General features: G+C 63.0%; 55 protein-coding genes (2 of these 55 cut by a window edge). 25 read left to right on the top strand and 30 right to left on the bottom strand.

The features are described from left to right. The 6 genes from chrA to MOV80_RS00990 form a co-directional block, all read left to right on the top strand. On the top strand, positions 1–918 hold the 3' portion of the coding sequence (chrA, locus tag MOV80_RS01015) for a chromate efflux transporter (RefSeq protein WP_249604770.1). It extends 429 nt beyond the left edge of the window; only the last 918 of its 1347 coding nucleotides appear in the window; the start codon falls outside the window, past its left edge; the stop codon is at positions 916–918. Positions 919–950: 32 nt separating this feature from the next. Further along, entirely contained in the window at positions 951–2141 is a 1191-nt protein-coding gene (locus MOV80_RS01010; protein ID WP_019100299.1) for an MFS transporter, read from the top strand. Positions 2142–2264: 123 nt separating this feature from the next. After that, on the top strand, positions 2265–2828 hold the full coding sequence (locus MOV80_RS01005) for a putative glycolipid-binding domain-containing protein (protein ID WP_118266866.1): 564 nt from the start codon (positions 2265–2267) through the stop codon (positions 2826–2828). Between the two features lies 1 nt (position 2829). Next, positions 2830–3339 (top strand): GNAT family N-acetyltransferase, encoded by a 510-nt coding sequence (locus MOV80_RS01000; RefSeq protein WP_118266863.1) that lies wholly within the window; start codon positions 2830–2832, stop codon positions 3337–3339. 80 nt (positions 3340–3419) lie between these two features. Beyond that, positions 3420–4340, top strand: a complete 921-nt coding sequence (locus MOV80_RS00995) for an AraC family transcriptional regulator (RefSeq protein WP_019100296.1) — start codon at positions 3420–3422, stop codon at positions 4338–4340. A gap of 88 nt (positions 4341–4428) precedes the next feature. Next, entirely contained in the window at positions 4429–4971 is a 543-nt protein-coding gene (locus MOV80_RS00990; protein ID WP_107731767.1) for a hypothetical protein, read from the top strand. Between the two features lie 18 nt (positions 4972–4989). Here MOV80_RS00990 and MOV80_RS00985 read toward each other — a convergent pair whose 3' ends face one another. Genes MOV80_RS00985 through MOV80_RS00975 form a run of 3 tightly spaced genes read right to left on the bottom strand, consistent with a single transcriptional unit; the run spans position 4990 to position 7116 of the window. After that, the gene (locus MOV80_RS00985; protein ID WP_019100792.1) at positions 4990–5736 is read right to left on the bottom strand and encodes a metallophosphoesterase; all 747 of its coding nucleotides are present in this window, start codon (positions 5734–5736) and stop codon (positions 4990–4992) included. Beyond that, positions 5733–6452, bottom strand: a complete 720-nt coding sequence (locus MOV80_RS00980; RefSeq protein WP_051002582.1) for a VUT family protein — start codon at positions 6450–6452, stop codon at positions 5733–5735. The genes MOV80_RS00985 and MOV80_RS00980 overlap by 4 nt, the downstream gene beginning before the upstream one ends. 4 nt (positions 6453–6456) lie before the next feature. Beyond that, positions 6457–7116 carry a helix-turn-helix domain-containing protein gene (locus MOV80_RS00975; protein ID WP_019100794.1) on the bottom strand — a complete coding sequence of 220 codons (660 nt, stop codon included), beginning with the start codon at positions 7114–7116 and terminating at the stop codon, positions 6457–6459. A 314-nt stretch (positions 7117–7430) separates the two neighbouring features. Here MOV80_RS00975 and MOV80_RS00970 point away from each other — a divergent pair, with 314 nt between their 5' ends. The 9 genes from MOV80_RS00970 to arsB all read left to right on the top strand — a co-directional run bounded on the left by MOV80_RS00970 (position 7431) and on the right by arsB (position 14145). After that, positions 7431–7649: a hypothetical protein gene (locus tag MOV80_RS00970; RefSeq protein ID WP_019100795.1), complete on the top strand. Its 219-nt coding sequence runs from the start codon at positions 7431–7433 to the stop codon at positions 7647–7649. A 159-nt stretch (positions 7650–7808) separates the two neighbouring features. Next, a complete protein-coding gene (locus tag MOV80_RS00965) occupies positions 7809–8171 on the top strand; it encodes a 5-carboxymethyl-2-hydroxymuconate Delta-isomerase (protein WP_019100796.1) in 363 nt (120 codons plus the stop codon). A 14-nt stretch (positions 8172–8185) separates the two neighbouring features. Then, positions 8186–8938, top strand: a complete 753-nt coding sequence (locus tag MOV80_RS00960; protein ID WP_052052060.1) for a hypothetical protein — start codon at positions 8186–8188, stop codon at positions 8936–8938. Between the two features lie 136 nt (positions 8939–9074). Continuing rightward, positions 9075–10409 (top strand): DUF3422 domain-containing protein, encoded by a 1335-nt coding sequence (locus MOV80_RS00955; protein WP_249604769.1) that lies wholly within the window; start codon positions 9075–9077, stop codon positions 10407–10409. Between the two features lie 174 nt (positions 10410–10583). Continuing rightward, on the top strand, positions 10584–11153 hold the full coding sequence (locus tag MOV80_RS00950; RefSeq protein WP_019100799.1) for a cysteine dioxygenase family protein: 570 nt from the start codon (positions 10584–10586) through the stop codon (positions 11151–11153). A gap of 74 nt (positions 11154–11227) precedes the next feature. Then, positions 11228–11854: an LpxA family transferase gene (locus MOV80_RS00945; RefSeq protein ID WP_081575811.1), complete on the top strand. Its 627-nt coding sequence runs from the start codon at positions 11228–11230 to the stop codon at positions 11852–11854. A 328-nt stretch (positions 11855–12182) separates the two neighbouring features. After that, the gene (locus MOV80_RS00940) at positions 12183–12542 is read left to right on the top strand and encodes a helix-turn-helix domain-containing protein (protein WP_043591660.1); all 360 of its coding nucleotides are present in this window, start codon (positions 12183–12185) and stop codon (positions 12540–12542) included. An 11-nt stretch (positions 12543–12553) separates the two neighbouring features. After that, positions 12554–13033: an arsenate reductase ArsC gene (locus MOV80_RS00935; RefSeq protein WP_019100644.1), complete on the top strand. Its 480-nt coding sequence runs from the start codon at positions 12554–12556 to the stop codon at positions 13031–13033. A gap of 89 nt (positions 13034–13122) precedes the next feature. After that, positions 13123–14145, top strand: coding sequence for an ACR3 family arsenite efflux transporter (gene arsB / locus MOV80_RS00930; protein ID WP_081545668.1), 1023 nt, complete (start codon positions 13123–13125; stop codon positions 14143–14145). A 221-nt stretch (positions 14146–14366) separates the two neighbouring features. On the opposite strand, the gene MOV80_RS00925 is transcribed toward arsB, so the two are convergent. After that, positions 14367–15134 carry a hypothetical protein gene (locus MOV80_RS00925; protein ID WP_157222148.1) on the bottom strand — a complete coding sequence of 256 codons (768 nt, stop codon included), beginning with the start codon at positions 15132–15134 and terminating at the stop codon, positions 14367–14369. A gap of 547 nt (positions 15135–15681) precedes the next feature. Then, positions 15682–16332: a transglycosylase SLT domain-containing protein gene (locus MOV80_RS00920; protein ID WP_081545654.1), complete on the bottom strand. Its 651-nt coding sequence runs from the start codon at positions 16330–16332 to the stop codon at positions 15682–15684. Positions 16333–16643: 311 nt separating this feature from the next. Between MOV80_RS00920 and MOV80_RS00915 the strand changes: the two genes are divergently transcribed. Continuing rightward, complete coding sequence (locus tag MOV80_RS00915; RefSeq protein ID WP_249604768.1) at positions 16644–17705, top strand: hypothetical protein; 1062 nt, start codon at positions 16644–16646, stop codon at positions 17703–17705. 185 nt (positions 17706–17890) lie between these two features. Here the strand turns inward: MOV80_RS00915 and MOV80_RS00910 are convergent, their stop codons facing one another. Next, complete coding sequence (locus MOV80_RS00910; RefSeq protein WP_081576529.1) at positions 17891–18364, bottom strand: hypothetical protein; 474 nt, start codon at positions 18362–18364, stop codon at positions 17891–17893. A 302-nt stretch (positions 18365–18666) separates the two neighbouring features. On the opposite strand from MOV80_RS00910, the gene MOV80_RS00905 reads away from it, so the two are divergent. The 5 genes from MOV80_RS00905 to MOV80_RS00885 all read left to right on the top strand — a co-directional run bounded on the left by MOV80_RS00905 (position 18667) and on the right by MOV80_RS00885 (position 22459). Next, positions 18667–18957 (top strand): universal stress protein, encoded by a 291-nt coding sequence (locus MOV80_RS00905; protein ID WP_249604767.1) that lies wholly within the window; start codon positions 18667–18669, stop codon positions 18955–18957. Between the two features lie 399 nt (positions 18958–19356). Then, positions 19357–20013, top strand: coding sequence for a DUF1353 domain-containing protein (locus MOV80_RS00900; protein WP_249604766.1), 657 nt, complete (start codon positions 19357–19359; stop codon positions 20011–20013). 511 nt (positions 20014–20524) lie between these two features. Next, complete coding sequence (locus tag MOV80_RS00895) at positions 20525–20806, top strand: hypothetical protein (protein WP_249604765.1); 282 nt, start codon at positions 20525–20527, stop codon at positions 20804–20806. Further along, a complete protein-coding gene (locus tag MOV80_RS00890) occupies positions 20803–22146 on the top strand; it encodes an amidase (RefSeq protein WP_249604764.1) in 1344 nt (447 codons plus the stop codon). The genes MOV80_RS00895 and MOV80_RS00890 overlap by 4 nt, the downstream gene beginning before the upstream one ends. Position 22147: 1 nt before the next feature. Then, on the top strand, positions 22148–22459 hold the full coding sequence (locus tag MOV80_RS00885; protein WP_039755055.1) for a DUF1484 family protein: 312 nt from the start codon (positions 22148–22150) through the stop codon (positions 22457–22459). A gap of 57 nt (positions 22460–22516) precedes the next feature. Here the strand turns inward: MOV80_RS00885 and MOV80_RS00880 are convergent, their stop codons facing one another. From MOV80_RS00880 to MOV80_RS00870, 3 genes are read right to left on the bottom strand one after another with little or no spacing between them, the layout of a single operon-like run. Further along, the gene (locus MOV80_RS00880) at positions 22517–23458 is read right to left on the bottom strand and encodes an alpha/beta hydrolase (protein WP_043591670.1); all 942 of its coding nucleotides are present in this window, start codon (positions 23456–23458) and stop codon (positions 22517–22519) included. Between the two features lie 2 nt (positions 23459–23460). Next, complete coding sequence (locus tag MOV80_RS00875) at positions 23461–24339, bottom strand: alpha/beta hydrolase (protein ID WP_039755056.1); 879 nt, start codon at positions 24337–24339, stop codon at positions 23461–23463. Positions 24340–24370: 31 nt separating this feature from the next. After that, positions 24371–25426 (bottom strand): sugar phosphate isomerase/epimerase family protein, encoded by a 1056-nt coding sequence (locus tag MOV80_RS00870; protein WP_019101622.1) that lies wholly within the window; start codon positions 25424–25426, stop codon positions 24371–24373. 112 nt (positions 25427–25538) lie between these two features. Between MOV80_RS00870 and MOV80_RS00865 the strand changes: the two genes are divergently transcribed. Next, a complete protein-coding gene (locus tag MOV80_RS00865) occupies positions 25539–26141 on the top strand; it encodes a TetR/AcrR family transcriptional regulator (RefSeq protein ID WP_039755057.1) in 603 nt (200 codons plus the stop codon). A gap of 16 nt (positions 26142–26157) precedes the next feature. Here the strand turns inward: MOV80_RS00865 and MOV80_RS00860 are convergent, their stop codons facing one another. The 8 genes from MOV80_RS00860 to MOV80_RS00825 all read right to left on the bottom strand — a co-directional run bounded on the left by MOV80_RS00860 (position 26158) and on the right by MOV80_RS00825 (position 34471). Further along, positions 26158–27276: a 2OG-Fe(II) oxygenase family protein gene (locus tag MOV80_RS00860; protein ID WP_019101624.1), complete on the bottom strand. Its 1119-nt coding sequence runs from the start codon at positions 27274–27276 to the stop codon at positions 26158–26160. A 9-nt stretch (positions 27277–27285) separates the two neighbouring features. Then, positions 27286–28521: an HEXXH motif-containing putative peptide modification protein gene (locus MOV80_RS00855; protein ID WP_019101625.1), complete on the bottom strand. Its 1236-nt coding sequence runs from the start codon at positions 28519–28521 to the stop codon at positions 27286–27288. After that, a complete protein-coding gene (locus tag MOV80_RS00850) occupies positions 28518–29669 on the bottom strand; it encodes an HEXXH motif-containing putative peptide modification protein (protein WP_249604763.1) in 1152 nt (383 codons plus the stop codon). The genes MOV80_RS00855 and MOV80_RS00850 overlap by 4 nt, the downstream gene beginning before the upstream one ends. Then, positions 29653–30471, bottom strand: a complete 819-nt coding sequence (locus MOV80_RS00845; RefSeq protein ID WP_249604762.1) for a hypothetical protein — start codon at positions 30469–30471, stop codon at positions 29653–29655. Before MOV80_RS00845 ends, MOV80_RS00850 begins: the two co-directional genes overlap by 17 nt. Before the next feature lie 29 nt (positions 30472–30500). Beyond that, the gene (locus MOV80_RS00840; RefSeq protein WP_118266844.1) at positions 30501–31400 is read right to left on the bottom strand and encodes a hypothetical protein; all 900 of its coding nucleotides are present in this window, start codon (positions 31398–31400) and stop codon (positions 30501–30503) included. After that, positions 31397–32908 (bottom strand): radical SAM protein, encoded by a 1512-nt coding sequence (locus tag MOV80_RS00835; RefSeq protein ID WP_043591683.1) that lies wholly within the window; start codon positions 32906–32908, stop codon positions 31397–31399. Before MOV80_RS00835 ends, MOV80_RS00840 begins: the two co-directional genes overlap by 4 nt. Positions 32909–32935: 27 nt before the next feature. Beyond that, positions 32936–33931 (bottom strand): radical SAM protein, encoded by a 996-nt coding sequence (locus MOV80_RS00830; RefSeq protein ID WP_019102113.1) that lies wholly within the window; start codon positions 33929–33931, stop codon positions 32936–32938. Positions 33932–34021: 90 nt separating this feature from the next. Next, positions 34022–34471 (bottom strand): Os1348 family NHLP clan protein, encoded by a 450-nt coding sequence (locus MOV80_RS00825; protein WP_019102112.1) that lies wholly within the window; start codon positions 34469–34471, stop codon positions 34022–34024. 635 nt (positions 34472–35106) lie between these two features. Between MOV80_RS00825 and MOV80_RS00820 the strand changes: the two genes are divergently transcribed. Further along, the gene (locus tag MOV80_RS00820; protein WP_162897015.1) at positions 35107–36252 is read left to right on the top strand and encodes a discoidin domain-containing protein; all 1146 of its coding nucleotides are present in this window, start codon (positions 35107–35109) and stop codon (positions 36250–36252) included. 73 nt (positions 36253–36325) lie between these two features. On the opposite strand, the gene MOV80_RS00815 is transcribed toward MOV80_RS00820, so the two are convergent. Then, positions 36326–37921, bottom strand: a complete 1596-nt coding sequence (locus MOV80_RS00815) for an FAD-dependent oxidoreductase (protein ID WP_043591685.1) — start codon at positions 37919–37921, stop codon at positions 36326–36328. A gap of 31 nt (positions 37922–37952) precedes the next feature. Beyond that, positions 37953–39866 (bottom strand): thiamine pyrophosphate-binding protein, encoded by a 1914-nt coding sequence (locus MOV80_RS00810; protein ID WP_043591688.1) that lies wholly within the window; start codon positions 39864–39866, stop codon positions 37953–37955. A gap of 495 nt (positions 39867–40361) precedes the next feature. Between MOV80_RS00810 and folE the strand changes: the two genes are divergently transcribed. Both folE and MOV80_RS00800 read left to right on the top strand, forming a co-directional pair. Then, positions 40362–41057: a GTP cyclohydrolase I gene (gene folE, locus MOV80_RS00805; RefSeq protein ID WP_249604761.1), complete on the top strand. Its 696-nt coding sequence runs from the start codon at positions 40362–40364 to the stop codon at positions 41055–41057. Positions 41058–41151: 94 nt separating this feature from the next. Next, entirely contained in the window at positions 41152–41577 is a 426-nt protein-coding gene (locus tag MOV80_RS00800; protein WP_019102106.1) for a BLUF domain-containing protein, read from the top strand. 174 nt (positions 41578–41751) lie between these two features. Here the strand turns inward: MOV80_RS00800 and MOV80_RS00795 are convergent, their stop codons facing one another. The 11 genes from MOV80_RS00795 to astD all read right to left on the bottom strand — a co-directional run. Continuing rightward, positions 41752–42969, bottom strand: coding sequence for an MFS transporter (locus MOV80_RS00795; RefSeq protein ID WP_019102105.1), 1218 nt, complete (start codon positions 42967–42969; stop codon positions 41752–41754). A gap of 38 nt (positions 42970–43007) precedes the next feature. Beyond that, positions 43008–44225 carry an ATP-grasp domain-containing protein gene (locus MOV80_RS00790; RefSeq protein WP_043591690.1) on the bottom strand — a complete coding sequence of 406 codons (1218 nt, stop codon included), beginning with the start codon at positions 44223–44225 and terminating at the stop codon, positions 43008–43010. Between the two features lie 47 nt (positions 44226–44272). After that, the gene (locus MOV80_RS00785) at positions 44273–45244 is read right to left on the bottom strand and encodes a cupin-like domain-containing protein (RefSeq protein WP_118266834.1); all 972 of its coding nucleotides are present in this window, start codon (positions 45242–45244) and stop codon (positions 44273–44275) included. Positions 45245–45376: 132 nt separating this feature from the next. After that, positions 45377–46120, bottom strand: a complete 744-nt coding sequence (locus tag MOV80_RS00780) for an alpha/beta fold hydrolase (RefSeq protein ID WP_118266832.1) — start codon at positions 46118–46120, stop codon at positions 45377–45379. Between the two features lie 20 nt (positions 46121–46140). Then, complete coding sequence (locus tag MOV80_RS00775; RefSeq protein ID WP_019102101.1) at positions 46141–46746, bottom strand: GNAT family protein; 606 nt, start codon at positions 46744–46746, stop codon at positions 46141–46143. Between the two features lie 36 nt (positions 46747–46782). Further along, positions 46783–48405, bottom strand: a complete 1623-nt coding sequence (locus MOV80_RS00770; RefSeq protein WP_118266829.1) for an AMP-binding protein — start codon at positions 48403–48405, stop codon at positions 46783–46785. Beyond that, positions 48402–50420 carry a class I tRNA ligase family protein gene (locus MOV80_RS00765; protein WP_249604760.1) on the bottom strand — a complete coding sequence of 673 codons (2019 nt, stop codon included), beginning with the start codon at positions 50418–50420 and terminating at the stop codon, positions 48402–48404. The genes MOV80_RS00770 and MOV80_RS00765 overlap by 4 nt, the downstream gene beginning before the upstream one ends. 6 nt (positions 50421–50426) lie before the next feature. After that, positions 50427–51479, bottom strand: coding sequence for an FAD-dependent oxidoreductase (locus MOV80_RS00760; RefSeq protein WP_249604759.1), 1053 nt, complete (start codon positions 51477–51479; stop codon positions 50427–50429). Continuing rightward, a complete protein-coding gene (locus MOV80_RS00755; RefSeq protein ID WP_043591693.1) occupies positions 51476–52786 on the bottom strand; it encodes a SidA/IucD/PvdA family monooxygenase in 1311 nt (436 codons plus the stop codon). Before MOV80_RS00755 ends, MOV80_RS00760 begins: the two co-directional genes overlap by 4 nt. 598 nt (positions 52787–53384) lie before the next feature. Next, entirely contained in the window at positions 53385–54731 is a 1347-nt protein-coding gene (gene astB, locus MOV80_RS00750) for an N-succinylarginine dihydrolase (protein WP_019102095.1), read from the bottom strand. Next, on the bottom strand, positions 54728–55093 hold the end of the coding sequence (gene astD / locus MOV80_RS00745; RefSeq protein WP_118266815.1) for a succinylglutamate-semialdehyde dehydrogenase. 1095 nt of this gene lie beyond the right edge of the window; only the last 366 of its 1461 coding nucleotides appear in the window; its start codon lies off the right edge, out of view; the stop codon is at positions 54728–54730. The genes astB and astD overlap by 4 nt, the downstream gene beginning before the upstream one ends.

Genomic DNA, 55093 nt, shown 5'->3' with positions numbered 1-55093 from the left:
CGCACGCTGAAACGGCCCTGGCTGTGGGGCGTGGCGCTAGCCTCCCTGTGCGCCATTGCGCTGTGGCAAACGCCGTTCCCGCTGATCGTACTGACGGCGGCCTTGATCGGCGCTCTGGCCGGCCGGCTGCGGCCGCAATGGTTCCAAGCCGACGGCCACGGCGGCGCGGACGCGCATTTCGGCCCAGCGCTGATCGACGATCACACCCCGCCGCCGGCCCACGCCCGCTTCTCCTGGCTCCGGCTCGGCCGCGCCGCGCTGGCCGGCCTGCTGCTATGGTCCTTGCCGATGGCGCTGCTCGCCGCCGTCTACGGCTGGCACGGCGGCTTCACCCAGATGGGCTGGTTCTTCACCAAGGCCGCCCTGCTGACCTTCGGCGGCGCTTACGCGGTGCTGCCCTATGTCTATCAGGGCGCGGTGGCGCATTACGGCTGGCTAAGCGCCGGCCAAATGCTGGACGGCCTGGCGCTGGGCGAGACCACGCCGGGGCCGCTGATCATGGTGGTGGCCTTCGTAGGCTTCGTCGGCGGCTACGCCAAGGCGCTGCTGGGCCCGGACCACCTGTTCCTGGCCGGCGCGCTGGCCGCGGCGCTGGTCACTTGGTTCACCTTCCTGCCCTCCTTCATATTTATCTTGGCCGGCGGCCCGCTGATCGAACACAGCCATGGCCAAATCCGCCTAACCGCGCCGCTGACCGCCATCACCGCCGCCGTAGTCGGCGTGATCGCCAACCTCGCCCTGTTCTTCGGCTGGCATGTGCTGTGGCCGCAGGGCTGGCGCGGAGGCGTGGACTGGGCCGCCTCCGCCATCGCCGCCTTGACGGCCTGGGCGCTGCTGAAACGACAGGTCAAAGTGATGCCGGTGATAGCCGGCGCGGCGTTGGCCGGCCTGCTGCTCAGCCTGTGGCGTCTGTCGTGAACGAACTCCCACTTCAAGAAAGGGCCGCGCGCATGCAGCCACGCATCCCCGCCACCATCTGGGCCCTGGGCCTGGTCAGCCTGTGCATGGACATGTCCTCCGAGATCATCCACGCGCTGTTGCCGGTGTTCCTGGTCTCCACCCTGGGCGTCAGCGCGCTGACCCTGGGCATTATCGAAGGCCTGGCGGAATCCACCGCGCTGATCCTGCGCGTGTTCTCCGGCGCCATCAGCGACTACTGGGGCCGGCGCAAAGGCTTGCTGCTGCTGGGCTACGGCCTGGCGGCGCTGAGCAAGCCGCTGTTCCCGCTGGCGCACAGCGCCGAAACCGTGTTGGCCGCGCGGCTGATGGACCGCGTGGGCAAAGGCATACGTGGCGCGCCGCGCGACGCGCTGGTGGCCGACGTCGCGCCGCCGGAAATCCGCGGAGCCTGTTTCGGCCTGCGCCAGTCCATGGACACCATAGGCGCCTTCGCCGGCCCGCTGCTGGGCATCGCGCTGATGTTCTGGCTGGCGGACAACATCCAGCAAGTATTGTGGTGGGCTTGCCTTCCGGCCTTGCTGGCCGTGCTGCTGATCGTCGCCGGCGTGCGCGAACCGGCCGGCGGCGAGCGCAAGCCCTTCCGCTCGCCGCTGCGCCTGGGGTTGCTGCGTCGCTTCTCCAGCCGCTACTGGTGGATCGTCGCCATCGGCGCGCTGTTCACCCTGGCCCGTTTCAGCGAGGCTTTTCTGGTGCTGCTGGCGCAGCGCCACGGCCTGCCGCTGAGCTGGTTGCCGCTGGTCATGGTGGTGATGAGCCTGGTCTACGCGCTCACCGCCTACCCGGTGGGCGTGCTGGCCGACCGCTGCAGCAAGAGCATGCTGCTGGCCATCGGCCTGCTGATCCTGATCCTGGCCGACGTCATGCTGGCGCTGTCCGGCTCCATCGCCGCCACCCTGGCCGGCATCGCCCTGTGGGGTCTTCACCTGGGCTTCACCCAAGGCTTGCTGGCCACGCTGGTGGCGGAGGAAACGCCAGCCGACATGAAGGGCACTGCCTTCGGCCTGTTCAACCTGGTTAGCGGCCTGTGCCTGCTGCTGGCCAGCGTGCTGGCTGGCTGGATGTGGGACCGCCACGGCAGCGCCAGCACCTTCGTCGCCGGCGGCGCTCTGGCCGCCACGGCCCTGGCGGCCACTTTGCTGTGGCATTGCCGGGAACGGCGGCTTGCCAGTCAAACCGCCTAGCCACCTGTTCAAAACCTCCCGAGCGGGGACGAGACAAGGCGAACACAAGCGCCGCTCCAGCCATGGACAAGAACACGGGCAATGCGGTGAAATACGACATCATAAAAACAGCAAGCAACCGCCATGTCCCACACCTTTGTTTCCTCCTCCGTCTGGCAACGGCTGGACGCTCCCGGCCACGATTACGCCGCCTTAGAACACAGCGAACTTGGCCCGCGCCTTAGCGGCTGCGCCGTCTTCGTCGAAGACGGCGTCAACTGCCTGCTGCGATACCAGGTGGACTGCGCGCCGGACTGGAGCACCCGCCGCGTCGAGGTGAGCGGCTACCGCGGCGGCGAAACCATAGCTTTGCTGCTGGAAAGCGACTCCGACCGCAACTGGCGGCTCAACAGCGCGGAACAGCCGCAGGTGTGCGGCTGCGTCGACATCGACCTGGCCTTCACCCCGGCCACCAATCTGCTGCCCATCCGCCGCGGCCGGCTGGACATCGGCTCGGCGCTGGAGCTGAGCGCAGCCTGGCTGCGGTTCCCGGCGCTGACCCTGGCCCCGCTGCCGCAGCGCTACACCCGTCTGTCCGAGTTCGGCTACCTCTACGAATCGCGACAAGGCGCGTTCCAGGCGGAACTCAGCGTCAGCCCGGACGGGCTGCCGCGCGAGTATCAGGGCCTGTGGCGGGAGGCGCGCTGACATGGCCGCGACTTACATTCGCCCGGCCGCGCCGGAAGACTTTGACCGTCTGGCTGAAATCGAACGCGCCGCCGCCGCCCGCTTCGATCCTCAAGACCTGCCGCCGGCGCTGGCCGGCGACGCGTTGCCCCGCGACGAACTGGCCGCCGCCCACACCGCCGGCCTGCTGTGGGTGGCAGCCGACGCCGACGGCGCGCACGGTTTCCTGCTGGCGCGCCGCTGCGACGACAGCCTTCACCTGCAGGAAATGGATGTCTACCCCGGACGCCAGGGGCAAGGCCTGGGTTCGGCGCTCATCGCCCACGCGGAAACCATTGCGCGCGGGCAGGGGCTGAGCCGCCTAACGCTGACCACGTTCGAGCATCTGGCCTGGAACGCGCCCTACTACCAAAGGCGCGGTTTCCAGCCCCTCGACGACGCAGACTGCCCGCCCTTCCTGTTGGCCCTATTGCGCACCGAAGCCGAACACGGCCTCAAGCGACGCGTGGCGATGCACAAGCCGCTGCGTTGAATCCGCCCGACAACACCGCAAGATTGGTCAGGCGTACGGCGGCGCGGCGGCGCTAGACTGGCGGCGCCAAGGAGGAAACCATGCGGCACGACACCGCCAGCCCGCGCCTGGACAAAGCGCTAGCCTATATCGACGCCCATCTGGACGCCGACCTGAGTCTGGAACGGCTCAGCCGGGTGGCCGCCTGCTCGCGCTTCCATTTCCACCGCCTGTTCCGCGCCCGCTTCGGCCTCAGCCTGCACCAATACGTGAGGCTATGCCGGCTGCGCCGCGCCGGCGAACGGCTGGCCTTCCGCCGCTGCTCCGTGCTGGATATCGCGCTGGACAGCGGCTACCGCAGCCCGGAGGCCTTTGCCCGCGCCTTTCGGCAAGCGTCGGGCCAAACGCCGTCGGCCTTTCGACGGCGGCCTCGCTGGCTGCCTTGGCATCAGCACTTTCACGCCCTGTTCCAACTGAGGAGCCTCTCCATGCCATCCCGCCCAATCCCGTTCGCCGTCGACATCGTGGACTTCCCCGCCACCCCGGTTGCCCTGCTGGAACACCGCGGCGATCCCGCTCTTATGGGCGACAGCCTGCGCGACTTCATCGCCTGGCGGCGGGAAAACCGCCTGCCGCCCAGCGCCGCCGCCACCTACAACCTGCTGTACGAAGACCCGGAAAACTGCGCCCCGGCGGACTACCGCTTTGGCTTGTGCGCCGCTTTCGACGGCCCCATCGCCGCCAACCGACAAGGGGTGCGCGCCGCGCAGATTCCAGCCGGACGCTGCGCCCGGCTGCGCCACATCGGCTCCGACGACGCTCTGGCCACCGTCGCGCGGCGCTTGTATGTGGAATGGCTGCCCGCCAGCGGCGAAACTCCGCGCGATTTTCCGCTGTTTCTCCAACGCATCCGCTTCTACCCGGACGTGGCGGAAAACGAAGCCGTCTGCGATCTGTTTTTGCCGCTGCAAACACCTACTCCTGCGCCGAAAATCGATTCCATCCCGACATTCAAACAATAACAACCAGGATATTCCAAAAACATTCCCTCAAGCGCCTTTTGCCGGCTTTGGGTAAACTAGCTCGCGTTAAATGCAGGGGTAATACACAATGCGCGCTCTTTTTCTGACTCGAATAAAAAAATGGATCATCAGCGTATTCAATCCGCCCTACCAATTGGTACTGTGCGACAGAATGCTCAAGAAGAACTCCAAGGAATATCTCTATCTGTTCAAGCTTTACGGCAGCCACGACTTCGTCAAGCTTTCCCACGCCGACATCCTGGCCAGCAATCAGATTCTGTCCGCCATCCGGCCGCGGGACCTGATAAAAATAGCGCTCTTGGAAAACAACAGGAAAGAAGAAGAGAAACGCTGCAAGGTGGAGGAAGAACTGCGCGGCAATCAATACCGGATTCATTTGCACGGCAATAGCGAAACGTTTTCCGGCGAAAGCATCTGCCGGAATATCGACTATTTCGCGGACCTGCATCCGCAGGAAGTCTGTAAGATCGCCTACGCCACGGGGTTTCAAAAAGGCCGCGCCGTCTCCGGCCACATCAGCCGCGCGGCGGCCGAGGCCCGCCGCCAGGACACGCCGGCGGCGGACAGCGCGGGCAAGGTGCTGGCGCTGCGACGCGCCAGGCCTCGCTGACGCCCGGGCGGCGTCGGGCTAGATCATGACTGTCTGGCTGCGGAAGCCGGCGGCGTCGAACGCCAGCAGCTTGTAGCCGCGCGCGTCCACGGTGTCCAGTTCCGCCGTGCCCTTGCGCCACTGGAAACAGGTGGCCGGACAGACCTCCAGCGCCACGCCGCGCGCCTCCAGCCGGTAATCCCCATGCGCATGGCCGCACAGCAGCACTTGCAAGCGCGGCGTCTCCCCCATCAACTCCCAAAACCGCTCAGTGTCTTGCAACATGCAGCTATCCAATAGCGGCGTGCCCACCGCCGCAGGATGATGATGCAACAGCACGGCGCAGCGCTTGCCGGCGCTCTCGGCTCCGGCCAACCGTTGCCGAAAGGCGGCGGCGGCGCGCTCGTCGATATGTCCGTCGTCCGTGCCCGGCCGCACCGAATCCAGCGCCAGCAGCAGCCAATCCTCCGTTTCCAGATGCTCCAGCGGCCGCATGAAGTCGTAACGGCCCAACACCTCGGCCGCCAAGGGCGCGGCGTCGTGGTTGCCGGCCAGCCAGTACACCGGCAGGCCCGTCCGCTCCAGCCGCTGCGCAAAACGCTCGTAGGAGGCGGCGCTCTCATCCTGGGAAATGTCTCCGGTGACCAGAATCGCGTCCAACTCCGCCGCGTGCCGCCGCTCCAATTGCTCCAGTACCCGGTCAAACTCGCGGTAAGTGTCGTAGCCCATCAACTGGCCGCCGGCCTCGGCGAACAGGTGCGTGTCGGATATCTGCGCGGCTCTCATTGTCCCTCCTCCATTGCGTATTTGTTTCTCTTGACGTCTTCGTCGTCCTCCTTGAATACCGCCAAGGGGTTGTAGGACACGCTCCAATCAAAGTAATCGGTCTTTTCTATCCTCTTCACCACCCCCACCAGGTAATAGCCCACCGGCAGCAAGGCGATGGAAACGAACACTTTGTAAGACCAGGTGGTGGCGATGATGTTGAGCAGTTCCTGCCCGCTATAGCGCGACGACAGGCTGATGGGATAGGCCGTCGTCAGCAGCACCGCCTGTGCCAGCATGGACGCAATGACGTAGCGAATGAAAAAGAAACGGCCAGCGAAAAAGACCTTCATCCGCGACACGACAAACCCATTGCAAAAATAAGAGGCCGGAACCGAAATCCAAGTACCCACCATCACACGCCAAAACTCGTTGAACAACAGGTAATACTGCTTGGAAATCTCGTTATTATCCGGCTGCAGCAAGGCGAAGGCATTGATGATCAAAACGAAAAATGTCTGGCACACCACCAAAATCCACACCGTGCGCCCACCCAGCTTATAGCCGTACACCTCGGTGGACACCGTGGACAAAAGATAACAAAGCGAAAACACGATGCCGCTGGCGGTGATTTTCAAGCCGTAAATGTCCAGCGTCTTGTACACCAGCGAATCGCACACCACCATGATGGTTACCGACAAACCCACGATAAAACCATAAACTCTAAACTGTTCCACACCTTCATCCCGCGCTAAAAGTCTTAATCGCTTTGACCGCCACGCCAAGCACCTTGAAATCCCGGCATACGAAAGGCTGCAAATCATGCATCAAGGAAATGCTTGAAAACAGAAAATGCTCGCCGTCGATGAATATCCGACGGAAACAAGGCTGCTGGCCGGCCATGCTGACCAAGACCACATCGCCGTCCGCCGGACGCTCCTGCCGAGCCACGATGAAAACGCTGCCCTGGGAAAAACTGGGAAACAGCGAATCATTGTTCAACAACACCGCAAACGCCTCCGCGGCGTCAAAGCCGGCGGCATCCACAAAATAGCGTTCCGGCTCGATAATCATCCCGTCAAAAAACAGGGTCAACTCGGTGAATTTGATCAAGGGCACCGCTATGGCCGCAGGGCTGCCGACGGCTTCGCCTCCCAGATCGCTCTCCACGAAATCGCTCAACTTGACATCGAAAAACCGGGCCAGCTCCATCAAGGTCAGCAAAGTGGGGTTGCCCACGCCGCGCTTGATATTGTTGATCGTCGCCACGCCCAGGCCTATCGCCTCGCTTAATTGCGCGGCGTCTACGCCGGCGCGCCCCATTAGACACGTCAGGTTTTTCGACGCCTTGCTCAACAAAGCGCCATGCTCGGCCTCCTCTTTCCACACCGCCCTGCTCATTCAGCCCTCCATGCAAGTCGAATCCGTTTCGATTCCATTTTTAATTTCATATCCCAACATGCGCGCCCATTTTAAACGCAAGCGCCAAACCAGACGCAAGCATCAAACCATATTGTTCTTGTCAGGCTATTCTTTTGTAACTTCGTCACTACTCTTTTAAACAAAAAGACAATATAATAATTTGGCAACACTATATCATTCGAGGCATGCGCAAGATACTCGCGAGCCATAAATTTAAAAGAAGAAAAATATCAACAAGAACAATTAAAACGACGCAATAGCCTGCCATCGCGCAATGCAGAGGAAACGCTTAAATGAGAATTTCAGAAGATGAATTCGCGCTGGACGTCATTGACGGCGAACCCGCCATCATTACCCAAGCCAGCGTGATTGGACAGCCGGGCAGCGAATGGGAAGGCTCCCCGGTATTCAAGAAAACCTATTTGCTGGAGTTGATCAGCCGCAGCCTGGAGCACGAGGTCATCAAGCCGGAAGACATCCAAAGCCTGATCCGAGTCGCGAAAAAACTCTGATCGCGCCGGACGCGTTTCCATCCTCGCCTCCGCTATTCGCCCGCCCTGGGCTTGGGTGCGTCGGGCCATTGCAATACAATGGCGTATCGACCGCCGCCAATCCCTTCCCTCGCCAACCCGGCGCAATGAGGAAGGCGGCGAAACACCACAGGCCCACACATGCCCCATCTGACACTGGAGTACAGCGGCAATCTGGCCGGCTTCGCCGCCGCGGACGCGCTGCTGGACATCAACCGCGCGCTGCTGGCCAGCGGCCACTTCGAAGAAGCCGACATCAAAAGCCGCGCCGTGGCCTTGGAAGCCTGCCGCATCGGCGTCCACGATCTGCCCCGCGGCTTCGTCCACGCCAAACTGGCCATACTCAGCGGACGCAGCTCCGAGGAGAAACAGCAGCTGTCCGAACTGAGCCTGCAAGCGCTGGCAGACAGCGCCGCGCTGCCGCCTGGCATGGAAGTGCAATTGTGCGTGGAAATCCAGGAAATAGACCGCGCCAGCTACCGCAAACGCCTCATCGCCCGTTAACGGAGAAACATCCCATGACAGCGCTCAAACTCGCATCCCGCGGCCTGCTGGCCGCCGCCCTGCTCGCCGGCCTGGCCGGCGCGGCCCACGCCGCAGACGATATCGACCGCGTCAACCTGGAAGGCACGCTGGGCCAGGAACGCATCGGCATGAGCCTGCTGGTGAAAAACGGCAAAAGCTTCGACGGCGGTCACTACTTCTACGGCCGCTATCTGAAGGACATCCCGCTGCGCGGCAAGCTGCAAGGCGAAACCCTGCTGCTGAGCGAACCGGGCGGCGGCGTGTTCAAACTGCGCTTCAAAAGCAACGGCAGCGCCGACGGCCAGCCGCTTAGCTTCGACAACAGCGTGGGTCTGGACGGCGACTGGACGCTGAAAACCAAGACGCTGCCGGTGACGCTGACCATGGGCGACATGGCGCCAGCCTCCGAAGGCCGTTGGTATCGGGACGTCACCGAGGAGAGCGACGCCGCTTTCGAAGCCCGGGTGCAAGGCTTCCAACGTGCCGCGCTGGCCGGCCAAGCGCAGCAGGCCAGCCGCTACGTGCATTTCCCGCTTAGGATCAACCACAAGGGCGGCAGCCGACAGATCGCCAACGCCCGCCAGTTGCAAGCCGAATGGAGCGATATTTTCACTCCGGCCTACCTGGAGCTGCTGAAACAGCCTATGCCGCACAATCTGTTCGTGCGCAACGGCCAGGCGATGCTGGGCAGCGGCGTGGCCTGGTTCGACGCCAAGGGCGCGGCGGCGCTGAACCTGCCGGACTGACTCTGGCGCGGCGTAGCAGAAAGGGCGGCCACGGCCGCCCTTTCTTCATGGCGAAACAATCCGGCGTCAAAATATGCTGCATTGCAGCATGAAACGTTTTATGCTGAAGACTCCCCGCCCGCCACCGGAGCCCGTCATGACCGCCGAACTCTCCGATCCGCCCCGCCTCCGCCTCAACGAACATCCGCAACGCCGGCAACTCAACCGCGAAGCCCACGCCAGGCCCGCGCTGCAGATAGCCGCCGACAACCGGGTCAGCTACCTGGCCTATCTGCACCGCCACATCAGCCGCGAACAGGAAAACTGGTTGTGCCGGGAACTGGCTCAGCAGTTGGGTCAACAGGCCCCGAACCCCGAGACTGGTCAATTCCAGCTGGACGCCCCGTTTGGCCGCGTGCGCTGGGAACGGCACGGCGAATTCTCCAGCTTCACCATTCTTGCCCACGGCGCGGAATCCAGCCCCTTCGCCCAACCCGCTTTGCAAGCCCTGCCGGCGGCCTGGTTGCCGCTGTTGCCCGGCAACGTACTGGTGGCCGCCCATGCCGCGTTGCTGTCGCCCGGAGCGCTGCCGCTGCGCATTGAGGACCTGGCCGCCCAATGCTTCAACGGTCACGAACTGGCGGGCGCGGAGATAGGCGACGGCGCCGGCCGCGCCTACACCGATTTCCGCATCCATCCGGACGGCTTCTCCCGCTATCTGCTGGCGGACCTCTACATGGGCCGCCGCCAAGCCGGCCGCATGCTGCAGCGGCTGCTGGAGCTGGAAACCTACCGCATGCTGGCCCTGCTGGCGCTGCCGGTGGCCAAGAGCATCGCCCCGGAACTGGCCAAAGTGGACGAAGAACTGGCCGAACTCACCGGCGCCATAAGCGGCGCGGCCGCCGACAGCGAACCGCAGCTGCTGCACCGGCTGACCGAACTGGCCGGCGCCGCGGAAAACGCGCTGTCCCGCACCGACCACCGCTTCAACGCCTCCCTCGCCTATTACGACATCGTCCGCAACCGCGTCGCCGAACTGCGCGAACGCCGCATCCACGGCCTGCAACCTTTCCAGCAATTCGTGCAACGCCGTCTGGCCCCCGCCATGGACACCTGCCGCGCCGTGGCCTTTCGCCAGCGCGAACTGGCCGCACGGGTCAACCGCGCCACCGCGCTGCTGCGCACCCGCGTTGACATCCGCCGCGAGCGGCAGAACCAAGCGCTGCTCACCTCGATGGAACGCCGCGCCGCCATGCAACTACACCTGCAGCAAACCGTGGAAGGTCTGTCCATCGCCGCCATCACCTATTACAGCGCCGGCCTGATCGGCTACCTGTTCAAGGGCGCCAAGGCCGCCGGCCTGCCCATCAACGTGGAGCTGGCCACCGCCGCAGCGGTGCCTTTGCTGGCGCTGGCCATCGCGCTGGGCCTGCGCCGCGCGCGGTCCGCGCTGAGACGTCACGGCGAAACCTCCGGCGCGCCAAGCGGCTGAAACCTGCCCATTCAGGCAGCCGGCCCGCGGCCCCATCGGCTATACCGAAACCATAGACGCGGACCGCCGCCGCGAACTTTGCCGGCGCGGGTCCAGTCAGAAAAACGCCGCCCGCGCTCCAGCCCGACGGACAGAACCCACTGTCCGCGGCCGCGCCGGCCAAAGGAGAAACCGATGAACGACACGCTATGCGCTGCCGCGCAGTCTTCCTTCGCCCTCAGCCCCAGCCTGACCGCCTCGCTGCGGCAACTGGACGCCTATCAGGCCAATCTGAACATTGAGCAGATCCGGTTGTTTCACGATTCGCTGCAACTGAGCCCGGATGATCTGCTGCCCTTCCGTCAATTCAGCGACGAACGCTACCGCCGCAACCAGATCTATCTCAGTCCCTGGTGCGAGCTCTTGCTGCTCTGTTGGCGCAGCACCCAACGCAGCCGCATCCATAATCACCGCGGCAGCCTGTGCGGCTTGCGCGTGCTGCAAGGCGCCGCCACCGAAACCGTGTTCGAACGCACCGACCACGGCTTGGTGTACGCAGTGGAATCCCATCGACTGGAAAGCGGCAGCCTCACCATCAACAGCCATCTGGACATCCACCAAATCTCCAACCTCCAGCCCTACGGCGAAGACCTGGTCACCTTGCATCTATATTCCCCGCCGCTGCGCAAAATGGAGCTGTTCAGTCTGGAGTCGCCCCAAGTTGAACGCCCCGGCGACTCCATCAGCTGGGTGTACGAAATCTGACGCCGCGGCGGCCTTCTGGCCGCCTTGCTCCGCCGGCTCTACAATACAAATCCCCGCACGCACCAGGCCCAATCATGCCCTCCTCCCTCCCCGCCGAATTGTTCGCCGATCTGCTCACCCACTTTCCCTGGCTGGACAGCGCCCAACCCCCGTGGCACTGGCTCGGCCGGTTGCCCGACAGCCTGGCGCGGCAATGCGCCTTACTGGATCCTGCGCACTGGGCGGTGGACGGAGACATCGCCATCCACCGCAGCGCCACGATAGAAGCCGGCGCCGTGCTCAAAGGCCCGTTGCTGATCGGCCCCAATTGTCGCGTAGCCGCCCACGCCTATTTGCGCGGCGGCGTGGCGCTGGCCAACGACGTGACGGTGGGACCGGGATCAGAACTCAAAACCTGCATCGTCGGCCCCTACTCGCGGCTGGCCCACTTCAACTTCGTCGGAGACTCCGTGCTGGGCGCGGACGTCAATATGGAAGCCGGCGCCGTCATCGCCAACCACTGGAACGAACGCCGCGACAAAACCATCACGGTGCGCTGCCGCCAGCAAGCCTGGACGCTGCCCACGCAGAAATTCGGCGCACTGGTGGGCGACCACAGCCGCATCGGCGCCAACGCCGTGCTCTCCCCCGGCACCCTGTTGCCGCCGCACGCCGTGGTGGCGAGGTTGGAGCGGGTGGAGCAAGACTCAGGACAGGGATAAACCAAAGCCCTCCAGATTGCCGTGCCGCCTAAGAGCCGCTAACAAATTCCTGATGCTGCCTTGCGTCGGCGCGCCTTGCCTCATGCGTGAAACTGATTTTGTTAGCCGCTCTAAACGGCCAGTGCGGAGCGCCTAGCGTCTTGAGACCTTAGAGCCTGTTCAAAGTCTCGCGAGCTAAGAGCTTGTTCAAAGTCTCGCGAGCAAGGGCGAGACAAGGCGAAAACGGCTGAGATAGCAAAATGTATGCATGGCCTCACAAGAGTGAACAGAGCGCAGGGCATGTTAATGAGTCTAGGCATTATTTCAATATTTCTTGTATAGTTGAAAAATGGAAAACAAAACCGCGACCCAAATCTTCGAATCCCTGTCATCCGGCATCCGTCTCGACATTTACCGGTTGCTAGTCAGACAAGGGATGGAAGGCATGGTGGCCGGCCAAATCGCCAGCACGCTCAAGCTTCCCGCCAACAAAGCGTCCTTCCACCTCAAGGGCATGACCCATGCCGGCCTGGTTTCGGTGGAGCAGGAAGGCCGCTACCAGCGCTATCGGGCCAATCTGAGCTTGATGCTGGAATTGATCGCCTACCTGACCGAAGAGTGCTGCGCCGGTCATCCGGAGCAATGCATCGACATGCCTGCGGACTCGTGCTGCCCCGAAGCCGTGCGATCCCCATTACCCAAAAACTGAAAGCAGACCCCATGAACGTGCTTTTTCTATGCACCGGAAACGCCTGCCGCTCCATCTTGGGCGAAGCCGTTTTCAATCATCTGGCCCCGGAGGGTTGGCGGGCCATGAGCGCGGGCAGCCAACCTACCGGACAAGTGCATCCACGCTCGCTGGCGTTATTGAGCCGTGAAGGCATTGCCGCCGAGGGCTGCCACAGCAAATCCTGGGACCATCTGCCGGCCACGCCCGACATCGTAATCACCGTCTGCGCCAGCGCCGCCGGCGAGACCTGCCCCGCCTACCTGGGACCGGTGCTGCGCACCCACTGGGGCGTGGAAGACCCCGCCCACGCTACCGGCTCCGATGCGGAAATCGACGCCGCGTTCATGTCGGCCTACCGCATTCTGCGCGCCCGCATCGAAGCCTTCCTGGCCTTGCCGCTGGCCGAACTGCAACAAGACCGCGCGCGCCTGAAAGCGGAACTGGATCGTATCGGCTCCCTGCTGCCCTGAAGGCAAAGGCCTGTCCGCTCGTTTGGAAAAGGAGAGTTGTTTTGTCCACCTCTTGTAACGCCGCCCTGCGCCGGGACGACCCGGCCCCGATGAACCGGTTCGAACGCTACCTGACCCTCTGGGTTTTTCTTTGCATCGTCGCGGGAATCGCCCTGGGACACCTGCTTCCCCAGATGTTCCAGGCCATTGGCAAACTGGAAATCGCCCAGGTCAACCTGCCCGTCGGCTTGCTGATTTGGGTGATGATCATCCCCATGCTGGTCAAAGTCGATTTTGGCGCGCTGCACGAAGTGCGCCAGCATGTTCGCGGCATCGGCGTGACCCTAGTGGTGAACTGGCTGGTCAAGCCATTCTCCATGGCTTTTCTAGGCTGGTTCTTCATCCGCAATCTATTTGCCCCCATGCTCCCGGCGGAGCAACTGGACAGCTATATTGCCGGGCTGATCCTGCTGGCCGCCGCGCCCTGCACCGCCATGGTCTTCGTCTGGAGCCGGCTGACCCATGGCGACCCCTTGTTCACCCTGTCGCAGGTCGCCTTGAACGACAGCATCATGGTCGTGGCTTTCGCTCCGCTCGTCGGCCTGCTGCTCGGCATCTCCGCGATCACCGTGCCCTGGAATACCCTGCTGGTATCGGTGGCGCTTTACATCGTGATTCCGGTCATCCTGGCGCAGCTCTGGCGCAAGGCGCTGCTGGCCAAGGGCCAAGCCGCTTTCGATGCCGCCATGAGCAAGATCGGCCCCTGGTCGATGGCCGCCCTGCTCGCCACCTTGGTCCTGCTGTTCGCCTTTCAAGGCGAAGCGATATTGAAACAGCCGCTGGTCATTGCCCTGCTGGCGGTGCCCATTCTGATCCAGGTGTTCTTCAACTCCGCCCTGGCCTACTGGCTCAACCGGCTCGTCGGAGAAAAACACAACGTGGCCTGCCCATCGGCCTTGATTGGCGCGTCCAACTTCTTCGAACTCTCAGTAGCCGCCGCCATCAGCTTGTTCGGCTTTCATTCCGGAGCGGCTTTGGCCACGGTTGTCGGCGTGCTGATCGAAGTGCCGGCCATGCTTCTGGTCGTTCGCATCGTGAACGCCAGCAAAGGCTGGTATGAAAGAAGCGCCTAGCCGCAAAACTCAATAGGGGAGCGCCCCGCAAGGAGCTGAAAACGGTTAAGAACAGGCTGATGCGACTTGCCTGGGATCTGCCACATCTAAACGCAGGATAACCGGAGTATCCGGTCATCCTGACGATAGGATGCCTGAGCTAACTTTGCTGATTGAACAAATCCCATCCAGGGAACCTGTATTCCATCAACGATAGTTGCTAGCTCAGGCCTTCCCAGGGCTTACATAAACATACCATTCCCCGTGTATAAGCCTACACCAATGCCGCCTCCGCTGAACTCCCCAAAGTGAAGGTTGGGACCACCGTCAAACTTGATTTTCGAGTAGAAAAGCCACCCTTGAAAACCATACTTCGTGGGTTTGCCTTTAATATAAGAAGCTGAGTATTTAGACGAGAAATTCCCTTTAAACACCCCAACTCGAAACGCCAGACCTGAATCAGAAGTACTCGTAAACACGATCTGAGGAGTCGATTTTATGGCACAGATAAGCACTTTTTGCCCTGTAACCCCTGCCGCAGCAAACTCACACACTGTAGGCCAAGAATTTGTGGCATCCGGAGACAAAGCATAAACTTCCGCCCTGCGATTAACACCTAACTTCTTATAGTTTAAACCATTCCCCGAGCCAGTTGAATTATATTCAATGACTGCGTTCTCATCTTGCTTTTCACTTTTCAGGGAATTGAATTTAAACTCAATAACATCATCGCCTTTTTCTTTGGAGAAGTGGGAAACAAACTTCTGATTCCCCAAACCTTCCAACCAAAGAGTCCCATCCTCACCATCAACATCAGCGTGAATATTAAATTTATTCATACCAGAATGAACCGGACCGAGGTTAACCCACTCCGAGCCGCTAGCCAATCTTATTTTGGCATTATAAGTTATTGATTTATTTTGGACATCGCTATCTATATTTATGTAGACAGGCTTTGCCATGGCGGCTGCAGAAAACACAAGTGGCAACATGATAAATTTAATTTTCATTCTTCATCCTTTGCTTTAAAACTGTTCAGGTTTGGTTTGACTCTACTGGCTTTCTTTACCCCTCCTTTGGGCGCTAAAGATTAATCTATGTTTTTAATTTTAAAGATAAGCTTTGTTATTTAAAACATTTGATTGACTTGCAAAAAGCTTTAGCGTCGCAAATTTTACATTACGGTGAAATTTTGCAGTCCAGCACGGGAATGGCTTTGTTTTTAATTGCCACCAAACACCTTGAATAATGAGCGGCATTTGATATGACCATTTCAAAAAATAGACATCATCAATTTATCTTTGGTTCCGCATTTTTTACCTTCTGGACCAAGTTTTTATTTCAATATAAAAATGTACGAAACATACTCAACCTCTTGGCCATAGAGCATGTGTTGAATGAAGAGCCATCACCCAGAGCAGATTATTTGGCGCTGAAGCAAGCGGAATTGGGCACCTCAGCCGCAGTGAACAACCTTCAGGACGAAGGTAGACAATCCCCTAAAACCCAGTACCCCGCTCTCCTCCGCATTAGTCCAAGCAAAAACAATCCACCCCGTCACCCGCTTGACGCCCCCCCCGCCTCAGTACCCTTGGCTTCGCGCAGCGCCCAATCACGCCGCGCCGCCGGCTTCGGTTCATCCGCCGGCCGCTGTAGATAAAAGCGCTTGATATCCGCCGCCCGCTCCAACACCTCCTGCCGATACCGCTCGGTCTTATCCTTCCACAACGCGCGGTCGTCCCCCGCGAAATGCGCCTGCACCGCCTCCTCCGGCGAATAGCCCTTGGCCAGCCGCTCGGCGAACTGCTTGGCGGCGGCGTCCACCGCCTGCGCCGGATCGAAAGGATTAATGCCCAAGCCCGCCGCCGTACCGTCCAGATACTGCATCATCCCCTTCGCCGCCCCCCACTGGGTCGGCGGGCCTTCCGCCGGCGGATTGAAACCGGACTCCAGCGCCCCCAGCGCCATCAGCAGGTTCAGCGGGACTTTATGTTTGCGCGACGCGGCTTCGAATAGGGGGCGGTAAGCGTCGGGCGCGATATTCGACACGGCGCGGCGCGCCTTCGGCTGGCGGGCCGGCGCTTGGGCTGGGGGAGAAGAAGGGAGCGCCGTCTCGGCAGGCGGCACGACAGCCGGCAAGGAATTCAGCGCATCCGAATAAATGCGCCCGGTCGGGTCTGCGGCATCGCGCAGGAAGGGGTTCGGCATGACATCGCCTCAGGAGCCACATCACCTCCTGCGATGTCGTTTGCTAGATAGCATTCAGCTTCAATTGTACGTGCATTTCGACGATAGAACTGCCTCGCTACCTGTTAGGCACTTCCACTCCACTTTAATTCCTAACGAATATATTTCGTTTACAGAATTACATCACAATAACCAATCCAATTGTGATTCCGTATCATCCTGCACTAATTGACAGGGCCATACCGCTAAAACAAGGCTAGCGTTAAGGTCGGCCGTGACTTATTTCGCCGAATTTCCTCGCACGCCCAACTTGCACTTTTGGAGAAATTAAAATGGCTCAAGATTACACCATCTATATTTCGAACCAGTCTTTGAACAATCATAGGTTTTGGCTTTTTCTAAAGCCACCCGTCGTTCTGGAGACTGACCCTAACGTATTTGCCAATTCAAGCGCCTATCTTGATATTGACAGCAAAGCGCCCAGTTTAAATAGCTTTGCCATCCCGCTACAGTACCGCGTGGGAGCAGGCGCCAGTAATAAAGCGGTAGGCCTTGGCGTAAAAATATCCTCCAGTAGCTCTCGAGATGCAGAGCTAGGCCAATCCTACAAAGCAAGCTACCAAGCGCCAAGAAAAGGACCCACTCTAGAAAGTGCAGGTGAAGCCACCTCAGGAAATATTATTCAGTTAGTCAGCAATGAGTTCAATCAAGAGCTATACGAGGAAGAAGGCTGGTATGCCAATATGAGCTACGGCATCCAAAGCGCGGATGGATTTATTGGAATGACGTGGTCTCCAGTTCCAGGAAACACACGTTCCATCGCCCCAGAGTTTTCCTTCTTTATCAGCACAGGATCATTTGACCAAAACTCCTTGGCCAGGTGGACAGATGTATCCACACACGCAGCAACTATAAAACTTGAGTACTTCAAGCAATATAGTTGCACCGTTATACTGACCAGCAGCGGCTCTTGGGACATAAAACCTGGCCGCCCAACCGAAGTCATTTCTGCCGAAGCATTTCGTACTCTTGTCTCGAGCCATCAATCTTTGTGCAAGTCCCATGAGAACTTAGTCGCCCTGGCTAACTCTATTGCACCACAAATAGAAGACAAGAAACCCCACGCTCAGTTGGACACTGTAACGGATGTAGAGTGGGCAGACTCCAACACAGACTCAAAAAGCAATCTCTTTGTATTACTAAAAGGAAAGCTCAGCGTCAAATATGCTTTAAGCGCTGGACTCACTTTCTTTATTTTAAGCGGCATACGCTTTCAGTTAAAAACACAGTCTACCAGCGGTCAAACCCAATTTGACTTTGAGTACAATGGGTCACAGTCCGCAAGTGAAATTAAGGAACTACTAAAAGTAGGGTCTGAAATTGAGCTTCACTAAGAACAGTTTTCCAAAAACATAACACTCAACAACCTGGCGGCTCAACGCTTTCATGCGTGGGCCGCCAGCCAATCATGGAACCCTCCGGTTTAACCGAGTTATGCCCGCAGGAAAACAAATGGGAAGCCCATAAATGGACTTCCCATCCTCACAATCACGCCAACCGCTTCAACATCACCGGGAAATCACACTTTCTTGAAAGTCCCCGTGCCGCCGAACGCGCCCACCTGAATATTGAGGCCAATCCCAACCAAAACACCGACAGCGCGGCCATCTTTCCAGAAGGCCAGCTCGGTATGCACGGGATTGGTCTGGAAAGCGAAGCTCACCTCGCCCAGCAACTCCTCCGGCGAAGCCATGCTGCCGGCCAACCAGATCACACCGCCGCCAAGCCCCAAACCCCACACATCAGCGCGGAAATCAAGCTTGACGCCATTGTCGAAATTCAGGGTTGGATTCGAAAAAATCCATGAATGGATGAAAGCCGATGCCAAGGCAAATTGGCCGGAGGCATTAATGAAAGAGTTGAGCTCCTTGATGTCGCCAGGCGTCTTGCCAGTAGATTGGTAAGCTAAAGCGGTCAGCTTTTGTTTCTCAGCCAACAGTTTTTGGGCAAGTTCTTGGGCTTGGCTGATCTGCTCTTGGGTAGGCGTAGACATGACTTCTCCTAGTGGAAAGGGGCGACCGCATGAAAAAGACAGCTTCATGTTCTCTCATGAGAGCTGTAACCCCATGCTAGTTAAGTCAATTGTCATACTCAAGGCGTGAGCCTCGCCTGCGGTTTGTACTTAGTGCGGCTAGCAAAACTCGGTTTTACAGCTGAGACAAGGCGAAAATACCCAAGAAAGCGGAGCACAGGCTTGGCTGCGGACAGCAGCCAAAGCAACAGGCTTTCAAATAGACCGGCCCTGCCGGCCATACAGCCGGTCTTTCGATCATCCGTCCACAACTGGACAAGCTGATGGAGAGCGACGACGAGGCCTTCGTGCTCGCCACACTCACCCAGGTGGAAGCCACGCGCCAAACCCTGCGGTCAGAGGCACAAGCACTGGGTGTGAATCTGATCGTCGAGATCGCCGCATCGGGCCATCCAGTGGACACCCTGCTGACGTTTGGGACCGAGCGCCATTATGATCTGCTGGTAGTGAGCAAACCCCATGAACACCACCGCCTACGGGAAGCCATGACCGGCGAAGCCTGGAAACAGCTTGCAGATCGCTCCCCCCTGCCGGTCCTGGTCATACCCACCTGAGTTGTCCCGCACAGCGATAGTTGCCAACATTGGGCCTGTTGCAACCCATTTGGCAAACTGCGCCAATGGCCTGGTATGCCCAGGATTTATCTGAATGGAAAAACTCGCGTAAAGGCTTGGCCTTACCGGATTTCCCCTAAGTAATTGGCCTCATTGAAACAAATAGTGTTCGAACTACCTTTGTTAATACCAACTGGACGGTCACGAGCGCAGTAGACAAATCCCCTCCTGACGCCAAGACCCGTTCATAGGCTCCGAGGCTGACGCCGCCCAAATGACTTAGGTCGCGGATCGCGTTTCGCCACTACTCAAACATGCAAATGCATTAACAGCCGCAAACACATATGCAACAGCCTGCAAATAGCACCAAATCACTTTACATATGGATGGGAGCAAATCATGCAAACCATGATGAACGATGAGTGGCGGAAAGTCTTCGAGGACGAATCGGACAAACATAATTTTAAGGATGCCGGAGGGTCTCCAACAGATAAGTTAACGGCAGCCGGCCTCGCAGCACCAGTGGGCCATGGACGGTACGAGTATGCACCACCCCAGACTGCATGGCTGCCCGATGGCCGCCGCATGCGCCTGACACAACCATTCGGCTATGTGGACAAGGATAATAAGTCATGGCCCGTCCCCGAAGGAGCCATCGTAGACGGAGCTTCAATCCCTCAGATTCTCTGGTCCCTAATAGGCGGTCCACTCGATGGGCTGTACCGCCAAGCCTCTATCATCCATGACTACTACTGTGACGCACGGACACAGCCCTGGCAGGCAGTACACAGGGTATTCTACGAAGCCATGCTCTGTAGCGGTGTCTTTGAGCCGAAAGCGAAAATCATGTATTACGCGGTATATAGCTTCGGCCCCCGTTGGGAACAGGAATCGACGGCAGCCACTGATGGTCTCACAGCGGTCGCACCAATTACCGATTTCAAGTCGCTGCCTGTCCAGTCTTTCCATGCAGCTAGTTTCGAAGCAGCTGCCAGGAAAATTTTTACTGAAAATCTAAATCTCGAATCCATTGAAGAGCTTGCCAATCTCCAATAAGCCACGGCGGTAAGCGGTGGTTTAAAAGGAAACTCGCGGCTCACTGTAGAAGTTCTGATTTGATCTGACAATCGAGCGCCGTCAAAACGGCAGGCTGCCAGATCAAGTCTGAACTTCTACCACTTATCCCACAGAACCCACTAAATTTGACGCCCGCGCGCCGGCCTTAAACAGCCAGCCCCCTGTCGTTCCTCAACTCATTAGTCCAAACAAAAACAATCCACCCCGCCATCAGCTTGACGCTCCACCCCCGCCTCAGTACCCTTGGCTTCGCGCAGCGCCCAATCACGCCGCGCAGGGCTGGCAAGCCCAAAACTCGTATTCGCAGACTCGTTTGTGTCCGCTTTGGCACAAGCACGTCTGCTGCCACGCTGTACCCATTCGGGCGGGCCGTGGCAGGGAACTCCTTGTGAGTTGCCGGTCTTTGAATACGAGTTCCGGTCTTGCCACCTTGTCACGCGCCTGTCCAAGCCTCGCCGGACAGGTTTCCAACGCTGACTTGGAGACCGTAATGACTCCCCTATACTTCCTCCTGCCTTTTGCCAAACCGCCCCCAGCCCGCCAGGAACAACTGCGCCTGCTAGAACAAACCCTGGACGCTTGCGCGCTGGCCCTGAACTGCCTCACCCAACTGCGCGCCACCCTGGCCGCCATCCAAACCCACACCGCCCCCGCCTCCCACCAGCACCTATTAGCGCGGCTCTCCGTCGAAGTGCTGGACAACTACGCCGCCCAACTGCAACACATCAACGCCACGGCCCAAAGCGAGCACACCGCATGGGAGACGATATGAAACCCAGCTTGATGCAGTTGCATAAGGACTTGCTGCTGGGCAACACCAGCAGCGTGGCGCTCACCATTCAGGCGCTCGACGCCATCGCCAGCCATCAAAAAACCGGCGGCGCGGCCTTCACCCAGGTCAACGCCAAAGCCGCCCTGGCCGTCGCCCGCCAGCTTGACGCCACCAGGCTCTACCCCTCCCCGCTGGCCGGCATTCCCCTCGTCATCAACGATGGCTTCGACGTACAAGGCCAAATCACACGCGCCGGCTCCATGGTGCTGAAATCCAACCCGCCCGCCAGCCAAGACGCGACCGTGGTCGCAGCGCTGCGCGCAGCCAGAGCCGTGCTGCTGGGGCGCGCCAATATGAGCGAGTTTTCTTACTCCAGCCTGGGCCTGAATCCGCACTACGGCACCCCGCTGAACCCCAGCGATCCCGCGCGCGTGGCCGGCGGCTCCAGTTCCGGCGCGGCGGTCAGCGTGGCCCTGGGCATGAGCGCGGCCGCGCTGGTGTCCGACAGCAGCGGCTCCGCGCGCATTCCCGCCGCCTTCTGCGGCCTGGTCGGTTTCAAGGCCACGTCACAACGGATGCCGCTGCAAGGCTGCCTATCCCTGTCCTACGCACTGGACTCCGTCGGCATCCTGGCGCGTTCGGCCTCCTGCTGCTCCATCCTGGACGCCGTGCTCAGCAAGGGCTGGATGCCCGCCCACACCCGCAGCGGCCAAGCGCCGGGCATCAAAAGATGCCGGCTCTACGTCACCGAGGACTATCTCGCGGAGCAACTGGACCCCGCGGTGGCCCAAGCCTTCGACAAGGCGCTGACGCGCCTGTCCAAAGCCGGCGCCCGCATCATTCGCTTCGACTTTCCCGAACTCCGGCAGATTACAAAAATGAACGCCCAGGGCGGGCAAATCGCGGCCGAAGCCTGGCGCAAGCACCGCTCGCGGCTGGAAGGAAAAGACAGCGACCGCTACGACCCGCGCGTCGCCCAGCTCATCCGGCAAGGCGGGAATCAAAGCGCCGTGGATTATCAAGACCTGCTTGAGCAACGCCGCACGCTGCAAACCGTCGCCGCGCATCGGCTCTCCATGGCCGACGCCTGGCTCATGCCCACCGTGGCCATCCTGCCGCCCACGCTGGCGCAGTTGGAGGACGACGACGCCTACACCCGCTTGAATCGCCTGGTTCAGCGCAATAGCGCCGTCGTCAATCTGCTGGACGGCTGCGCCGTCAGCCTGCCCCTATCCCCCCAAATCGGCCTGAGCGTCTGTGGCCTGCATGGCCGCGACACCCATATTCTGAAATTGGCGGCGGGCATTGAAGCCACGCTGGCGCAGTCGGAAGGAGAATGACATGGATGGCCCAATACCCGTGATGGAGCAATTGAAGCAGCTGAATCAAAACTTGCTGGACGCCCAGCCGGATCAAACCGCGCTGTCCCATCTGGGCCAGCAACTAAGCCAACAATGCGCGGAGATGGATGCCTGTCTGCTGCAGGGCTTGATGGAACTGCGCGCCGCCCATATCGGCTTGCAAGCCATCCTGACCCTGCTGCAACAGCGTGATGAGCCGTTGCTGTTCAGCAGCGATGAAGCGGTAGCGCTGCTGGAGCCTGTGCAGCAACGCTTGAGCCACGGCTTGAGCTGCATCAACCGCCTGGTGTAGCCGGCCCATCGCCAAGGAGCGCATAGCGCTCCTTGGTGCTCAGTACACAGAACGAAATCACCCATCCACGCCCAGCGCCGCCCTTACCTTCGCGCCGGCGATGTCGAACAGCGCGCCGGCGGCCGGCGTCAGGCCCAGCATGTGGATGCAGCTGTGGACCATGCCGTCCAGCTGGCGCACCGTCGTCGCCACCCCGGCCTGGCGCAGCCGCGCGCCGTAGTCCTCCGCTTCGCCGCGCAGCGGGTCGAACTCCGCCGTCAGGATGGTTGCGCCGGGCAGGCCGTCCAGGCTGGCCGCCAGCAGCGGCGAGACATGGGGCGACTCCCCCTCTTCCTCCGCGGACAGATAGGTGGCGTAGCAGAAGCGCATCAGCTCCCGTGTCAGGTAGTAGCCCTCGCCGTAGGTCTGGTAGCTGGCGCTGTCCATCCTGTGGTTCAAGGCCGGATAGATCAGCAATTGATGGGCGACGGACGGGCCGCCGTGCTCGCGCGCCAGCAGGCAGGCAGCAGCAACCAGATTGCCGCCGGCGCTGTCCCCGGCCACGCCCAGCCGCTTGGGATCCAGGCCAAGCGCTTGCGCGTGTTCAAACGCCCAGCACAGGGCGTCGTACACATCGTGCAGCGGCACCGGATAACGGTGCTCCGGCGCCAGCCGGTAATCGACGGACAGCACCACGCAGCCAGTGGCCTTGGCCAGCGCGCGGCAGGGGTTGTCGTAGACCTCGGCCGAGCCCAGGCACCAGCCGCCGCCGTGGGCGAACAGCAGCGCCGGCTGCGCCGCCTCGCTGGCCTCGGGCCAATAGCCGATGATGCGCAGCGGATGGCCGTCCCGCGCCGTCGCCTGAAACACTTCCACCCGCGCAACGGGTTCCAGCGGGCCGTGCAGTTGGCGCAGCCCGGCATCAGTGTCGGCGCGCAGCTGCGCCATATCCGCCGGCGCGGCGGCGTCGCCCGCCGCCGCCTGCTCCAGCCACTGCCGGATCTTGATGTCCAAGGGCATGCTCAGTCCTCGCTTTCCAGGAAGGGCAGCAGCTCGGCGATGAACTCCGCGGCCGCCTCCTCCATGATGAAATGGCCGCAATCCGGGATCACCACGCCGCGCAAGTCGTCGGCGTGGCCGCGCATGGTATCCAGCGGCGCGTTGCCGGTGGCGTGCTCGGCGCCGATGGCGAGCACCGGCATGGTCAGCTTGCTTTGCGCGCGCCGCTGGTTCTGGCGCATGGTTTCCGGGATGGCCCGGTAATAGGCGAAGCCGCCGCGCAAGCCGCCCGGCGACGAGTAGGCGTCGATATACACCTCCGCCGCCACCCGGTCGCGCCGCCACGACCAACGCTGGAACATGAAGTCCAGATAGGCGCGCTCGCGCCCGGCGATCAGCGTTTCCGGCAAGTCGGCCAGCTGGTTGAACATGAAGTGCCACAGGAAGATGTTCTCCTCCGGCGGCGCGAAGATAGACGGCGCCGGCGCCAGGCCGGGGATCACCGCCTCGGTCAGCGCCAGCCGGCTGACCACGCTGGGGTGGTCGCTGGCCAGCGCGTAGGCCAGCCACATGCCCACGTCGTGGCCCACCACCTGATAGCGGGCGTGGCCGAGCCGCAGCATCACCTGATGCAAGGCGGCGGCGACGGCGCCGGTGTCGTAGCCGCTGTCCGGCCGGCTGGACAAGCCGGTGCCCGGCGGGTCGACAGCGATGGCCTGAAAACCGCGGGCGGCCAGCGCGCGCATCACGTGGCGCCAGGCGAACCAGGTTTGCGGCCAGCCTGGGATCAGCAGCACCGGGCGGCCCACGCCGGCGGTGACCACATGGACGCGCTGGCCGTCCAGCCGCACATAGTCATGAGTGAAATCGGGTTCGGTATCAATAAGAGGAAGTGCCGACATCTGTAGTCTCGCAGTGAAAAGTGGATGGAAGTCAGGCGATGCCCAGCATCGCGCGGATCTGCGCTTGATCGACCGCCGCGCCGGCGAAGTCGTCGAAGACGCGTTCGGTCACGTGGATGATGTGGCGGTTGATGAAGTCCACGCCCTCGCGCGCGCCGTCTTCCTGGTCCTTGAGGCAGCATTCCCACTCCAGCGCGGCCCAGCCTTCGTAGTCGTACTGCGCCAGCTTGGAGAAGATCGCCTTGAAGTCCACCTGGCCGTCGCCCAGCGAACGGAAACGACCCGCGCGCTCCATCCAGCCGCTGTAGCCGCCGTAAATGCCTTGCCGGCCGCTGGGGCGGAATTCGGCGTCCTTCACATGGAACATGCGGATGTGCTGGTGATAGATGTCCAGGAAGGCGAGGTAGTCCAGTTGCTGCAGCACCAGGTGGCTGGGGTCGAACAGCATCTTGCAGCGCGCGTGTTGGTCCACCAGCTCGTAGAAGCGTTCGAAGCTGGCGCCGTCGTGCAGGTCTTCGCTGGGGTGGATTTCGTAGCACAGGTTGACGCCGTGTTCGTCGCAGGCGTCGAGGATGGGCAGCCAGCGCCGCGCCAGTTCTTCGAAGGCGGTTTCGATCAGTCCTTCCGGCCGTTGCGGAAACGGGAACAGATACGGCCAGACGAAGGAGCCGGAAAACGTGCCCATCTCGCTCAGCCCCAGCCGCCGCGAGGCCTGGGCCGCCATCCGCAGGCGCTCCAACGCCCAAGCGGTGCGCTCCGCCGGCTTGCCGCGCAGGTTCGGCGGCGCGAAGTTGTCGCACATCGCGTCGTAAGCCGGGTGCACGGCGACCAGTTGTCCGAAGATATGCGTGGTCAGTTCGCTGATCTCCAAACCGTACGCGGCCAGCGTGCCCTGGATTTCATCGCAATAGTCCTGGCTGGCGGCGGCCAGCTCCACATTGATGAAGCGGCTGTCCCAGGCCGGAACCTGCAAGGCCTTGAAGCCGGTGCGCGCCGCCCAGCCGGCGATGCCGTCCAGGCTGTTGAAGGGGGCGTGGTCCGCGCCGAATTGAGCCAGATGCAGGCTGGGTCCCTTGAGTGTTTTCATGTGTCACCGTCAATTGTTTGTCGATCGACAAATAATAGACCCCGGCCAGGCTACACGTCAACGGCGGAGCGCGATAAAATTCCGTCCAACATGATTCGAGCGAGGCGAAAAGATGGCGGGCAGGCCCAGGGAGTTTGACCGGGACCAGGCGTTGCGACAGGCGATGCTGGCCTTTTGGCGGCGCGGCTACGAGGGCACGTCGATGTCGGATCTGGTGGCGGCGCTGGGCATCGCCTCGGCCCGGATCTACGCGGCCTTCGGCAGCAAGGAGGAATTGTTCCGCGAGGCAGTGGCGCTCTACGCCGCCGGGGACGGCGGCTTCGCCGATCAGGCCCTGAGCCAGGAGGACGACGTGGTGGCCGCCATCCAGCGGATGCTGGCCGACGCCGTGGCGCTCTACACCCGGGATGATCTGCCGCACGGCTGCATGGTGGTGTCGGCGGCCACCAATTGCTCGGAGCAGAACGACGGGGTGCTGGAATGGCTGCGCGCGCAGCGCCAGGCGCGCACGCAATCGGTGATAGACCGGCTGCGGCGCGGCGTCAGCGACGGCCAGCTGGGGCCGGATACGGATGTAGACGCCCTGGGCGATTTCTACGCCGCGCAATTGCACGGCATCTCGGTGCAGGCGCGCGACGGCGTGCCGCGCGAGCGCCTGCTGGCTTCTGTGTCCGTCGCCATGACCCCGCTCCGGATCGCCGCCGGCAAAGCTTGAGCGGACGCCGGCCGCCCTAGCCCTCCCGCGGCCACTCCGGGAACAGCGTTTCGGCCAGGTGCATCGCGCGCATCGGCAAACGGTGCGCCCAAGGGCGGACTTGGGCGGCGCAGCGCCGCCAGTGCTCGTGCGTGAACATGCGGCTGGGCGCGCTGGCCACCCACACCGCCAGCACCAGCGCGGCGCGCAGGGTGTCTGGATCGGTGCTCAAGCCTACATTGACCTGGGCTGCGGCGTGAATAGCCTCGCTGGCCGGCAGCGGCGCGCCGGGCGCGAAGCCCAGCCGCGCCATGGCCGCGCTCACCTCCGGCGCGCGAACGGGCTCCGGCGCGCAGGAACGGGCGGCGGCCAACAGCAAGCCGGCCGCTTGCGCCGCGCCGCCCATGCCCCACTCCGCCAACAGCGCTTGCGCCGCGCGCGGCGCCGGCCAGTTTGGCGTCGCCGACACCTCTCCATCCCGGTGCAAACCGCGCTCGCCGGGGTCCGACGCGGAGAGCGCGGCGTCCGGAAACAGGGGCGCCAGGGTTTGCCGCACGCTGCGCTCCACCGCCGGGGTATTGCCCTGGTGCCAGAAGTTGAAAATCAGCGCGTCGCGCGGCCGTCGTGTCAACAGCGACACCGAGTGGTAGGAGTGCGCGCTCATCTCAAAACCGAAGGCCATATTGGGATAGGGACGGATGCTCTGATAAACGGCCTCCGGCTCGTCGCCGGCGTGGATATTCAGCAAGCCGCCGTCTTCCGGGCTGTGGTCGCGGGTGAATTGCACCACCACGCGGTAGCCTTCGTAACCCAGACCGGGGTTGTCATTGTGCACGCCTATGCGTTGCCCCGGCACCATGCGGTGGCCCAGCACCTGGATGTCTTCCGCCGACAACGGCACCTCGAACAGGATTTGCATCTGATCGCGCAAATCCTCCAGGAAATCGTCCCGCACGAAGGCCGGCGCGTCCGGCCGCAACATATAGAGCCGGCGCAGATCCAGCCGATAGGTGACGAAGAAATCCCCCACCCGTTCCTCCCAAGGCAGCGGGCCGCTGAGCACCGCGCCCGCTTGTGCCGCCACCGTCTCGTCAAAGGTGTCGAAGCAGAGGAAGTGGCGGTACGGTTGCTCAAAGAACAAGACGTTTTCCAACATGGTTCGCCCCTATTCGCAATGAGCCGCGGCGTCGCGGCCGGCCAGCGCGCGGAACTGGTCCGCCCGCAGCGCCAGCGGTCGCCATAGCGCCTGCCCCAGCGCGGTCAACGCGCGCGCCCGGTCCAGCGAATCCTCCATCTGGGCGCGCCAGTCTTCCAATTCCGATACATTGCGCGCCAGCTCGCTATGCACCGCGACGCCGGCCATGATCAGCCGGTAATAGAAGATCAGCACGTTGACGAAGGCGTGGTGGGCCTTGAGGATGCCCAGCGTCGGCCTTTGCTCGCCGCGCGCCGGGGAATAAAAGGTTTCGTCCAGCGAGGAGTCGCTTAGCGGCCCCATCGCGGCGAGCTGGTGCAGATAATCGTGGCTGACTTCGTGAACCAGGGTTTCAGCGCAACGCAAGGGGTCCGGGTGAATGGTCATGTACAGCGCACCGTTGAGCATGGAATAGGTTTCGCTGTTGAACTTGCCCGGCTCCAGCCGCAGCGGGGACACCACGCGCAACAAGCGGGCGATCCAACGGTGATAAGCCGGGGAATGACGGGCGATCAGCGCCACAGCCCGGCCCAGGGAAGCCGCGCAACCGGGGCCGGGCGGAACGACGTCCGGATCCGGGCTCAGCAGACAGCGCGGCAGCGGCCTCAGCACGATCTCCGGCCCCGTTTCGCCCAAGGCGACGGCCGGCAGTTTGCGCGCCGGCCCCATCACGCTGCGCCAGCCCTCGCCCGCGCGCTCGAAAACGCAGCCGCGTTGCGTGTGCGCGGCCGTGTCCAGCAGGATTTCCAGCCGTTTCGCGTCGCCGCTGACGCGGTAGGCCACGGCGGCCGGCAACGCGTAAGCGGCGAAGCCCAGCGTCAGCGGCCGGGACAGCCGCAGGTGGAATTCGCGTCCGGGCCGGTGCGCGCTCCAATGCAATGCGCATTGCAGCGCACGTGACAACAGCAGGTCCGGCTGGCGGGCCTCCTCGTCGCGTAGCGCTTGCAGATTGCAAAACGGGTGCGCCGCCAGTTCGGTTAGCCGCGCGGCCTCGGCTGCGTCGGCTCCGTCCGCACTTGACATGGCGGCGGCCATCTCGGATAGAGCCGGCGCGACGCCGGGCGCGTGGCGCTGCAACAAGGGCCGCCAATGCTCAAGAAAGACGTTCAATTGCCGGCCGCGCAGTTGCCGCGTCCAGCCGGCGTGCCAGTCTTCGTCGAAGGCTTCGAAAGGGTTGGAATAGGCGCGTGCGATTTCAGGGGTCATCGCGCAATCTCCTCGCTCAAGTTCTCCTCCGGCGCCGTCAACGTCTGCAATCGTCGCTGCAGGGCGCACAGGAAGCGCCGCCCGGCCGGGCTCAGGCTGTGCGCCCGCTCCAGCTCGGCGGCCATCCGCGGCAGCCAGTCTTGCAAATCCGCCATGTGATGACGCCAATCGGCTTCCGCCAGCCGGCCATTGCGCCGCAAGGCGTCGAAAAACAACGCCACGTTGCCGAAGGCGTGATAGGCCAAAAGCACCATGACGGCCGGACGCCGGCAGCGCTTGACCGGGGAATACAGCCATTCTTCGACGCCGCGCTCGACCAGAGGAAACAGCCGGTCCGCCAAGTGAAAGTGCTGGTGGCTAGCTTCATGAACCAAGGTTTCCGCCATATCCAACGGCGAGGCGAACAGCGTCATCGACACCAGCCCCGGATAGTGCAGGCTGCTCCAGCTGGACACCTGACCTCCGCTTCGCCGCAGCGGCCGAACCAGGCGCGCCAGACGGCGCACCCAGGGGCCGTAGACCGGCGCGCCCTGATCGAGCAAGGCCAGCCCGGCGGCCAGCGCCTGCGCGGCCGCCGCGTCCGGCTCACCAGCGGGCTGTCGGCGGTCGTCCGGGGTGCGCGCCGGATAGGCGGCAAGCGTCGGGCTTCTATCCGCTCCGCCCCAGCACCGCGACTCAATACTCAAAGCCAGCCGCGCGCCGTCGGCGCCGGCGGCGCTCAGGTTCAGCCGCCGCCCGTCCGCGACGACGCGAAGCGCGCGGACGTCGACGATCCGGTCCGGCAGCACCAGGGTGCGCGGCGGGTTCCAATGCGCGCGCCATTCTCCCGCGACGCCGCTCTGATGCGCGTGCCAGGCGATCTCCAGCGCGCAGGCCAGCAGGAAACCGGCGCGCGGCTGGCGTCCCGCCTGAACCAGCGCGCCCAGCGACGGGTGCCACAACCGTTCGAAGTCCGGCTCCGCCTCGGCCATGTCCCGCAACACCCGCTCCGCGCCCGCCGGCAAGGCGATGCCCGGCGCGGCGCGCTCAAGGAAAACGCGCAGGCTTTGCCGCCAGGCCTGGGCCGCGCAGCTTTCCAACAGCGCCAGCCCGTCCGGATCGCCTGGGCAGGCGGCGCTGGCGACGAGGTCGTCAAATGGGGTGGACATCGTCGCTGCCCGCGGTGAAGTCGAAAGCTTCCAGGCCGCTCACGGCGCGGCCGCCGCGGCTGAGCCGGCCGGCCTGATAGCTCACCCGCTCGACATCGCCCAGCTCCGCGCGGAAGGCGGCGGAGCCGCCCAGCAGCAGCAAGCCGCCGTCCGCCATCGGCTGACCGTAGACCAGCCCCAAGCGCGGGTGACGCAGCACCAGGCTGCGCAGATGGCGCACCGCGGCCAGGCCGAAGCCGGGGTCGACGCGGCACAGCGCTTCCCAATGGCGCATCGCCTGGGCTCGGCTGGTCTCGCAGTCGGCACGGCAGGGAAAGTGGCTGAGCAGATGCCAGCCGAACACGTCCAGCATGGTGTTGGTCCAGTAGGGCAGCGCGCCGCCGTTGCCGGCAAAGACCGGCTCCAGGCGCGCGTGGTGATGCTCGCGATGCGCCAGATAGGCTTGCACGCAGCAGTCCGGGTAACCCAACAGCCTGCCGGCGATAATGTCGTTGTCGGTGAAGCGCGCCGCCAGTTCCGCCAATTCACCGTCGCGGGCGGCGAAGACGAAGGCGCGCGCGTCCGGCGCGGCAGCCTCGTCGCTGGCCACGGCGGACACCACGTAGTCGTCGGCATCCGCCACCGCCGGCCGCAGCGCCCGTTCCCAGCGGCGGGCGTGCAAGCCCAGCCGCCGCAGCGCGTCGATCACGCGCGCCGCGTCGCGGTAAGCGCAGGACACCCGCGCCAGGGGCTTGGCGCCGGCCAGGGTCAACGCCAGGTCCACCCGCGCCGCCTGAGTCAGTTGCGGCAAGATGGCGCGCAAGCCCTCCGGCGAAGCGGCCGCCGCCGTTCTTATTGAAAGGCCACCAAATGCCAGCGCTCCGTGGGCAGCCTCGCCACTTCGCGCCCGTCCCGCGCGTTGAGCACGCATAAGTCCTCCTGTTGCCATTCAATGCAATCGCCCTGGTCCAGCCGGGCCTCCGGCAGGCGATCGCTGGAGCGCAGCGGCCGCCATCCCTGGTAGAACACCGCGTCGCCCACGCCGCCGCCGTAGAGTTGCGCGCCGAAATTGCCGTAACGCCGCGCCTCCGGCGGCGCTTCCTCGTCGCGCAGCAGCAAGGGCAGCGGCAGCAGTCGCTCCAGTTGCGCGGCGAAGGCCGGAACGGTTTCGCGCAACGCGTCCAGCAGCGCCGCGGCGTAGGCTATGCTGGCGCGGCAGCCCAGATGGCAGGGAAAGTGGGAAATCAGGTAATACGGCGAACCGCGCCCCACTTCCATCTCGGTAAGGAAAACATTGAGCCGCCAGTCGCGCTGGCCTGGAGTGCGCGCCACGCGCAGCAGATCGGTCATCGGCGCGGCGCCGAAGTATTCGTTGGCGGCGATGCAGCAGGCCGGGTAGCCCAGCGCCCGCCCCAAGGCCACGTTGTCTTGCCTCCGCTGGGCGTCCAAACCTTGTTCCAAAGCGTCCGCGTCCAGCGCGTAATAAACGCGGACGTCGCTGCGGCTGAAGGCGGCGCGCTCCGCCGCGGTGGCGTGGCGATAGCCCCAGTCGTCCGGCGGCGGCACGTATTGACCGTGGCGCAGGCCGCAGGCGTCCAGCAGCGCGCACAGCCGCGCGGCGCTGTCGCGGCCGGCGGTGAAGCGCGCCAGCGGCTTGAGGCCGGCCAGCACCGCCAGCGCCTCCACCGCGATGCGCGCGCCTTCGCCGCCGGCCAGCAACTCGCCGGCGAGGAGGTCTCGGGCGGCGCTCATTGGGTGCTCATCCGGATGATGGTCAGCGCCTGGTCGACGCGCTGCGGCCGCTCTCGCATCAGCTTCACCACGAAGTCGAACAGGTGCCGGGTGCGCTGACAGCAGGAGCTGGTCAAGGGCTGCGGATCCAGCGAATGGGTTTCGCCCTTGCTGACGATGGGGGACACGCCGCAATAAGGCCGGTAGGCGCACACCTGGCAGGCGTCGTGTTCGCGCAGCGAGTAGGACACCAGCTGACGCGCCTTGTCGGAGGTGACCGCGGCGGCGTAGCTGTCGGTGTGCACGTTGCCGATGCGGAAATCGGCGTGGCCGCGGCCTTCGTCGCAGCCGTAGACATTGCCCAGATGATCGTAGGCCAGATTGCCCAAGACCATGCCGCTGGGGTTGCGGAAGTCCACGTATTTGACGTCGCGGTTGTTGAACAGCTTTTCCAGCGCCAGCGAGAAATAGCGTTCTTCCAGCAGAATGCCCTGGTCCCACAGCGAAAAGATGTAGTCCAGCGCGTCGCGCCAGGCGTCGAAGAACTCGTCCATCTCCATGCCCACGTTGTCCCACTTGCCTTTGGCGAAACCCATTTTCTGCACCGGGGAGAAGAAAATGGAGGACTGCCCTTCCGCCACCGCGAAGTCGACGTAGTCGCGCAGCTTGTGCAAATTGTTGCGCCCCACCACGATCAGCGAGGGCACGTCCAGGCCGCGTTCGCGCATGCGGGCGCGGTTGCGGCGGATGTCGTCCCAATGGCCGCGTCCGTCCCAGTCCACGCGCAGCGACGGATGCTCCGCGGCGTCGAACTCGATGGAGGTGGTGATGTTGATGCGGCTGGCCGCCAGGTAGTCCAGCACCTCGTCCGGCAGCTCCACGCCGTTGCTGACGATGGAGAAGGACAAGGCGCGCTTGTGCGCCAGGTTCTTGATCATGGCGTAGGCGTGCAGATAGCGCACCGCGCCGAAGTTGAGCGTGGCTTCGCCGCCCTGGAATTCGAAATGGATGCGCGAGGACGGCGATTGGTAGGCGAAGTCGACGATGGCGCGCGCGGTGGCTTCGTCCAGGTCGTAGCGGGCCGGGTCCGAGCTGTCCCGCACCACGGCCGCGTGGCAGTAGGCGCAGCGCAGATTGCAGCGCCGCGTCATGCCGATGATGTGCAGCGCGGTGCCGGGAAAGTAGTTGGCGGACCAGTCTTCATAGGCGCGCATCACGCTGTCGGCGTTGCGCGCGGTGAGGATCAGACCGCGCTCCTCCAGCAGATCGTGCAAGGCCCTGGGCAGGGCGATGCTGCGCAGCGCGCGGTATTCGTCCCGGCTCAGCAGCGCCCAGCTGCCCTGGTCGCTGGACAGGAAGACGCCGTCGCCCACGTCCCGGGCGCGGTAATTGGGCTTCCAGCGGTCGCGCAGCCGGAAGTCGGCGAAAATCTCCTCCATGCCGGCCCGGTCCGGCTGGGCGGGCGCGGCCGCGGCGGCGCGCGGCGCCGGCCCTTCAATCGGGCGAATCGGGGTGACTACGTGGTTCATGACGGGCCTCGCAAACGAGTGGCGGATTCAGGCGATCAGATAAAGTTGCGGATGCTGGCGCGAGAAGCTGGCGATGAGGCCCAGCGAGGACAGGTCCTGATGATCGAACAGCACGCGCAGAAAGGGCTTGTCGCGCCGCGGCTGATAACGCTCCAGCGCGGCGACGCGCACCTCGTCTATCAGCTCCGCCGGGATTTCGGCCAGCGGCCGCACCCAATCCTGGCCGTGGCGGATCAGCGCGCCGCGCTCGGCGCCCGGACAGGCGTCGGCCAGCCGGCAGCCGCGGCAGGCGCGGGTTTTCTCGTACCAGGGATGGGTGTCCACCGCCGGATCTGAATCCCGGATCAGCAGGTCGAGAAAATCCGGTATCAGGCAAGGCGCCAGTTTCTCCAGCGTCACCGGCACGCCCAGCGCGCGGAACAGCGGCACGATGGCGCGCAGCCTTTCGCGCACCAGCGCCGGGTCGGCGATGGAGTCGATGAATTTGCCGGTGCGCACGGTGCCGCTGAACTTGAGCCGCGACGAACCGGCCTCCACCGCGGTCACGCCGGTGGCCAGCAGGTGTTCGACGTTTTCCGCCAGGATCACGATATTGGTCTGGATGTCGAAACCCAGCTCGCTGAGGTGGCGGATGCCCTGCAGGGTTTGCCGGAACGCGCCTTCGCGCACGCCGTTGAGCTTGTCGTGCAGGTCGGCGTTGTGGCCCATCAGGCTGGTGCGCACTTCCAGCCGGCCGTCGGCCATGGCCGCCAGCCGCTCCGCCGACGGGCGGTGGGAGAACAGCCGTACATTGGAAGCCAGGCTGACGCGGCGACCGGTTTTCAAGGCTTCGCGCAGCACCTCCCAGAACACCGGGTCTATGGTGGGCTCGCCGCCGAAGATGTCCACTTCCTCGTCCGGCGCCGCCTGGTCAAGCTCGGCCGCAATCTCCTCCAGCGGCCGAAAAGCGCGCTGGGCGATCTCGTCGTCCACGATGCAGAAGAAACATTTGTTGTTGCAGGAAGCCGTCAGCCGGATGATCATCGCCGTCGCCCCACCAAGAAGCCCGCAAGCGGGCCGCCAGAAAATCCGTCCCGGCGCGGCAGCCGCGCCGGGGTCCGCTCCGCCGCGCGGCTATTTGACGCCGCGCTTCAAAGCCGCCTTGATCTGGGGGTTGTTTTCGATTTCCTTAAGCACCAGCGGGTCCTTGAGCGCGTCGCGCACCGCCGCCGGATTCAGCGTGGTGGACACCGCCGGATTGGTGACCAGATCGCCCGGGGAAAATACGCTGGCCGCCTTGTCGTGGATATGGCCGTCGTTGTCGTGGATATTGCTGCGGTCGCTCCAGTCGCGGCTATGCCCGGCCGCCACCACCGAGCCGGCCAGCAAATCGCCTGACACCCGGGTCAGGTGATCGAACTGGGCGCGCAGACGCGCGACGTCGATCTTTTTCAATTCGGCGACCGTCGCGCTGTTAGCGCCGGCGTCCTTCGCCGCGGCGATGGGGTCCGACAAGAACTTGGCGCGGAAATCGTTATCGCTCACCGCGCGCATCAGCAGTTTGTTCACTTCCGGTTGGGCCATGATGTCCTCCTGGCTTAAGCACTGTGACCGAGGCGTGCTTGGCTGCGCCGTCGTCTGGGTGGAGCGGATACCGGCGGCGCGTTTTGCGACTGGAGGCAATATGCGGTTCGCGCTCCCGATCGGCTTCACGCCGGCAAGGGGCCTTCGCCGCTGAGCCGCTAAGCGGCCGCCGCGCCCCCGGGGAATCTCCGCACCCACCCAAATGCCTCGCCCATCCGCCTCGTCATCCAGCCTGCCTGCGTATCACTGGAATGAAAAAGCGCCGACGGTTTTCGTCAGCGCTTTAACTATATTCATGCGTTTTTAATATATCTGTACGTTAAATTACCTAAAAAAGACTTTGATTGATGGAGCTTCCATCCCACCCCGCCCCCGCCTCAAACGCATTCTTTACCGACTTGATGCCGTCAAGCAACCACGCCGCATTGCCACATATTTTCATTGCTCATAGACTCGGGCCTCCGCATCCGTATGGCGGTCGGCGCAGCGCGACATGATCCTGGTTGAAATGGCGCTTAATTAATACATTAAAAATCATGCCGATGAAGTAGGGTCACGCCTTAGCAAAACGGATGGGACCATCACGCCAAATTGGGGAAACAACGCATCCACCACTCAAGACTAGGGAGTTCAATATGTTTCGCCCCCTCCTCTGCAGGCAAAGCACATTCAAGCGATTGCCTATCCTGTTACTGTTCGGCCTTGCTGCTACCGCCGCCCAAGCCGCGCCTATCCGCGTCATGACGCTGGGCGACTCGATTACCGCCGGCTTTCCTCTCGACAACTACCGTCTGGCGCTGGGGACACAAACCCGAGAGCTAGGCTGCGACGTGTCCTTGGTCGGCGCCGGCAGCACCTTGCAACCCGATGCGCTGCTGCCCTTTCCCTCCCGCCATGCCGCTGCCTGGGGCTTCCAGGCCATGCAGATCGACCAGTTTTACATCAATCACTGGATGTCGGATGCCAAACCGGACGTGGTACTGATGCACTTGGGCACCAACGATAGCTGGGCGGGCGGCAGGCCGGCGAAAGACACGCTGGCGAGTTTGGGCAATCTCATCGATAAGATCCGGGGCCAGAACCCGGCGGTCAAAATTTTTATGGCGCAGTTGATCGGCACCACGCTGTACTTCGATCCTGTCATCAAGCAGCTCAATACACTAATCCCGGGTTTGGCGGCGCAAAAAAGCACGCCGCTGTCACCGGTGATCGTGGTGAATCAATCGGAGGGCTTTAACCCGGAGGTGGATACGGATGACGGAGTGCACCCTACCGTGGCCGGCAAGGTCAAGATCGCCGGCAAATGGTTGGCCGCCATGCAGGCGCAAGGCATGTGTCCGGCAGGCCCCAAACTCGTCAATGCGACGCTGAACAAGCCGGTTGCCGCCTCCGCCAGCCCATGGGGCGGCGGCGCTCCAGAATTAGCGGTGGATGGAAATGTGCAGACCGGCGGCTGGAGCCGCGCAGTGACCAATAACACCCCGCAAACCCTGAACGTGGATTTGCAGGGAACGTATCGCTTGAGCTATTTCGAGCTGGGACATTACTCTGTCTTTCCCGACATCAAGAATCCTTACAATACCCAGGCTTATCGAATCCAAACCAGCATGGACAATATTGTCTGGTCCACGGTCGTCACGGCCTCCAATAACGCCGCCGGCCAAACCACGCACACCATCCCGCCCACGCATGCCCGCTATTTGCGCCTGATTGCGGATCCCCCGTTCTATGGCAATCTGCTGACCATCCGCGAATTCAGAGCGATGGGCGCTCCGCAATAGCGATCCGCAAACGCCATTCCACCGACCGACCACACTCGCGAGCGGTCGGTGGAATCCTCTCCTCGCTACCCACTCACACCAGCTTGGCCAACATCATGTCCGCGGTCTGCAAAGCGCCCTCCACCCAACCTTGGGCGTCGGAATAGGCCTCGCCGCACACATACAGCGGCTGGCCGTCCAGCGGCTGGATGATCTGCCGTTTCACTTCCCAGCTTTTCACCCCGATGTTCCAGCTGTTCCAGCCGCCGCCGAACGGATCGTCGCCCCAGTCGCGGAAGGCGGCGTTGCGCACTTTGGGCGTGTAGGACAGGCTGTGCATCACCGTCAGTTGGCGGGTGACTTCTTCGGTCATCATGCGCGGAGCCTTGTAGCGGTGCCAGCTCAGTTCATTGGCGCGCACATGGTCGTCCGCGCCGATGAAGGGATCGGCCAGCTCCGCCACCTCCAGGCCCTTCTTCCAGGCGCTGTGACGGCGGCCGCGCAAGCCGTCCCAAAAGCCGGTGTTGTCGCCGTCGTCGTAGCTGGCCAGCAACATGGCGTGGCCGTGCAAAGCGGGCTGGCCGTTGCTGCGCGGCCAGTAATAGGTCTGGCGCACCGGCAAATCGGTGACGGAACGGCCGGACTTGACCGGCACGTATTCGCCGTCGGCCTTGCTGTAGCCGGTATTGAGCCACCAGGGGCTGTTGTAGGTGGTGAACAGCTTGAACAGCGGCCGCGGGGTGACGCTGGCGGTCAATTGCTGGAAGCGCGCGGACTCCTGCAGCCAGGGGCTGGTGGCGGACAGCAGTTCCAACGCGCGGCGCGGCATCGCCAGGATCAGGGTCTTGGCGGACACGGTACCGCCCGGCGTCTGAAACTGAAAGCCCTGCTCGCTGCGCGTCACGCCGCTGACCGGCGCTTCCAGGCGCACCTCGCCGCCGGCTTGTTCAAACAGCTGGGCCAACACCAGCGGCACTTGCTGAAAGCCGTTGCAAAACCCCATGTATTGCGCCGATACGCCGAAGTCGGACAGAAACCACGGGATGGCGTCGGCGGCGTTCCAGTTGCACAGCGTGGTGTCGTAACCGCCGGTGTCTTCGGCGTATTGATAGGCTTCGCCGGTGATCACGCGGAACAACACGTTCCAAAAACCCTGCTGGTACAGCGGCACGCCGCCGAAGCTGGCGCTCTGCGCCATCAGACGACGCTCTTCCTCGGTCAGCGATTTATTGGTGATGCCGGGCACGATTTGCTCGATGGCGTCGATGATGACGCTGCCGCCGGTTTGGCCTCGATCCAGAAAGTTGAGCCGGTACGGCACTTTGTCCGGCTCGGTGGTGAAGTCTTGCAAACGCAGGTAAACCCCGCGCAGATAGGCGATGTTTTGCGGCTCGTCCACCGGGAAGCGGTAGAGCTCGATCTGTTCCGGCGCCGGCAGCAGCGCATTCAATTCCTGGATCAAGTCGTAAATCAGCGGCTGCACCTCCGGCAGGATGCGCATGCCGCCCAGTTCCGCCACCATGTCGGGAATGTCCGGCGGCCGCACCGACAGCAAGCGGCCGCCGATGTGATCGCTGGCCTCGAACACCGCGATCTTGCTCTGGGGATAATGCTGTTGCAGCCGCCAGGCGCTGTACACGCCGGACACGCCGCCGCCGACAATGGCGATGTCTATGTTTTCGCTAGCCATTTTTGCTCGTCCTCGCTGAGTGAAGCCGGGATCAGAAAATCACCGGCACATTGGCCGGCTGGCCGTTGTCCGTGTTGCGCTGGGCGTCCCCGTCCTGAACGTGGAAGCAGTCCAGCCGCGGCTGGTTGCGGTAGCGGGCGTTGGCCTGCTGCGGCGTGGGCGGCGGCTGGTCCAGGCCCACGGTCTGCATATCCAGCACATAGGCGCGGCCGGCCAGCGCGTGGTCCAGCCCGCGCCGCACCGCGGCGCGCACCGCCTCCGGATGCGCCACCACCTCGCCCTCCATGCCGCCAAAGGCCTTGGCCAGGGCGACGAAGTCCGGCTTGGGCCGGTGAATGCGCAGGTATTCCGGATCCTGGGTGCGCGCATGCCAACCGTAGCCGGCCGCGTCGCCGTACATCGCCTCCACTTGTTGCAGCCCCATTTGCAGGGTGTGGTATTCGTGGTTGTTGGTGATGATGTAGAGCACGCCCAGTTGGCGGTGCTGAGCGGTCCACCAGGTTTGCGGGTAAAACAGCGAGGAGCCGTCGCCGGTGGCCGCCACCACGAAACGGGTGTCGATGCCTTGGCACCCTTGCGCCTCCAGCTTGATGCCCAGGGTGGCGGGCATGGACCAGCCCAAGGAGCCGCCACCCACGCAGTAGTAACTGATCGGCGCGGCGGCCTCTTCGGTGAACGGCAACAGGTATTGGAACGGCGCCGGGTCCGACACCGCTTCGTGCACGTAGACGAATTGCTTTTCCAGCCCGCGTTCGCTGATTTCCAGGCGCAAGGCGTCGGCGATCACCACCGCCCAGATTTCTTGCTGACGCATCGCCTCGCACAGATACGCATCCCATTGCACACGCCGCGCTTCGGCCTTTTGCCGCAAAAGCTCATTGCGTTGCCGCGCGGCGGCCGACGGCTGATCGCCGATCTCTCGGTTCAGCAGCGGCAAAGTGGCCTTGATGTCGCCGAACAACGCGCACTCGCCGTAGTAGTTCTTGCCGATGTCCCAGCTGTTGTTGCTCAGGTAAACCTGGCGCACCGAGGGCGGAATCAAGGGGCCGTCGCTGTACTTGAACACGGTGACCTGGGCTTGGTTGCTGAAACCGCACAAGAAGGCGACGTCATGGCCGGCGAAAACCTTCTGCAGATCTTTTTGCCCGCCGGGTAGTTCGCCTTGCCAGTGGTAATCTCCATTGGGGAAATTGGCCAGGCTGCTAAAGGTTTGCAGCGACACCGGCGCGCCGATCAACTCCGCCAGCGCCTGCAGTTCCGGCCAGGCCTCCGCGTAACCTGCGGCGTCGCCCACCACGATCAGCGGGTTGACCGCCTCGCGCAGCATGGCGGCCGCTTGGCGGATGGCGTCGGCGTCCGCGGTGAAGTGCGGGGAGATGCGGGTAATGCCGGGCAGGCGGTCGCCGTCGCCGATGCGCCTCATGGTGAACTCCCAGGGAATCGCCACGAACACCGGCCCGTTGGGCGGCGCCATCGCCTCCTTGAAGGCGCGCTGCAACACCATGGGCAGCTCCTGCTCGGTGCGCACCTCATGCGCCCACTTGGTATATTGCCGCGCCAGGTCCACCAGGTTGGAGGCCAACAAAGGTTCTTGGGTGACCAGCTCGTTCTGCTGCTGGCAACACAGAATCACCAGCGGCGCCTGCGAACGCCAGGCGTTGAACAGATTGCCGATGCCGTGGGCGATGCCCGGGGTAACATGCACCACCACTACGCCGGGCTTGCCGGTCATCCGCGCCGACCCCATCGCCGCGCCCATGGCGATGTTCTCGTGCAGGCACTCGATGTACTCCACCTGGTTTTCCGGGTAGGACGTACCGTCGATGATGGGGATTTCATTGGTGCCCGGCACGCCGAAAATGCGATGGATGCCCAACTCGCTCAATGCGTCGAACACATAGTCCCGGGCCCAGCGTTGCCCGCCGCTTTGTTGTTGACTATTCATACCGTCCCACCCCTCTTCATAAGTTGTCGTCGTTATGTGAGTGGTAATCCAGGCGGGAGGAAATGCAATCCGGATAATTTCTGTGTCGAAAACACCAATGCGGATTGGCGCTGAGACGAACAGCGCGCCCGCTTCCGACAAATAAGGCTTGCGCCGCCGCGACAAGGTCTCGCCGCCCATGCTCATCCCCGTCCAAAAGGACAGCAAGATCCTGTACGGCCAGCCGCCGGCATTGACTTTGCATACCAGCCAAATTAAGGACTTTCCGCGTCAAGCCCTGATGGGCTAAGGGTTTCTACTAGGCGCATCGGCTGCGGATGCGCTCCAGCGCTTGTGCTAACATGGAGCGTTCCTGTCGCATCGGTCAGGCTCCAACCACGCCGCCCTCCGGGGAGGCGCCCACCGCCTGCCCCGTCCCGAATCATGCGCAATGGATAGAGCCGCCGGCCATGGCGGCGCCAAAATGATAAATAAGCATCCGAGACTGCCAACACAATGAACAAGACCAATACCGTTGACCATCTGCCGGTCTCACAGCGCATCCACAGCCGCCTGCGGCAAGCCGGCGTCCGTTTTCACGCCAACGACAATATCGCCGCTCATATCGAAGATGGCGAGCTGGACCAGTTGCAAGCCGAGGTTCAGGAAAAACTGAAAGCGGTGCTGGAAAGCCTGGTCATCGACACCGAACACGACCACAACACCCAGGACACCGCCAAGCGCGTGGCCAAGATGTTCATCAGGGAAGTCTTCCGCGGCCGCTATGTGGCGATGCCCGCCAGCACCGAGTTTCCCAATGTGGAAAAACTCAACGAATTGATGATCGTGGGCCCCATCACGGTGCGCAGCGCCTGCTCCCACCACCTGTGCCCCATCATCGGCCGCGTTTGGGTGGGCGTGATGCCCAATGAACATTCCAATCTGATCGGCCTGTCCAAATACGCGCGGCTGATAGATTGGGTGATGACCCGTCCGCAAATCCAGGAAGAAGCGGTGTCGCAGATTGCCGACCTGCTGATGAAAAAACTGCAGCCGGACGGCCTGGCCATCGTGATGGAAGCGGACCACTTCTGCATGCACTGGCGTGGCGTGAAAGACAGCAACAGCAAGATGACCAACAGCGTGATGCGCGGCTCCTTCCTCAGCGACGCCAATCTGCGCCGCGAATTCCTGTCCTTGATGCATAAATAAGGCTGTCGCCGGCGGCAAGACGGCGCACAGCGACTAAGATGAAAACGAGGCCGCGCCGGTCTGGCGCGGCTTCTTCGCATTCAAGGGAAACATCATGCTGGTACGCCTGACCTACTGCAGCCGCGCGCACAAATCCGTAGACAGCGATCTGGTGGACGACATCATGATCGCCGCGCGCAAATACAATCCCGCCCAGGGCATCACCGGGGTGCTGTGCTACAGCAAGGACGTGTTTGTTCAATCGCTGGAAGGCGGCCGCGCCGAGGTCAACCTGCTGTACCAGAAACTGAGCCACGACCCGCGCCATCAATGTCTGACACTGCTGGATTATCAGGAAGTGGAACAGCGCCGCTTCGCCAACTGGAGCATGGCGGAGGTGATGATGGAAAAACTCAACACCTCTCTGCTGCTACGCTACTCGGCCCAGGCTCGGCTGGACCCGTTCAACCTGCCCGGCGCCAGCACCGCCCTGCTGCTGGAGGCGCTGGCGGAGGCCGGCAGCACCCAGATCCGCCACTGAGAACCTATTCAAAGTCTGCTGCGCTTCGTGAAAAGTCGCCCGGTGAGTACGACTTCAGAATGCTCATGTACCACATGTACATTCCGCTTCTTCAGCCGTTTTCGCCTTGTCTCGCTCTAGCTCGCAAGACTTTGAGCAGCTTCTAAGCAGCGGTTTACGCTCTGCTCCGCTTCGCTAAACCGCGCCCGCCGCCTGCGCGCGCAAGCCGGCGCTCGACTCCTGCAACACATAGGCGACGACGATGCACAGCAGCGACAAGCCGGCGAGCGCCAGCCAGAATTGTCCGGCATGGCCGTAGTCCGCCATCCAGCGGTAAACCGCGACGCCCATGCCCCCGCCCAGCGACTCCCCAAGCGCGGTGCTGATGGACAGCACGCTGTAAGCAACCGCCCGGCTTTCCTGGCCGATCAAGGACAGCAGCAGCACGTCCATGCTGGGCGCGAACATCATCTCGGCGAAGGTGAACACCAGCACGAAAGCCAGCGCGCCGATATAGCCCGGGAGAATGAAGGGCATGATGAAGGCCAGCCCGAAGGTGGCGTAGGAGGAACGGACAATGCCCAGCGACTTGCCACCGCTCCAGCGGTGGGCCAGATGGGTGACCAAGAGCTGCAACGCGATCACCAGCAAGGCGTTCATGGTGTACAGCCAGCCAAGCTTGCCCGGCTGGGCCAGCGTTTCCGAGACATAGAGCGCGAGCACGTTGAACAGCTGGCCGTACAGCAACCAGCAAAAGAAATTGATCAGCAGAAAGGGAGGAATGCCGGGCACGTAGAGCAACTTCCAATAGGCTAGAAACGACGGCGCGCCCCCACCGGGGCGCTTCATGCCCAGCTTGCCGAAGTTCAGGAAGGTCACCACGCCGGCCACGCAATAGGAGACGGCGATACCGATCAGCACTAGCTGGTACTGCCCCTTGGCCGCCAAGTACAGGGCCAGCGGCGCCGCCGCCGCCGCGGCGATATTGATGCCGATATAGGTGATGGAGAACAGCTTGGCGCGGTTCTCCATCATATCGCTGGTCGCCGCGGCCAACTGCTTGCTCGCCAGCGCGTTGATGGAAATACCGGTGCCGGACAAGGCCAGCGCACAGGCGGTCAAATACACGTCCTTGGCCGAATACAGCAGCATGAAACCGGCCGCGGCCATGACGCAGCCTATCAAGACGGACTTCGTCGCGGCCATCCGGTCCAGCCACGGCGCCAGCGGTATCTTCGCCGCCTTGGTCGTCAAGGTGAACAGAATGACCAGCATGGCGATCTGTTCCGCGCGGAACCCGGCCTTGTTGAGCGTGACCACCAGGGTGGAAACCAGGCCGTAGTAGCCGAGATAAGTCATGATGTAGTGCGCGGTGATGTACAACACGCTGCGCCGGACCGGATGCGAGTTCATGCTTGCCTGTCTTTATTCGAGTTGATCCAAGAAACGGTTCAAAGTCCGCCCTGCTCCGCGCTCAGCGGCTCCCATTCCACCCGCACCGCGTCGCGCGCGGCCTCCGCGTTGGCGACGGCTTGCTCTATCGTGTCGCCCACGCACAGCACATAGCCCTGGCGGGAATTGGACGATTTAAGCGTCTCGCAGCGTAGGCCCGCGTGCAGCTGGCACTCCACCCGGACTACGCCCTGGGCGCTTTTCGCCTGCTCAATGCCGCTCACGCTCAGAATGCGGGCGTTCTCGTAGGAGAAGAAGCGGATGGCGGCGGCCTTGGCCGCGGGCTTGCGCTCTGGCCGCGGCAGATCGGTAAGCGCCGCCATGGTCTCGCCGGTAAGATTGACGCCGCTGACCATCTCGCACATTTCCCAGATTTGATCGCCGCCTATCCGGGTTTGCGACTCTATGATTCTGGGCCCGGACGGCGTCAGGCGGATCTCGGTGTGCGCGGGCCCGGTTTTCTGACCGATGACGTCCAGGAAACGGCTGACCAGCGCCTTGACCGCCGCCTGCTGCGCCTCGTCCAGCCGCGCCGGCACCTGGTGGCCCAGCTCGATGAAGCGCGGCAGCGCCGTGACCTCCTTCTCGGTAATCATCGCGATCTGATGCAGGCCGTTGATGGACAGCGACTCCACGCTGTACTCCGGGCCGTGCAAAAACTCCTCGGCCAGGACCGGCCCGTCCATCACCGCGCGGGAGCCGTTCCAGCGCTCCTCCAGATGCGCGTCCTCATCCACGAAGAACACGCCCTCGCTCAGGCCGCCGGCAAACGGCTTCAGCACCATCGCCTCGCCGTTGAGCGAGCGGAAAAAACTTCTCGCGTCGTCCAGGCTTTGACATACCTGGTATCGCACCGGGCTCAGGCCGTGGCGGCCCAGCAGCTCGCGCATCTTGATCTTGTCGCGCGTGTTCAGCACCGCTTCCAGATTGTCGCCGGCGACGCCGAGCTCGATCGCGCATTGCGACGCCGGATGCAGGCCGTATTCGGTGAAGGACACCACCGCGTCGAACGGATCCTTGGCGTGCCAGGCGCGCGCCAGCAGCAGCACCTCCTCCATGTCTTCGTAATCCATCACCGCGTAGCGGGCGGCCGCGCTGTACTGCCGCTCATTGACCCGCTCCGGGATCTGCATCATCGAATAGCGGGCGCCCAGCTGCTCCAGCCTATCCAGCGTGTGGTTCAATCCCCCTACAACCAATACATGCGCTTGCTTCATTTATTCTCTCCTGATGAGGTGTCCCAAGCTGCGGGGCGAAAGCCGGATCATGGACGCAGTTTCGACAAATCGATGCCCATGCGCTTGGCCCAGACCCGGTTGCGCATCATCACCACGTTGAACAGTTCGGGATGAGTGAGCTTGACCTCTTCCGGATTGAGGGCGAGCGCCAACAGTTCCGCCATCCGTTGCCGGATATGGGTTTGCAGATTGGCCTGGTCCAGGCACTTCCGACCCAGGCCGATGGAATTGCTCAGTAATTTGATGCGGTGGAACCACAGCGCCGGCAGATAGAGCACGTCGCCGGGCGTCAGCGTGCATTGCATCAACTGGGCGGCGGGATCGTCGGCCAGCGCTTGCAGATCGGCGTCCCCCGTCTCCGTTTCCGGCAACATCGCCTGCGGCCCCATGACGGTCCAGTGCTTTTCCCCCACCAGCTGCACATGCATGACGTCTATGGTGTAGGAGTCTTGATGCAGCCGGGTGACGCCGCCGCGCTGGCCCAGCCAGAGCTGGTGATTGGTGGAGATCACTTCGCCGTACAGGTCGCGGCGGAAATCGTACTGGGCGATGTCCAGTTCCGGCATGTCCTCGGCCAGTTCGGGGCAGGAGGCCTGGTAATACCATTCCTGCAGATAGATGGGCGTCGCCCCCGGCCCCTCGTTGTTCATCAGCATGTCGACGAATTCGGAGAAGCTGGCCTGGACGGAACGCTGGCTGCTATAGCTGTTGACCACCACCGGCGTTGCGCCGCAGCGCCGGGCCAGATGTTCGAAACTCCAATGGCGCACCGCCGGCCAGTCAGCGGCGTAGCCTTCCAGGATCACCGGCCGCTGCCGATGACGGTATTCGCGGTCGAAAGTCTCCTTGCTCAAACCCCTGCGGCGCTCAATGTCCGGCGCCCGGCGCAGGGCCTCGGCGACGGAGCCGTCGGAGAACGCGTTTTCAACGACCTGCAAGCTGGCGACATCGCGCCGCTTCAAGATATTCGCTTCGATCAGAACGGGAGCGTTTTGCATGGATTCCTCCAATAGACTTAGAGCCGCTAACAAAACCTCGCAGAGAGCCTGAGCCAAGGCGCGCCGACGCGGGCAGTACAAGTCGTACGACAAGGAGGCGCAACGCGGGATCAGGGGTTTTGTTAGTGGGTCTTATTGGCGAGCGTGCGCCCGCAGAATGGTGTCCCTTATCGTCGTCAGCACTTGCGGCCGCAAAGCGTCCTGATGCGGCAGCCAGCGATGGATGAAATGTTCGCAGTCGTCCAGCCAGACAATATGCTTGCTGTGGGCGTTCTTGGCCGCGGCCAGATAGCCGTCCAGCGTCTCGGCGGGCACCACCGCGTCCTTGTCGGCGCCTATGATCAGCAAATCGCCGCTGAATTCACTTATGCCCGCATAGGCTGGGGAGTCAGGATAGGGACCGGGCCGGGCCAGGCCGCCGTCGAACCGGGATTCGGCGGCGTCGGCCGGATAGCTTGCCGGGCAGAACAGCACCAGGCAGGCGGGCTTCAGCACCGGCGCGACCCAGGCGGCGAGATGGCCGCCCATGCTGGTGCCGATCAGGGTCAGCGGCTCGCGCTTGTCCAGATGTTCGGCGGCGGCCAGCGTTTCCTCGTAACGACGCCGCAGGCAGGCCTCTTCCATCGCCCCGCTGCTGTCGCCGTTGCCGGAGAATTCGAAGCACACCGAAGCCAGGCCGTGCCCGGCCAGGTGGTCCAGCACATAGCGTATGGTGTGCCGGTTCGCGGTCTTGCCCAGCCCGTGCAGGGTGAGGATGCTGCTTGCCGCGCCGGCGTCCGGCTGCACGCGGGTGGCGGCCAGCCAGTGCTCGCCGGCGCTAAAGACGAAGTCTTCCGTTTTCATCGGCGGGCTCGCGGAAATGTCGGGGGCGTCCATATTCTTGCCTGCCCGGCCGCTCAACGGCTTGCCGCGGCTGCCAGCTCTGGGAAACGTTCCGCGCGGACCCGCTCCCACTCCTGGCGCAGCACGCTGTAATAGATCACATCGCGACGGCGGCCGCCGGGCATGAAGTTGAAGCTGCGCAGCACGCCTTCCTCCGTCGCGCCGATGCCGGCCAGGCCCGCGCGCGCGCCGGCGTTCAACACGTCGGTTTTGAACTCCACGCGCTCGCACTCCAGCGTTTCGAAAGCGTGCTTGAGCAGTTCGAACTTGACCGCGCGGTTGATGCCGGTGCGCCGCGCGTCCCGGCACAGCCAGGACCAGCCTATTTCCAGGCGGCGCTCTCCCTCGGCGAGATTGCCGTAAGCGGTGCTGCCGACGATGCGGTCCGTCCGGCGGTCGATGATGGCGAACACGATGCGGCTGCCGTTGAGGGTGTCCTGTATCGCCTGCTCGACGAAACGGCCCAGATCGTCCGGCGTCTGAATGCGGGCGACGAAATACTCCCAGATGGCGGGCTCGAACACGATGCGCTCAAACGCCGCGTAATCGCCGATCTGAATCCGGCGCAAACGCACGCGTTCGTTTTCCAGGGTGAGGTCCTTCAAATTACGCCAAGTCATTTATCGCTCCTTGCATAGGTTTAAGCGGGCCACAAGTCAGAAAGAAGGCTGCGGCGCCCGGCAATCCCGCACATACGCCGCGTCCGCCGAAAACGCTTCCGGCGTCCGCGCGTGGCGCGCATAGATTTCGTCCAGCTGCGCCGCGTAACGCTGATGAATCATTTTGCGTTTGGGCTTGAATTGAGAAGTCAGCAGGCCGTTTTCGATGGAAAACGGCTCGTCGACGATGAGCGCCGCCAGGATGCGCGCCTCCGGAAACGCTTCCTCGTTCAGCGCCCGGATATGCCGGCGCAAGGCCTCTGCGTCCGCCCCGGCCAGCGCCGGAGACAGGATGGCCGTGATGAAAGGCTTGCCGGTGCCGTACAGCACGCATTCGTGCACGTCCGGATGGCGGCGCAAGCCCTCCTCCATCGGCCTCGCCAGCACGTTGCGGCCGCTGGCCATGGTCAAGATGTCGTCCACGCGGCCGTGGATGTACAGGAAACCATCCTCGTCCACATGGCCCAAGTCCCAAGTCTTGACCTCGGCGCTGGGCAGAAAGCTTTTTTCGCTGACGCCGGGATCGCACCAGGTATAGCGACAGTTGACCGGATGACGGCTGGCCACGATCAAGACGCCGTCCTTGTCGAAACGGATGGATTTGTTCGGCAATACCTTGCCCACGCTGCCCAGGCGGAAGGCGCCGGGGTGATTCTTGGCGACGATGCAAGCCTCGTTGCTGCCGTATCCCTCGTACAACGGCACGCCGGCATGGTTGAAGAATTCAAGCACGGTCCGGCTGGCCGGGGCGGAACCGGTCCACAGATAACGGACGCGACCGCCGAGCGCGGCCTGTATCTGCGCGCCGCGGGCGGCCGGGTCGCCGTCCCCGTGCCGCTGCAATAGGCTGGCGCGCAAGGCTTCGTAAAAGCCAGGCACCCCCATGACAACGGTGGGCTGGCAAGCCTTGGCCATGTCCAGCGCCTGATCCAGATCCGAAAGCGTGATGTCGTGTCCAAACGCCAGCGCCGAATAAATCCAGTAGCGCTGCTGCAGCAGGGCCAGCCGCAGGAACACCAGCAGATTGTCGCCGTCCCCATGCGCGAACATCGCCTGCACTTCATTGATGGAACTGTTGACGCTGGCGACAGTGGCTTCCAGGCCCTTGGGCGCGCCGGTGCTACCCGAGGTGAATTTGATCGCCAGCACGTCGGCCGGGTCATAGCCGGCATGCAAGGGCCGCTCCGTCGCGTCCGCCTCGGCGCATTCGGCCCAGGCATAAACCTCGGCGATGTCGAAAACCGCGCCCGAGCGGTCCACGCCCTCGGCGAACAAGGCTTTCAAGTCGTAGAGGTCCACGATGCGCGCCGGCTCGAAACGCCCGGCCTCGAAGCCCGCGGTCACCGCCCCCAGTTTCAGGACGGCCAGATCCAGCAGCACGAATTCGATCCGGTTGCGGGACAAAACGCCCACCCGGTCGCGCGGGCGCAAGCCCAGCGCTTGCAAGCGCCGGGCCACGCGCGCCGCCTTGCGGTCCAGTTCCGCCAGCGTCCAGGCGCGCACGGCGCCGTCTTGCCGAAACCGGATGACATGTTGCTCGTCATCGCATCCGCGCAGCGCGACGGCGTTGACCAGATCAACGTCTTGGCCGCGCGGCGCTTGAGACATCATCTCGCTCATGACCGCCCTTCCTCCGCCGCGTCCGCCCGGCGCAGCGGCGTGAAGAAACGCTGCTCCGCCAAGTTCAAAGACGTGCCCGGCGGCGACAGCTCCACGCTTTCCGGCCAGACGTCGACGCGCTCCATGCCCAAGGCGCGGCCCAAGCGCTGGGCGAAGCGCGGCATCAACGGGCCGGCGGCCTGAGCCAGCAGGCGGGCCGTGGCCAGCTCCAGCGCGATCGCGGTCCGGTACTCGTCGCGCAGCGCCGGATTCAGACGGATGCGCTCGTTCGATTTGGCGAAACGCAGCGCGCCGGCCACCAGCCCGTCCAGATCTTCCACCACGCGGTTGAGCGTAAAACCATCGGCGCCGTAATGGGTGCTCAGGCTGGCCAGCCGGTTGCTTAGCGCATCGAAATAGGCAGTGTGCGCGGCGGTCCAGTTGCCGGCGTCTGGCGCACGCTGCTGGAAATCCTGCCGCAAGCGCTCGCCCAGGCCGGCCAACCAGGCCTGCCACTGGCCCAAGAGCGTCCGCTCCACGCATGCATGGAAGTCGTCCAGCGTGAAATTGGTCCGCTCCTGCTCGCCGCGCGTGCGCGCCAGGTAATAACGCACCGCGTCCACGCTGTCGGGGCTCAGGATATCCTTGCCCCATACCGCGTGCCGGCGGCTGGTGGAGAACTTCAGGCCCTCAAGCAGATAGAACTCGTTCTCGTTGTAGTCGATGTCGCATTGCCAGTCCGGAAAGGCCATCCGGTACAAGGCCGGATAGAGGATGGAGTGGTAATAGCTGTTGTCGTAGCCGAAGAAGTGGACGATCTTCCAATCCGGCTGCGGCCGGTCCGCTTGCCAGGGCTTGCCCAGCCGGCCGCCCAGTTCCGCAATGCCGTACAGGAAGCCGTACGCCATTTCCGGCCACACCCAGATCACCTGACTGCCCTCGACCTCCTCCGCCGGCGGCACGCCCCACTGCGCCGGATGAGTGATGGGCACCCAATAGTCCTTGCGCGCCAGCACCCGCTCAGCCAATTGCTGCAAGCGCGGCGACACCTTGCTCAGGCGGTGGTGCTGTTCCACCGCGTCCTTGAAGGCGGATAGATTGATCATGTAGCGGCGGATGGCGCCGGTGACGGGAACCGCGTCCGAGAGCCGCGAGCGCGGCGCGTCCAGGTCCACGCAGTTGTTCGGCTCGCCGCACTCCTCGCAGATATTGCCGCCGCAAGGCGAGCCGCAGCTTGGACACTTGGCGGAAACGTCCACCTCGTACAGATAGTCGCCGGTTTCGGCGTCGAACAGCGCCGCGTCGGAACGCAGCTGCGCGCCGCCCCGCACCAGGCGCGAGAAGAAATCGCGCAGGCCGGCGGCGTAGCCGGGGTCGCGGGTGGTGACGGTGTATTGATCCAGATGGATGTCCATCAGGTCCAGCGTGGCCTTGATCTCCGCCGAATAATGGCTGGCCACCTGCTGGGGGCTGCTGTTTTCCTGGCGGGCGCGCCCCACCACATAGCTCTGGTAATCGTCGCTGCCGGTGAGGTGATAGGCCTCGTGCCCGCTCGCGCGCAGAAAGCGCACATAGACGTCGGCGCCCAGATAGGGGCCGGACAGATGGCCCAGGTGCAGGTCGCCGTTGGGCGTGGGCGGCGTGGAAAACACGAACACCGGACGCCCCTTCAAACGCGCGGCGCCGTTGTCTTGCGCGGCGACGTCGCGTTTGGCCGCGTCCCGCCAGTAAAAGTCGCAGAAGCGCAGCGGCTGCTCGCCGGGATTGCGCAACACGTGTTTTTCAAACGGTTTGAACAACACCAGGCTGCCGGCGCGCACCGGCTGGGAGCGGCCGTCGGTGTCGATGACGCCTTCGCCGCTCAAAATCAGAAAGGCTTCCAGTTCGTCGTGCTTGTGCGGCTGGCTTTCCCCGCCGGGCTCGACAACGCCGTAAGCCAGTCGCACGCGCTCCTGGTCGCCCAGGCCGGCAATGGACGCCATCTCGATGCCGAAAGCCGGCGCCAGCTGCGCTTCGTTCAAGTCTATGATGTGCATGATCGGCTATCCCATGGTGAGAGTGTGATTGAGCAGGGCGACGGCTTCCGCGGCGACGCCGGGAGCAAGCCGATAGCCGGAGCCGTTGCACGCTCCGGCGAACAGAATGCGTCGATGGCGGCCTAGGTATTGCGCCAGCGGTTCCCGGCTTGGACTGTAGGCGTCGCAGAACACCCGGCCCGAGCCCGCCAGCGACTCCAGGTCCGGCGCAACGCCCTTCAACGTCTCGCGCGCCTCCGCGATCTCGCGGGCTTCCACCCTGGCCTGCCGGCACTGCTCCGGCGACACGTCCCATTGCTGGCAGGTGTAGCTGAACAGCCAGTGCCCGCGATGGGGAAGCGGCGCCAGAAAAGCGTCCTCGGCGGGGAAGAACAGCGCGGCCCCCTCCTCCGCCGGCCGCTGAATATGCAGGGCCACCACTTTCTTGACGCGGACGCCTAGCCCGGCGGTCAGCCCGCTCCAGCAGCCCTCGTTGACCCACGGCCCGGGGGCCAGCACCACGGCGTCGGCGGCCAGCTCCCGGCCGCTGGACAGGGTCAGGCGAACGCCGTCGGCGCTCTCGTCCAGAGCCTCGACCCCAATCCCCTCCAACACCTCGGCGCGGCTGCGCAGATGCTGCGCGTACCATAAGGCCAGCCTCTGCACATCCGTCACATGACAATCCGGCATCCGCCACAGCTCGCGGCCGGCCGGCAGATCCGGCGCGACGCGCGACTTTTCCTCCGCCGACAAGGGCAGCAAGCCGGCGCAGCGGGCGCGGACCTCCTCTGCGTCAACCGCGCCGGCCGCGACGAAAAAGTCGAAGCCATGCATGGGCAGCCGCGGATGGCGGGCGCGCAAAGTCTGGTAATAATCCGCGCTGGCCGCGCTCAGTTGGCGCACGCGCTCGGAGCGTCCCACCGGAAAATGGACGCCGGCGGAATACATCGACGCTCCCGCGCCGACCAAGCCGCGGTCCACCAGGGTGAGCCGGGCCCTCGGCTCGCGCTCCAGCAGGCGCGCTGCTATCGTGCAGCCGAGAATGCCGCCGCCGACGACGACGATGCATGGTGTCGTCATGCCCATTCCCTCTTGTTCTTGCGCTCGTCCGCTAAGGTCGAAGCCAACGGCGCCCAGGACACGAAAGCGGCGTCGACGTTGTCGGCGCGCGGCGCGTCCAGCATGCGGTTGATGACGATCTGACTGCGCCACGCTGTCAGGCTGAGGTTGGGATCGGCCAAGCCGCGCTGCTGGCGGATGGCGTTCAGAATGAACAGGCTGCGATTGCGCGGCAGTTTGCCCAGCGCCGCGTAATCCCGGTCGACGGCGATTTCCTCGCCCTCCCGCTCCAGACGCTCCCGCAGCGGCTGCAGGAAGGGCGTGGGCGCCGGCTTGAATCCGCTGGCCCAGATCACCACGTCCGCTTCCAGCGTTTCTGACGCGTTGGCACCCAAATGGCTGGCGGCGATGGACCAGCGCTCGCCGTTCCGGCCGATGGCGCGCACCTCGCGGAAGGGCAGCAAGCTGATGTCAATAGGCGCGCGTTCGATGAAACGCAGCGAATAGATCTGTTGGTAGAGACTGCGCAAGGTGCACTCGGAAATGCCGTCGCTGCTGAGCAGATTGCGCTTGATGAACGCGCTGCGGAAGATTTCGTCCTGCTCGTAAAAGTAGTTGGAATGGGTAGGCGTATACAGATCGTTGGTGAACGGCGAGTCGTCTAGCGGGAAGTAGTTTTCCCGGCGCGACAGCCAGCTCAGCGCGGCCGGCGCCTGACCGCCGCCGCGGCGCAGCAAATCCAGCACCACCTCGGCGCCGGACTGTCCGCCGCCGATCACCAGCACGCGCTTGCCCGCCGCGACGCCGGCCTTGGCGGCGAAGTCGCTAATGTGGAAATGCGTGACCTCGTCCAGACAGGAACGCGCGAAGTCCGGCACCGCCGGCACAATGCCGACGCCGACGACCACGTTGTCGCCCTGCACCCGTCGCTTCGTGGTTTGCACCACGAAAGCGCTCCCGTCGAAATCCACCTCCAGCACCCGTTCGCCAAAACAGATATTGCCGTTGTTCTCCGCCGCCCATTTCAGATAGTCGCGGAATTCCAGCCGCGACACCTGATCGAAACGCGCATTGAGAAACTGCAGCAATCTGCCGTGCTGATGCAGATAGGACACAAAGGAGAAACGATTGGTCGGGTCCGCCAGCGTGACCAGGTCTTTGAACAGAGAAACCTGCAGCCCCGCGCCTGGAATCATCATCCCGTCGTGCCAGGTGAACGCCGGTTTCTGTTCGAAGAAGATGCTCTTGATGTCGTGCTGGCCATGCAAGAGCGAAGCCACGCTCAGATTGGACGGCCCGCTGCCAATGCCGATGCAGTGATATTTCATGATGTATTGGCACTCGAAGTGTATGCAAGACAAAAGGAGCCGCGATGAACTGCGCGTCGCAGCGGCGGAAAACCCAACCGGCACTCTCATTCGCAATCAACAACAATCATCAAACCGCCAAAGCATTGCCGGGGCGCAGCGCCGCCCGCTCCGACATGAACATCCACTGTTTCGTCCAAGCCAGTACTAAAGACCAGGCCGTATCCCGTTGTAGAAAAACCCCAAACGTCGTTTCGTCTCCACGCTCGCCAAACTCCATGCCGCTGCGCCGCTGCGAACAGCCACCCAAAAACCCGCGTCTTCCATGGCTAGGAGGCCGAATTTCGCAAGCAGTATCGATCAATATATTCCAATGTCATTCAAGCTATCACATGACTTTTGTCATGTCAAACAACATTAAAAACCAAAAATAGATGATAATCGTCAAATAGATACCATTAATCAGGACAGTTTTCGGGGGAATAAAATCTGTCGTCATCCCGACGACGACGACGGCGAATCCAGGCGGACGCCACCGTTTCAAACGCAAAACAGGCCGGGAATCCCGGCCTGTTTTGCTAGCTCGCCTGACTCGAAATCAGGCGTGGGTCTGGCTGCTTCAGCCCAGCTGAAACGGATACACCGAGCCCAAGCCCAGGATGCCGCTCAACTCGTCCAAGGCGGTGCGGCTTTCGATCAGCAGCTGCGGATCGGCCAAGTCATCGCTGCTCAGGCGGTCGCGGTAGTGGCGGTCCACCCAAGCGTTGAGCGTGGCGAACAGCGCGTCGCTCATCAGCACCTTGGGGTTGACCGCGGCAATCTCCGCAGCGGACAGCGCCACGCGCAGCCGCAGGCAGGCGGGGCCGCCGCCGTTCTGCATGCTTTGCTTGAGGTCGAACACCTTCACCTCGTCGATGGGGCCGCCGCTGGCGACCAGCTTGCCGAGGTAAGCCCAGACGCGCGGCTGATTGCGGCACTCCTCCGGCACCACGATGATCATTTTGCCGTCCGGCTTGGACAGCAGTTGGCTGTTGAACAGATAGCTCTTCACCGCCTCCTCTACGCTGACCTCCGCCGCCGGCACCTCCACCGGCACGAAGCTGCCGCCAACAGCGGCCAGCTTGGCGCTCAGCTCGGCCAGCACCTTGTGCTGATCGAAGAAGGATTTCTCGTGGTGGAACAGCACTTGGCGGTTGCCCACCGAAATCACGTCGTTGTGGAACACGCCGGCGTCTATGGTGTCCGGGTCCTGCTGCGCGTAAACCACGCGCTCCGCGCTCAGGCCATGCAGCCGAGCCACCGCCTGGCAGGCTTCCAGAGTCTGGCGCGCCGGGAATTTGGCCGGCTTGGGATAGCGGGCGTCGAAAGCCGCCGCGCCGAACACGAAGAACTCCACGCCCGTGCCGTCGTACTCGGCGCAGAAACGGGTATGGTTGGCCGCGCCCTCGTCGCCGAAGTGCATCTGCGCCGGCAGCGCCGGATGCACCGCGAAGCGGGACTCGTCGGCGAACATCGCCCGCAGCAGCCGGCCCGTGGTTGGGTGCTCGATCGAACGGTGGAATTTATTGTTCAGATTGGCCGGGGTGAAGTGCACGCGGCCATCGGCGGTATCGCCGGACGGGCTGACGGTGGCGGCGTTGGCCGTCCACATGCAGGAGGCCGAGCTGGCCGCGGCCAGGATGGCCGGCGCTTCCTTGGCGGCACGCGCCACCACTTCGGCATCGCTGCCCGCAAAGCCCAGCAGGCGCAGGCTGGCCACATCCGGACGCTCGTGCGGGGCCAACACGCCCTGCTTGAAACCCAGGTCGTGCAAAGCCTTCATCTTGGCCAGGCCTTGCTTGGCGGCCAGCTTGGGATTGGACACGGCGCTGACGTTGCTGGTGGACGCCACATTGCCGAAGGACAGGCCGCTGTAATTATGCGTCGGGCCCACCAGACCGTCGAAATTCACTTCATAGGCGTTCACAGCGTGATCCCCGGCGAAAGTTGGGCCGGCACGGCCAGGCTGTCGCATTCCAGCGAGGCCACCGGATAGGCGCAGTAATCCGCGGCGTAATAGGCGCTGGCGCGATGGTTGCCCGAGGCGCCCACGCCGCCAAAGGGCGCGGCGCTGGAGGCGCCGGTCAAGGGCTTGTTCCAGTTGACCACGCCGGCGCGGCTTTCCAGCAGATAGCGCTCGTACAGCGCGCGCTCGTCGGACAACACGCCGCCGGCCAGGCCGAAGCGGGTGTCGTTGGCGATGGCGATGGCCTGGTCGAAATCGGCGTAGCGCACCACTTGCAGCAGCGGGCCGAAGTATTCCTCGTCCGGACGCGCGGCGGCGGTGGT

The sequence above is a fragment of the Chromobacterium sp. IRSSSOUMB001 genome (genome assembly GCF_023507765.1).
Lineage (GTDB): Bacteria > Pseudomonadota > Gammaproteobacteria > Burkholderiales > Chromobacteriaceae > Chromobacterium > Chromobacterium haemolyticum.
The sequence above is the reverse complement of the archived record's forward strand: the minus strand, read 5'-3'. Positions and strand labels throughout refer to the sequence as shown.

What these genes read in the sequence shown, in the direction of transcription:
- MOV80_RS01010 (WP_019100299.1), top strand. Translation starts at nt 951, where the DNA reads ATGCAGCCACGCATCCCCGCCACCATCTGGGCCCTGGGCCTGGTCAGC.
- MOV80_RS01005 (WP_118266866.1), top strand. Translation starts at nt 2,265, where the DNA reads ATGTCCCACACCTTTGTTTCCTCCTCCGTCTGGCAACGGCTGGACGCT.
- MOV80_RS01000 (WP_118266863.1), top strand. Translation starts at nt 2,830, where the DNA reads ATGGCCGCGACTTACATTCGCCCGGCCGCGCCGGAAGACTTTGACCGT.
- MOV80_RS00995 (WP_019100296.1), top strand. Translation starts at nt 3,420, where the DNA reads ATGCGGCACGACACCGCCAGCCCGCGCCTGGACAAAGCGCTAGCCTAT.
- MOV80_RS00990 (WP_107731767.1), top strand. Translation starts at nt 4,429, where the DNA reads ATGCGCGCTCTTTTTCTGACTCGAATAAAAAAATGGATCATCAGCGTA.
- MOV80_RS00985 (WP_019100792.1), bottom strand. Translation starts at nt 5,736, where the DNA reads ATGAGAGCCGCGCAGATATCCGACACGCACCTGTTCGCCGAGGCCGGC.
- MOV80_RS00975 (WP_019100794.1), bottom strand. Translation starts at nt 7,116, where the DNA reads ATGAGCAGGGCGGTGTGGAAAGAGGAGGCCGAGCATGGCGCTTTGTTG.
- MOV80_RS00970 (WP_019100795.1), top strand. Translation starts at nt 7,431, where the DNA reads ATGAGAATTTCAGAAGATGAATTCGCGCTGGACGTCATTGACGGCGAA.
- MOV80_RS00965 (WP_019100796.1), top strand. Translation starts at nt 7,809, where the DNA reads ATGCCCCATCTGACACTGGAGTACAGCGGCAATCTGGCCGGCTTCGCC.
- MOV80_RS00960 (WP_052052060.1), top strand. Translation starts at nt 8,186, where the DNA reads ATGACAGCGCTCAAACTCGCATCCCGCGGCCTGCTGGCCGCCGCCCTG.
- MOV80_RS00955 (WP_249604769.1), top strand. Translation starts at nt 9,075, where the DNA reads ATGACCGCCGAACTCTCCGATCCGCCCCGCCTCCGCCTCAACGAACAT.
- MOV80_RS00950 (WP_019100799.1), top strand. Translation starts at nt 10,584, where the DNA reads ATGAACGACACGCTATGCGCTGCCGCGCAGTCTTCCTTCGCCCTCAGC.
- MOV80_RS00945 (WP_081575811.1), top strand. Translation starts at nt 11,228, where the DNA reads ATGCCCTCCTCCCTCCCCGCCGAATTGTTCGCCGATCTGCTCACCCAC.
- MOV80_RS00940 (WP_043591660.1), top strand. Translation starts at nt 12,183, where the DNA reads ATGGAAAACAAAACCGCGACCCAAATCTTCGAATCCCTGTCATCCGGC.
- MOV80_RS00935 (WP_019100644.1), top strand. Translation starts at nt 12,554, where the DNA reads ATGAACGTGCTTTTTCTATGCACCGGAAACGCCTGCCGCTCCATCTTG.
- arsB (WP_081545668.1), top strand. Translation starts at nt 13,123, where the DNA reads ATGAACCGGTTCGAACGCTACCTGACCCTCTGGGTTTTTCTTTGCATC.
- MOV80_RS00925 (WP_157222148.1), bottom strand. Translation starts at nt 15,134, where the DNA reads ATGAAAATTAAATTTATCATGTTGCCACTTGTGTTTTCTGCAGCCGCC.
- MOV80_RS00920 (WP_081545654.1), bottom strand. Translation starts at nt 16,332, where the DNA reads ATGCCGAACCCCTTCCTGCGCGATGCCGCAGACCCGACCGGGCGCATT.
- MOV80_RS00915 (WP_249604768.1), top strand. Translation starts at nt 16,644, where the DNA reads ATGGCTCAAGATTACACCATCTATATTTCGAACCAGTCTTTGAACAAT.
- MOV80_RS00910 (WP_081576529.1), bottom strand. Translation starts at nt 18,364, where the DNA reads ATGTCTACGCCTACCCAAGAGCAGATCAGCCAAGCCCAAGAACTTGCC.
- MOV80_RS00905 (WP_249604767.1), top strand. Translation starts at nt 18,667, where the DNA reads ATGGAGAGCGACGACGAGGCCTTCGTGCTCGCCACACTCACCCAGGTG.
- MOV80_RS00900 (WP_249604766.1), top strand. Translation starts at nt 19,357, where the DNA reads ATGCAAACCATGATGAACGATGAGTGGCGGAAAGTCTTCGAGGACGAA.
- MOV80_RS00895 (WP_249604765.1), top strand. Translation starts at nt 20,525, where the DNA reads ATGACTCCCCTATACTTCCTCCTGCCTTTTGCCAAACCGCCCCCAGCC.
- MOV80_RS00890 (WP_249604764.1), top strand. Translation starts at nt 20,803, where the DNA reads ATGAAACCCAGCTTGATGCAGTTGCATAAGGACTTGCTGCTGGGCAAC.
- MOV80_RS00885 (WP_039755055.1), top strand. Translation starts at nt 22,148, where the DNA reads ATGGATGGCCCAATACCCGTGATGGAGCAATTGAAGCAGCTGAATCAA.
- MOV80_RS00880 (WP_043591670.1), bottom strand. Translation starts at nt 23,458, where the DNA reads ATGCCCTTGGACATCAAGATCCGGCAGTGGCTGGAGCAGGCGGCGGCG.
- MOV80_RS00875 (WP_039755056.1), bottom strand. Translation starts at nt 24,339, where the DNA reads ATGTCGGCACTTCCTCTTATTGATACCGAACCCGATTTCACTCATGAC.
- MOV80_RS00870 (WP_019101622.1), bottom strand. Translation starts at nt 25,426, where the DNA reads ATGAAAACACTCAAGGGACCCAGCCTGCATCTGGCTCAATTCGGCGCG.
- MOV80_RS00865 (WP_039755057.1), top strand. Translation starts at nt 25,539, where the DNA reads ATGGCGGGCAGGCCCAGGGAGTTTGACCGGGACCAGGCGTTGCGACAG.
- MOV80_RS00860 (WP_019101624.1), bottom strand. Translation starts at nt 27,276, where the DNA reads ATGTTGGAAAACGTCTTGTTCTTTGAGCAACCGTACCGCCACTTCCTC.
- MOV80_RS00855 (WP_019101625.1), bottom strand. Translation starts at nt 28,521, where the DNA reads ATGACCCCTGAAATCGCACGCGCCTATTCCAACCCTTTCGAAGCCTTC.
- MOV80_RS00850 (WP_249604763.1), bottom strand. Translation starts at nt 29,669, where the DNA reads ATGTCCACCCCATTTGACGACCTCGTCGCCAGCGCCGCCTGCCCAGGC.
- MOV80_RS00840 (WP_118266844.1), bottom strand. Translation starts at nt 31,400, where the DNA reads ATGAGCGCCGCCCGAGACCTCCTCGCCGGCGAGTTGCTGGCCGGCGGC.
- MOV80_RS00835 (WP_043591683.1), bottom strand. Translation starts at nt 32,908, where the DNA reads ATGAACCACGTAGTCACCCCGATTCGCCCGATTGAAGGGCCGGCGCCG.
- MOV80_RS00830 (WP_019102113.1), bottom strand. Translation starts at nt 33,931, where the DNA reads ATGATCATCCGGCTGACGGCTTCCTGCAACAACAAATGTTTCTTCTGC.
- MOV80_RS00825 (WP_019102112.1), bottom strand. Translation starts at nt 34,471, where the DNA reads ATGGCCCAACCGGAAGTGAACAAACTGCTGATGCGCGCGGTGAGCGAT.
- MOV80_RS00820 (WP_162897015.1), top strand. Translation starts at nt 35,107, where the DNA reads ATGTTTCGCCCCCTCCTCTGCAGGCAAAGCACATTCAAGCGATTGCCT.
- MOV80_RS00815 (WP_043591685.1), bottom strand. Translation starts at nt 37,921, where the DNA reads ATGGCTAGCGAAAACATAGACATCGCCATTGTCGGCGGCGGCGTGTCC.
- MOV80_RS00810 (WP_043591688.1), bottom strand. Translation starts at nt 39,866, where the DNA reads ATGAATAGTCAACAACAAAGCGGCGGGCAACGCTGGGCCCGGGACTAT.
- folE (WP_249604761.1), top strand. Translation starts at nt 40,362, where the DNA reads ATGAACAAGACCAATACCGTTGACCATCTGCCGGTCTCACAGCGCATC.
- MOV80_RS00800 (WP_019102106.1), top strand. Translation starts at nt 41,152, where the DNA reads ATGCTGGTACGCCTGACCTACTGCAGCCGCGCGCACAAATCCGTAGAC.
- MOV80_RS00795 (WP_019102105.1), bottom strand. Translation starts at nt 42,969, where the DNA reads ATGAACTCGCATCCGGTCCGGCGCAGCGTGTTGTACATCACCGCGCAC.
- MOV80_RS00790 (WP_043591690.1), bottom strand. Translation starts at nt 44,225, where the DNA reads ATGAAGCAAGCGCATGTATTGGTTGTAGGGGGATTGAACCACACGCTG.
- MOV80_RS00785 (WP_118266834.1), bottom strand. Translation starts at nt 45,244, where the DNA reads ATGCAAAACGCTCCCGTTCTGATCGAAGCGAATATCTTGAAGCGGCGC.
- MOV80_RS00780 (WP_118266832.1), bottom strand. Translation starts at nt 46,120, where the DNA reads ATGGACGCCCCCGACATTTCCGCGAGCCCGCCGATGAAAACGGAAGAC.
- MOV80_RS00775 (WP_019102101.1), bottom strand. Translation starts at nt 46,746, where the DNA reads ATGACTTGGCGTAATTTGAAGGACCTCACCCTGGAAAACGAACGCGTG.
- MOV80_RS00770 (WP_118266829.1), bottom strand. Translation starts at nt 48,405, where the DNA reads ATGAGCGAGATGATGTCTCAAGCGCCGCGCGGCCAAGACGTTGATCTG.
- MOV80_RS00765 (WP_249604760.1), bottom strand. Translation starts at nt 50,420, where the DNA reads ATGCACATCATAGACTTGAACGAAGCGCAGCTGGCGCCGGCTTTCGGC.
- MOV80_RS00760 (WP_249604759.1), bottom strand. Translation starts at nt 51,479, where the DNA reads ATGACGACACCATGCATCGTCGTCGTCGGCGGCGGCATTCTCGGCTGC.
- MOV80_RS00755 (WP_043591693.1), bottom strand. Translation starts at nt 52,786, where the DNA reads ATGAAATATCACTGCATCGGCATTGGCAGCGGGCCGTCCAATCTGAGC.